General features: G+C 58.6%; 48 protein-coding genes and 2 pseudogenes (1 of these 50 only partly in view). 14 read left to right on the top strand and 36 right to left on the bottom strand.

The features are described from left to right. The 3 genes from ACFPPD_RS16015 to ACFPPD_RS16005 all read right to left on the bottom strand — a co-directional run. A protein-coding gene (locus tag ACFPPD_RS16015; RefSeq protein WP_378082625.1) for an ABC transporter ATP-binding protein crosses the window boundary here: on the bottom strand, nucleotides 1-663 show its 5' portion. The gene continues 297 nt to the left of window position 1, outside the view; only the first 663 of its 960 coding nucleotides appear in the window; the start codon lies at nucleotides 661-663; its stop codon lies off the left edge, out of view. Further along, nucleotides 660-1,064 carry a GntR family transcriptional regulator gene (locus ACFPPD_RS16010; RefSeq protein ID WP_209748376.1) on the bottom strand — a complete coding sequence of 135 codons (405 nt, stop codon included), beginning with the start codon at nucleotides 1,062-1,064 and terminating at the stop codon, nucleotides 660-662. Before ACFPPD_RS16010 ends, ACFPPD_RS16015 begins: the two co-directional genes overlap by 4 nt. Nucleotides 1,065-1,288: 224 nt before the next feature. After that, entirely contained in the window at nucleotides 1,289-2,017 is a 729-nt protein-coding gene (locus tag ACFPPD_RS16005; protein WP_209748374.1) for an ABC-2 transporter permease, read from the bottom strand. A 182-nt stretch (nucleotides 2,018-2,199) separates the two neighbouring features. On the opposite strand from ACFPPD_RS16005, the gene ACFPPD_RS16000 reads away from it, so the two are divergent. Continuing rightward, complete coding sequence (locus tag ACFPPD_RS16000; protein ID WP_209748372.1) at nucleotides 2,200-3,147, top strand: RluA family pseudouridine synthase; 948 nt, start codon at nucleotides 2,200-2,202, stop codon at nucleotides 3,145-3,147. An 82-nt stretch (nucleotides 3,148-3,229) separates the two neighbouring features. Here ACFPPD_RS16000 and ACFPPD_RS15995 read toward each other — a convergent pair whose 3' ends face one another. The 17 genes and pseudogenes from ACFPPD_RS15995 to coxB all read right to left on the bottom strand — a co-directional run bounded on the left by ACFPPD_RS15995 (nucleotide 3,230) and on the right by coxB (nucleotide 22,063). Next, a complete protein-coding gene (locus ACFPPD_RS15995; protein WP_209748370.1) occupies nucleotides 3,230-3,796 on the bottom strand; it encodes a Uma2 family endonuclease in 567 nt (188 codons plus the stop codon). A gap of 153 nt (nucleotides 3,797-3,949) precedes the next feature. Next, nucleotides 3,950-4,378 carry a DMT family transporter gene (locus ACFPPD_RS15990; RefSeq protein WP_209748368.1) on the bottom strand — a complete coding sequence of 143 codons (429 nt, stop codon included), beginning with the start codon at nucleotides 4,376-4,378 and terminating at the stop codon, nucleotides 3,950-3,952. 21 nt (nucleotides 4,379-4,399) lie between these two features. After that, entirely contained in the window at nucleotides 4,400-5,098 is a 699-nt protein-coding gene (locus ACFPPD_RS15985; RefSeq protein WP_209748366.1) for a Crp/Fnr family transcriptional regulator, read from the bottom strand. A 140-nt stretch (nucleotides 5,099-5,238) separates the two neighbouring features. Continuing rightward, the gene (locus ACFPPD_RS15980; RefSeq protein ID WP_209748364.1) at nucleotides 5,239-6,429 is read right to left on the bottom strand and encodes a PQQ-dependent sugar dehydrogenase; all 1,191 of its coding nucleotides are present in this window, start codon (nucleotides 6,427-6,429) and stop codon (nucleotides 5,239-5,241) included. A gap of 501 nt (nucleotides 6,430-6,930) precedes the next feature. Continuing rightward, complete coding sequence (locus ACFPPD_RS15975; RefSeq protein ID WP_209748362.1) at nucleotides 6,931-7,083, bottom strand: hypothetical protein; 153 nt, start codon at nucleotides 7,081-7,083, stop codon at nucleotides 6,931-6,933. Between the two features lie 17 nt (nucleotides 7,084-7,100). After that, on the bottom strand, nucleotides 7,101-7,418 hold the full coding sequence (locus tag ACFPPD_RS15970; RefSeq protein ID WP_209748359.1) for a ferredoxin family protein: 318 nt from the start codon (nucleotides 7,416-7,418) through the stop codon (nucleotides 7,101-7,103). Beyond that, nucleotides 7,418-8,713 carry an FAD-dependent oxidoreductase gene (locus ACFPPD_RS15965; RefSeq protein WP_209748357.1) on the bottom strand — a complete coding sequence of 432 codons (1,296 nt, stop codon included), beginning with the start codon at nucleotides 8,711-8,713 and terminating at the stop codon, nucleotides 7,418-7,420. The genes ACFPPD_RS15970 and ACFPPD_RS15965 overlap by 1 nt, the downstream gene beginning before the upstream one ends. Next, entirely contained in the window at nucleotides 8,697-9,731 is a 1,035-nt protein-coding gene (locus ACFPPD_RS15960) for an electron transfer flavoprotein subunit alpha/FixB family protein (protein WP_209748355.1), read from the bottom strand. The genes ACFPPD_RS15965 and ACFPPD_RS15960 overlap by 17 nt, the downstream gene beginning before the upstream one ends. Then, a complete protein-coding gene (locus tag ACFPPD_RS15955; protein ID WP_209748353.1) occupies nucleotides 9,728-10,585 on the bottom strand; it encodes an electron transfer flavoprotein subunit beta/FixA family protein in 858 nt (285 codons plus the stop codon). The genes ACFPPD_RS15960 and ACFPPD_RS15955 overlap by 4 nt, the downstream gene beginning before the upstream one ends. Before the next feature lie 195 nt (nucleotides 10,586-10,780). Beyond that, nucleotides 10,781-12,004: pseudogene (locus tag ACFPPD_RS15950) on the bottom strand (LamG-like jellyroll fold domain-containing protein); the annotation flags it as partial. Nucleotides 12,005-12,184: 180 nt separating this feature from the next. Continuing rightward, a pseudogene (locus tag ACFPPD_RS15945) lies at nucleotides 12,185-16,015 on the bottom strand (DUF5695 domain-containing protein); the annotation flags it as partial. A gap of 643 nt (nucleotides 16,016-16,658) precedes the next feature. Then, nucleotides 16,659-17,120, bottom strand: a complete 462-nt coding sequence (locus ACFPPD_RS15940; protein WP_209748351.1) for a DUF420 domain-containing protein — start codon at nucleotides 17,118-17,120, stop codon at nucleotides 16,659-16,661. A gap of 93 nt (nucleotides 17,121-17,213) precedes the next feature. Then, nucleotides 17,214-18,131, bottom strand: a complete 918-nt coding sequence (ctaG, locus tag ACFPPD_RS15935; protein WP_209748349.1) for a cytochrome c oxidase assembly factor CtaG — start codon at nucleotides 18,129-18,131, stop codon at nucleotides 17,214-17,216. 88 nt (nucleotides 18,132-18,219) lie between these two features. Beyond that, nucleotides 18,220-18,543 carry a cytochrome C oxidase subunit IV family protein gene (locus tag ACFPPD_RS15930; RefSeq protein WP_209748347.1) on the bottom strand — a complete coding sequence of 108 codons (324 nt, stop codon included), beginning with the start codon at nucleotides 18,541-18,543 and terminating at the stop codon, nucleotides 18,220-18,222. A 1-nt stretch (nucleotide 18,544) separates the two neighbouring features. Next, a complete protein-coding gene (locus ACFPPD_RS15925; protein ID WP_209748345.1) occupies nucleotides 18,545-19,165 on the bottom strand; it encodes a cytochrome (ubi)quinol oxidase subunit III in 621 nt (206 codons plus the stop codon). Next, a complete protein-coding gene (ctaD, locus tag ACFPPD_RS15920; RefSeq protein WP_209748509.1) occupies nucleotides 19,162-20,967 on the bottom strand; it encodes a cytochrome c oxidase subunit I in 1,806 nt (601 codons plus the stop codon). Before ctaD ends, ACFPPD_RS15925 begins: the two co-directional genes overlap by 4 nt. Nucleotides 20,968-21,028: 61 nt before the next feature. Further along, nucleotides 21,029-22,063: a cytochrome c oxidase subunit II gene (gene coxB / locus ACFPPD_RS15915; protein ID WP_209748343.1), complete on the bottom strand. Its 1,035-nt coding sequence runs from the start codon at nucleotides 22,061-22,063 to the stop codon at nucleotides 21,029-21,031. 408 nt (nucleotides 22,064-22,471) lie between these two features. Between coxB and ACFPPD_RS15910 the strand changes: the two genes are divergently transcribed. Beyond that, nucleotides 22,472-23,218 carry a hypothetical protein gene (locus ACFPPD_RS15910; RefSeq protein ID WP_209748341.1) on the top strand — a complete coding sequence of 249 codons (747 nt, stop codon included), beginning with the start codon at nucleotides 22,472-22,474 and terminating at the stop codon, nucleotides 23,216-23,218. Between the two features lie 578 nt (nucleotides 23,219-23,796). Here ACFPPD_RS15910 and map read toward each other — a convergent pair. From map to ACFPPD_RS15870, 8 genes are all read right to left on the bottom strand, one after another. Next, nucleotides 23,797-24,582 carry a type I methionyl aminopeptidase gene (gene map, locus ACFPPD_RS15905; protein ID WP_209748338.1) on the bottom strand — a complete coding sequence of 262 codons (786 nt, stop codon included), beginning with the start codon at nucleotides 24,580-24,582 and terminating at the stop codon, nucleotides 23,797-23,799. A gap of 225 nt (nucleotides 24,583-24,807) precedes the next feature. Further along, entirely contained in the window at nucleotides 24,808-24,996 is a 189-nt protein-coding gene (locus ACFPPD_RS15900; RefSeq protein WP_209748337.1) for a hypothetical protein, read from the bottom strand. 184 nt (nucleotides 24,997-25,180) lie between these two features. After that, on the bottom strand, nucleotides 25,181-25,960 hold the full coding sequence (locus ACFPPD_RS15895; protein ID WP_209748335.1) for an FHA domain-containing protein: 780 nt from the start codon (nucleotides 25,958-25,960) through the stop codon (nucleotides 25,181-25,183). 149 nt (nucleotides 25,961-26,109) lie between these two features. Beyond that, nucleotides 26,110-27,849 (bottom strand): long-chain-fatty-acid--CoA ligase, encoded by a 1,740-nt coding sequence (locus ACFPPD_RS15890; protein WP_209748333.1) that lies wholly within the window; start codon nucleotides 27,847-27,849, stop codon nucleotides 26,110-26,112. A gap of 12 nt (nucleotides 27,850-27,861) precedes the next feature. Beyond that, nucleotides 27,862-29,661, bottom strand: a complete 1,800-nt coding sequence (locus tag ACFPPD_RS15885; RefSeq protein WP_209748331.1) for an acyl-CoA dehydrogenase family protein — start codon at nucleotides 29,659-29,661, stop codon at nucleotides 27,862-27,864. A 367-nt stretch (nucleotides 29,662-30,028) separates the two neighbouring features. Next, nucleotides 30,029-31,216 carry a thiolase family protein gene (locus tag ACFPPD_RS15880; RefSeq protein ID WP_378082620.1) on the bottom strand — a complete coding sequence of 396 codons (1,188 nt, stop codon included), beginning with the start codon at nucleotides 31,214-31,216 and terminating at the stop codon, nucleotides 30,029-30,031. 372 nt (nucleotides 31,217-31,588) lie between these two features. Further along, nucleotides 31,589-33,934, bottom strand: coding sequence for a 3-hydroxyacyl-CoA dehydrogenase/enoyl-CoA hydratase family protein (locus ACFPPD_RS15875; RefSeq protein ID WP_378082619.1), 2,346 nt, complete (start codon nucleotides 33,932-33,934; stop codon nucleotides 31,589-31,591). A gap of 24 nt (nucleotides 33,935-33,958) precedes the next feature. Further along, nucleotides 33,959-36,025: a (Fe-S)-binding protein gene (locus ACFPPD_RS15870; protein WP_209748326.1), complete on the bottom strand. Its 2,067-nt coding sequence runs from the start codon at nucleotides 36,023-36,025 to the stop codon at nucleotides 33,959-33,961. 435 nt (nucleotides 36,026-36,460) lie between these two features. On the opposite strand from ACFPPD_RS15870, the gene ACFPPD_RS15865 reads away from it, so the two are divergent. Beyond that, the gene (locus ACFPPD_RS15865) at nucleotides 36,461-37,273 is read left to right on the top strand and encodes an electron transfer flavoprotein subunit beta/FixA family protein (protein WP_378082617.1); all 813 of its coding nucleotides are present in this window, start codon (nucleotides 36,461-36,463) and stop codon (nucleotides 37,271-37,273) included. A gap of 201 nt (nucleotides 37,274-37,474) precedes the next feature. Then, a complete protein-coding gene (locus tag ACFPPD_RS15860; protein WP_209748505.1) occupies nucleotides 37,475-38,476 on the top strand; it encodes an electron transfer flavoprotein subunit alpha/FixB family protein in 1,002 nt (333 codons plus the stop codon). Nucleotides 38,477-38,565: 89 nt separating this feature from the next. On the opposite strand, the gene ACFPPD_RS15855 is transcribed toward ACFPPD_RS15860, so the two are convergent. Continuing rightward, on the bottom strand, nucleotides 38,566-39,756 hold the full coding sequence (locus ACFPPD_RS15855; RefSeq protein WP_209748322.1) for a copper amine oxidase N-terminal domain-containing protein: 1,191 nt from the start codon (nucleotides 39,754-39,756) through the stop codon (nucleotides 38,566-38,568). 161 nt (nucleotides 39,757-39,917) lie between these two features. Next, nucleotides 39,918-41,147: a stalk domain-containing protein gene (locus ACFPPD_RS15850; protein WP_209748320.1), complete on the bottom strand. Its 1,230-nt coding sequence runs from the start codon at nucleotides 41,145-41,147 to the stop codon at nucleotides 39,918-39,920. A 222-nt stretch (nucleotides 41,148-41,369) separates the two neighbouring features. Here ACFPPD_RS15850 and ACFPPD_RS15845 point away from each other — a divergent pair, with 222 nt between their 5' ends. Beyond that, nucleotides 41,370-42,038, top strand: coding sequence for a DUF2306 domain-containing protein (locus tag ACFPPD_RS15845; protein ID WP_209748318.1), 669 nt, complete (start codon nucleotides 41,370-41,372; stop codon nucleotides 42,036-42,038). Here ACFPPD_RS15845 and ACFPPD_RS15840 read toward each other — a convergent pair. Then, nucleotides 41,992-42,558, bottom strand: a complete 567-nt coding sequence (locus ACFPPD_RS15840) for a hypothetical protein (RefSeq protein ID WP_209748316.1) — start codon at nucleotides 42,556-42,558, stop codon at nucleotides 41,992-41,994. The two genes, ACFPPD_RS15845 and ACFPPD_RS15840, sit on opposite strands and share 47 nt — an antisense overlap. A 460-nt stretch (nucleotides 42,559-43,018) precedes the next feature. Between ACFPPD_RS15840 and ilvA the strand changes: the two genes are divergently transcribed. The 6 genes from ilvA (at nucleotide 43,019) to ACFPPD_RS15810 (ending at nucleotide 48,066) form a co-directional block, all read left to right on the top strand. After that, complete coding sequence (gene ilvA / locus ACFPPD_RS15835) at nucleotides 43,019-44,287, top strand: threonine ammonia-lyase IlvA (RefSeq protein WP_209748314.1); 1,269 nt, start codon at nucleotides 43,019-43,021, stop codon at nucleotides 44,285-44,287. 101 nt (nucleotides 44,288-44,388) lie between these two features. After that, the gene (locus ACFPPD_RS15830; protein WP_209748312.1) at nucleotides 44,389-45,567 is read left to right on the top strand and encodes an MGDG synthase family glycosyltransferase; all 1,179 of its coding nucleotides are present in this window, start codon (nucleotides 44,389-44,391) and stop codon (nucleotides 45,565-45,567) included. Nucleotides 45,568-45,666: 99 nt separating this feature from the next. After that, nucleotides 45,667-46,827, top strand: a complete 1,161-nt coding sequence (locus tag ACFPPD_RS15825; protein WP_209748503.1) for an MFS transporter — start codon at nucleotides 45,667-45,669, stop codon at nucleotides 46,825-46,827. 81 nt (nucleotides 46,828-46,908) lie between these two features. Beyond that, nucleotides 46,909-47,529: a TVP38/TMEM64 family protein gene (locus ACFPPD_RS15820; RefSeq protein WP_209748501.1), complete on the top strand. Its 621-nt coding sequence runs from the start codon at nucleotides 46,909-46,911 to the stop codon at nucleotides 47,527-47,529. A 95-nt stretch (nucleotides 47,530-47,624) separates the two neighbouring features. After that, nucleotides 47,625-47,771, top strand: coding sequence for a hypothetical protein (locus ACFPPD_RS15815; RefSeq protein ID WP_209748310.1), 147 nt, complete (start codon nucleotides 47,625-47,627; stop codon nucleotides 47,769-47,771). 13 nt (nucleotides 47,772-47,784) lie between these two features. Beyond that, the gene (locus tag ACFPPD_RS15810; protein ID WP_209748308.1) at nucleotides 47,785-48,066 is read left to right on the top strand and encodes a transposase; all 282 of its coding nucleotides are present in this window, start codon (nucleotides 47,785-47,787) and stop codon (nucleotides 48,064-48,066) included. A 743-nt stretch (nucleotides 48,067-48,809) separates the two neighbouring features. Here ACFPPD_RS15810 and ACFPPD_RS15805 read toward each other — a convergent pair. Together ACFPPD_RS15805 and ACFPPD_RS15800 are read right to left on the bottom strand one after the other, a co-directional pair. Then, nucleotides 48,810-49,856 carry an FUSC family protein gene (locus tag ACFPPD_RS15805; protein WP_209748306.1) on the bottom strand — a complete coding sequence of 349 codons (1,047 nt, stop codon included), beginning with the start codon at nucleotides 49,854-49,856 and terminating at the stop codon, nucleotides 48,810-48,812. Continuing rightward, on the bottom strand, nucleotides 49,853-50,959 hold the full coding sequence (locus ACFPPD_RS15800) for a DNA alkylation repair protein (protein ID WP_209748304.1): 1,107 nt from the start codon (nucleotides 50,957-50,959) through the stop codon (nucleotides 49,853-49,855). Before ACFPPD_RS15800 ends, ACFPPD_RS15805 begins: the two co-directional genes overlap by 4 nt. 157 nt (nucleotides 50,960-51,116) lie before the next feature. Between ACFPPD_RS15800 and ACFPPD_RS15795 the strand changes: the two genes are divergently transcribed. Beyond that, nucleotides 51,117-52,046 carry a diacylglycerol/lipid kinase family protein gene (locus ACFPPD_RS15795; protein ID WP_209748302.1) on the top strand — a complete coding sequence of 310 codons (930 nt, stop codon included), beginning with the start codon at nucleotides 51,117-51,119 and terminating at the stop codon, nucleotides 52,044-52,046. Here ACFPPD_RS15795 and ACFPPD_RS15790 read toward each other — a convergent pair. Beyond that, on the bottom strand, nucleotides 52,013-53,698 hold the full coding sequence (locus tag ACFPPD_RS15790; protein ID WP_209748300.1) for an ATP-binding protein: 1,686 nt from the start codon (nucleotides 53,696-53,698) through the stop codon (nucleotides 52,013-52,015). The genes ACFPPD_RS15795 and ACFPPD_RS15790 overlap by 34 nt on opposite strands. Before the next feature lie 192 nt (nucleotides 53,699-53,890). Here ACFPPD_RS15790 and mscL point away from each other — a divergent pair, with 192 nt between their 5' ends. Together mscL and ACFPPD_RS15780 are read left to right on the top strand one after the other, a co-directional pair. Beyond that, nucleotides 53,891-54,394 (top strand): large conductance mechanosensitive channel protein MscL, encoded by a 504-nt coding sequence (gene mscL / locus ACFPPD_RS15785; RefSeq protein WP_209748500.1) that lies wholly within the window; start codon nucleotides 53,891-53,893, stop codon nucleotides 54,392-54,394. 6 nt (nucleotides 54,395-54,400) lie between these two features. After that, nucleotides 54,401-55,039 (top strand): NUDIX hydrolase, encoded by a 639-nt coding sequence (locus tag ACFPPD_RS15780; protein ID WP_209748298.1) that lies wholly within the window; start codon nucleotides 54,401-54,403, stop codon nucleotides 55,037-55,039. A 602-nt stretch (nucleotides 55,040-55,641) separates the two neighbouring features. Here the strand turns inward: ACFPPD_RS15780 and ACFPPD_RS15775 are convergent. After that, nucleotides 55,642-56,418, bottom strand: a complete 777-nt coding sequence (locus ACFPPD_RS15775) for a hypothetical protein (protein ID WP_209748296.1) — start codon at nucleotides 56,416-56,418, stop codon at nucleotides 55,642-55,644. A gap of 289 nt (nucleotides 56,419-56,707) precedes the next feature. Beyond that, entirely contained in the window at nucleotides 56,708-57,451 is a 744-nt protein-coding gene (locus tag ACFPPD_RS15770; protein ID WP_209748294.1) for a DUF1906 domain-containing protein, read from the bottom strand. Between the last annotated feature and the right edge of the window lie 220 nt (nucleotides 57,452-57,671).

Below are 57,671 nucleotides of genomic sequence, written 5' to 3'. Positions count from 1 at the left end.
CAAAATATAGTCGGCGAGACGTTGAACTTCGGCGATGATGTGGGTCGCGATCAAGATCGTCCGGTCGCCCGGTTCCATATAACGCCGAAGCTGCTCCAGCATCGTTCGCCACGCGAAAGGATCCAAGCCCGATGAAGGCTCGTCGAGCAACAGCAGCTCGGGGTCGTGCGCCATCGCGACGGCCAGCTCGGCCTTGCGCCGCATCCCCTTGGACAGATTAGACAATTTTACGCCGCCGTCCACGTCGAAATGCCTCATGAGCTTGCGATATCTCTCCCAATCCCAGCTCGGGTATACCATGGACGCGAATTCCGCTTTCTCGTCGGCCGTCATGCCGTTCTCGTAAAAATGGGAGTTTTCCGCGAGGAAGCCGATCTTCCTTTTGTATTCATCGTCCCGGCCTCCGTTTAACCTCGTGCCGAACGCTTGAGCTTCTCCTTCGCGAATCGGCTCCAATCCCAGAATCGAGCGGAACAACGTGCTCTTGCCGGATCCGTTCGGACCGACGACCGCCGTGACCATGCCCTTCGGGATATCGCAGTCGATCGGCCCGAACGCGAACCGTTCGTGCCGGAGCGTCATGCCGCGCCAGGAAATCGCGGCGTCTTCCGCCGAATCCGTCCATGCCGCCGATACTTTCCCCGTAGCCGTCGTTCTCGTCATTGCTCCCCGCCCCTTTCGCTCCGTTTCTTCTCTATCGTCTGCCGGAATAACTCCTCCAGCTCTTCGATCGTGCATTGCAATTGAAGGCCGGCGTCCACCGCCTTGTCCAGTTGTTCCGCCGCGCGCTCCAACCGGTGTTCGTCGCGGACGGCCGTCGTTACGCCCGCCACGAACGTTCCCGTCCCTTGACGCGTGCGGATCATGCCTTCGTTCTCCAGATCCTGATACACCCTGCGCACCGTGATGGCGCTGCATTTCAAGCCGACCGCCAGCTCTCGGATCGAAGGCAGCAGCGTGCCTTCCTTGAGCTGCCCTCCCAGGATGAGCCCGCGAAGCTGCACCTCGATCTGGTGGTAAAGCGGTTCCGGCCGTTGTTCGTCAATGCGTATCGGCAGCCACACAAGCTCATCCTCCTTTCCTATGATTCTTATATTTCCGAATTAGAAATGAGTGATCAAAAAATTCGATTATCAGCACCGAGAAGGTTGAAAGAAGCTGGGGAATGAGGATCGGAGCGTAGGCGAACCTACGTGAGAACCGGAAGTCCCGTGCAGCATTCAAGATTCGATGTCGAATCAGCTTCCTGGCTTACTACGTGATCATAATCGGACTTTTTGAACAACCTCTAGAAGGTCAGCGAACGCTTTCGTATTTTCCTCACCGTAACCCTGTACCCCAGCCAAGTCCCGACGATCGCCAGCCCGGCGGAGCCGAGCATGTAGGCCCATCCGTAGCCGTCCCCGATTTCGTTCAGCAATCCGATGAAAATAAACCCGCCTTGCCAAGCGATAACGGCGCACGCGACCGCCGACGCCGCCATGCACAAGAAATAATAGATCGTATAACGCTTGCCGCTATAGCAGAGCTCCCATAGGATCAACAACGCGTTCGCCGCGACCGAGTAGCCGAGCCAAACGACCCAGAATTCAGCCAACTGCAACGGCGATAAGGCTTCCCTTAGCTTCTCCGACACCCCGTACTGCAAGAGAAGGAATGCCGCTCCGACCGAAGGCAAGACGTACAACGTCTGCAGGAACCTCGCCTTCACGATCGCCTCTATCGGAATCGGCATCGTGCGCCAATGGGCCAATCGCTTCGAGTAGTGATCGTCCCGCCACATGCCGAACGCGGATTTGCTCATGATTGTACCGAAGATCGGGAACATCGTGACGTAGATCCAATCGATCAACCCGCTTCCGGCGGCGGCATCCTCTTCCCCCCCGATCGTCGCGTTAAGGCTGAGACTGATGACCCCCCCGATATAAAGAGCGAAGATCAACGTGAACATCATGCCGATCCGTTCCCTGCGCCAAAGATTAAGGCTGACGATTCTAATGCCTTGTTTCTCGCTCAAAGCGATTCCCCCTTCCGAAACAGTGTTCATGTGTGTATATCCGTATATACACTATACACGGTGTTTCCAATCCTTGTCAATGGGTTGCCAATGAAAAATACGAATGGATTCTGCTATTCCGCGGAAATAAGGTATAATGAACCCATGTTGACGCGTTACGCGAAAGGAACGATCGATTTCCGATGAGAAAAGGCCCATCTTCGCCCCGCCCTCGCGGCGGGGCTTTTAGCCGGGGGAGCGCCGGAGCGCCTCCCAAAACGTTCAAAGTGACGGAACCCGGAGAACTGCTATCCTTCCTCTTGGACAAGCTTGCTCCCCAAGGACGCAATTCCGTCAAATCGTTGCTCGCTCACGGTCAAGTGTCCGTAGCCGGCAAAGTCGAGAAGCTGTACAACTACGCCTTGAAGCCCGGACAAGAGGTCGAAGTGCGCAAAGACCGGGCAACGGTCGCTCCTCCGCTCGTCGGACTGCGAATCGTCTACGAGGACGACGCGATCGTCGTCGCGAATAAGGACGCGGGCCTGTTATCGATCGCCACCGATCGCGAAACGGAGCTGACCGCTTACCGCCAGCTGACCGCCCACGTCCGGATCGCGAATCCGAGCGCCCGCATCTTCATCCTGCACCGGCTCGACCGGGAAACGTCCGGCCTCATGATGTTCGCGAAGAGCGAGAGCATCCAGCAGAAGATGCAGGATAATTGGAAGGACGTCGTCAAGGAGCGCACGTACGTCGCCCTCGTCGAAGGTCTCGTCAAGAAAACGAACGGCACGATCGAATCGTGGCTCAAGGAAACGTCGACGCTGAAAATGTATTCCAGCTTCGCGAAGAACGACGGACAGCACGCGATCACGCATTACAAGGTGCTGCGTGCGTCCCGCAACTACTCGTTGCTCGAGGTCGACCTGGAAACCGGACGCAAGAACCAGATCCGGGTCCACATGCAGGATATCGGCCATCCGATCGCGAGCGACAAGAAGTACGGCGCGAAGACGAAACCGTTCTCCCGCCTCGGCCTCCACGCCCGCGTGCTCGCGTTCGAGCATCCCGTCACGGGTAAGCCGATGCGCTTCGAGACGGACATCCCGAAGCCTTTCCTCAGCCAGTTCGGCGAGAAGCCTCAGGGTTAAAATGAAAAAGCACCTTCAAGCTCCGGTACGTTTTCCGGAGCTTGAAGATGCTTTTTTTTCGAACGCAACATCATCTTCGCGCCTACAGATCCTCCGCGAAAATAGCCGAGAGCTCGATCGCCAAGCAAGGCACAGTCGAGGAAACAAGATACTCCTCTTCCGTCCACGTCTTGAGAAACCGATATTCGCCGTCTAGGAGCGCGAATTGATCGACGAGCTTGTAAACGGGCTCGACCAGCCAATATTCCGGTACGCCGAACCGCTCGTACGTCGCTTTCTTGATCGTCTTGTCGTTGCGCGCCGTGATGTCCGAGAGAATCTCCACGACCAAGTCCGGAACTCCGTACACGTATCCGTCCCGGATGATCTCTTTGTTTTCCTTGCGGATGAACAGAATGTCGGGCTGCAAAATATTGTCCTTGTCGAAATGAACGTCCATCGGAGCGAGCAAAATCTTCCCGTCCTGCGCGCAGGACGAATGAAACGCCACGTAAAGGCCTCCCAATACGTCCTGATGAATGAATTTCGGAGAGGTCAGAAAATCGTATCGGATGCCTCCGATGATTTCGTATCTTTCTTCAATGAATGTTGTGCCATGCGTTCGCTTAACACCCGTCGCTTTCCCGTCCTTCTTGTCGCTGTCGTCCACGCCCATTTGCCTCCGTTTAAGGAAAACAAACACCCCGCAAAGCAACACGAATCGTGTCCCGCTCAGCGGGGTGCTCCCCCATCTCATTTCCCTTATTATGGTCGATTAATTACGCAACTGTCAACCTGTCCGACGCTGCCTCTCTCCCCGCGTCTACTTAATCTTAAACACGACGACGCCCGCGATCATGACGCCGATGCCGATGAGCCGATTGGCCGACAGCGCGATCTTCTCGACGCCGAACAGGCCGACGCTCTCGATGATCAACGCGACCAAGAGCTGCGCGATCAGCAAAATCGCGACCGCGTACGCCGGGTTCAGCGCGACGACCGACTTCATGGCGGTGAAGACGATCATGACGCCCAAGCAGCCTCCGAGCAAGTACAGTTTGTTTACCGATGCGATTTTGCCCAAGCTACCGTCCTTGATCAACATGAACAACGCGACCGATACGAGAAAACCCGTGCCGTGTACCCAAGCGTTCGTTAACCAGAACCCCGCTTTTTCGCTAAGCCGCACGTTAAATATGCTTTGGACGCTCACGATCGCCCCCGCGATGAACGCGTACAATACCCCAACCATTCTTACCCCTCCATGACGCTGCTAACTGTATAAATTTCCGTTCGCCAGCTTCTTTAGCCGCCCGAAATCTTTTACGTACAACGCTCCCCGCGTCCGCTCCACCAAGCCGTCAGAAGCGAATTGCGTGACGACGCGGTTCAGATGGCGGTAACTCGTTCCGAGCAATTCCGCGATCTCGGTCAGCTTGGCCGTCTTGATTTCTTCGATCGTCTCCCGGTCGTTCTCGTCGACCGCGATCGACACGAGGTAGCTGGCGAATCTCGTCTCGACCGGGTACAGCAGATTCAGCCCGGATGCGTTCGAGAACGTGTGAAGCTTGTGCGCGAGATGCTTGATGACGAACCGGAGAAACGCCGGATCTTTGTAGGCGGTCTCGACATAAGCTTGCCTCGGAATGGCGACGAACAGCGTGTCGTTCACCGATTCCACCGTGCTTCTGGCCGTCATGCCGTTCAGCATCTCCAAATCCCCGATCGTGCTGAGCGGCCCGTAGAAACGGATCAGCATCGACTTGCCGTTCGGAAGCACGCGGAAGATTTTCACTTTCCCCTTCACGAGCAAATAAAAGTAATCGATCGGCGCGTCCGCCGCGTATACGGTTTCGCCCTTATCGAACGCGTGCAGCTCCATCGCCGCTTCCGTTCTCGCATCGAAAGCCCCGTTAAGCCGGTAGACCTCGAGCTGTTCCCGAACGGCAGCCGTTTCTTTGATTTTCCGCATGCGCGCAGTCCCCCGATCGCCATCTTTTCGTTCCGACTGCTCTCATTGTATAGGCATTATGCCCCCGGAAAAAGGACATATGTCCCATTGCGTGAAAAAAAAGCCTCCCGACGCCGACGCCGGGAGGCTCTCTCGATCCGTTATGAGGCGAGCTTCAATATTCTGCCGTCCTGCGTGCACACGTACAGTTCCCCGTCCGCGTCTTGGCCGAAGGAGGTGACATTCTCGCCCGTTTCCATCAGCGTGCGGTTCGACACCCGGCCGTCTTCGCCGATCGACAGCGCCCACATCGTTCCCGTGCCGTAATCCGCGTAAAAGTAAGATCCGACGAGCTCGCTCGGCAGCTCGTCCCCTCGGTACGCATAGCCGCCCGTGACGGAAATGCCCATTTCGTGGTCGTAGTCGTAGACCGGATCGATCAGCCCTTCCCTTGCGCATCCGGAAGCCGGTTTATAGCACTCGTACCCTTCCCGGACTCGCCAGCCGTAATTGCCGCCCTTCTCGATGACGTTGATCTCTTCGAACCGCTCTTGCCCGACGTCCGCCGCCCACAGCCTGCCGGTCTCCCCGTCGAAGCTGAATCGCCACGGATTGCGCAGCCCGTAAGCGTAGATTTCCGGCGCTCCATTCCCAACGAACGGGTTGTCCGGCGGTATGGCGTACGGGAGGCCTCCGGTCGCGGCGTCCACGTCGATTCGGAGTATTTTGCCGAGCAAGCTGTCAAGATTCTGCCCGTTGTTCCGCGGATCCCCGGCGCTCCCTCCGTCCCCGGTCGCGATATACAAGTAACCGTCGGGACCGAAGGCGAGTTGTCCGCCGTTATGGTTCTCGTAAGGCTGCTCGAACGTCAGGATCACGCGCTCGCCCGCGGGCTCGAGACGCTCCGGATTCGCGGGATCGGCAACGTACCGGGCAATGACCGTATGCGTCTTCGTCGTGTAGTTCGCGTAAGCTTCGTTCGGACGGTCCGGATGGAACGCGAGCCCGAGCAGGCCCTGCTCGTTGCCCTCGTCGTTGACGCGGTCGCGGATGTCGAGCGCCACCGTCGCGGGCTCCGTCGGTCGCTTCAAGTTCTTGGCCAGCACTCGCCCGGGCTGCTCGACGACGTAGACGACGTCTTCGTAGCCTTTTCTCGTCTCCAAGCCCACCGGCCTCTCGAAGCTCTCGCCTTCGAAGACGTTGGCCAGCGTCACGGTCGCGGTTTTCTCCGCTCGGGCGGGCGATTGTTCCGGTGCCGGCGTCTCGTTCTCCCCCCGGCAGGAGATCAAACTTAAACCTATCGCCGCCATGCTCAATACAAGCCCCGCTCTTCTCCGTCCGTTGGCGCCCATCCGGCTCATCCCCCTTTTACCAGAATTCTCCCACAGAGGCCGGACCCGCGCAAGTCGAAAGCGAAGAGCCGGGCGACAGCAGGAGTGAATTGCGAGTAGACATGCGGGGCGACATGCGAGGCGACATGCGGGGCGACATGCGGGGCGACATGCGGGGTGACATGCGAGGCGACATGATAGGCAACAAGCTTGACAAGGTCCTGCGTACCAACGACACTTCGCCCAAGCCCCTCCGCGCCGGAACTAACTGGAAAAGTACAGTAATTTCGCCGCTTCCAGCGCCTAGGCCTCTCCCTTAATGGAATAATCCATTAATTTCAGGCCGTTTCTTCTGATTCCAGACAAAATGGCCAAAATTGATGGAGAAATCCATTATCTTAAGGCCGAAAGGCTGAAAAGGGCATATTTAATGGACTTTTCCATTTAGACAAACCTCGACCCGCCGATCGCTTCGTCGCCGAACCATTCCGCCAACGCAATAAAAAAGCCTACCCGCAACTTTCACGGGTAAGCTTCTTGGACAATAAGCCTCTCTTCGTGCTCCCAGCTGCTGAAATGATCCTCCCAGATGACGTGGCACAGGTTGCCCTCGACTTCCACGATCGTCCCTTTCGTGCCGTCGTGCGCGTAGACGACATGATCGCCGACCTTCATTCGCGCTCTCTCCCTCGTTAGCCGAGTCGAAATACGATGCCGTGCCCGCCCTTCGGGTATACCCATTCGATATTCTGGTGAGGGCAACCGATCCGGCAGCTTCCGCATTCATGGCAGCCTTCGTAGCCGACGTGCATGCGGATGTTTTCCCATTTGTACACTTCGGCCGGGCAGAAAATAGTGCAGATTTTGTCCGGGCAGCTCGTCAGGCACACCTCGGCGTCCATGACGCGAAGATGGGATTGCGTGTCGGCGTTGAAGCGGATCAAGTATTGCTTCTCCTCGATCGTCGTTCCTTTGGCGGCGTTCTGCGATTGCGGCTGCGGCTCGCCCATCACTTGATCACCTTCCAGGCCCGGATCAGATCCCGGGCGATTTTGAACTTCGCCTTGACCGGACCGATGTCCCGCCAAATCTTCTTCTGCTTCTCGCGCTTGGAAGCCCCGTCGACGGTCAGCATCTGGCTTGCCGCCTTGTTCATCATCGGGATGTACTGGTCGAAGTACTGCGGGAACTTGTCGAAGTGGTGCGTCGCGTCCTTGTACTTCTTCAGATCCTGCCCGACGAAGCTGCCCATCAGCTTCTGCCTGTAGCCGTTCAGCCCCGCCTCGGAGAAATCGCCCCGCTCCTTCGCGGCGACGATCGTCTCCGCCGCCAGCCGGCCGGACGTCATCGCCATGTTGGACCCTTCCCGGTGAATCGCGTTCACGAGCTGCGCCGCGTCCCCGACGACGAGCACGCCGGCCCCGACGACTTTCGGCATAGAGCGGTAGCCGCCTTCGGGAATGAGATGCGCGAGATACTCTTGCGCCTCCGCGCCTTGGATGTACGGCCGGATCATTGGGTGCGTTTTCACGTATTCCATTAATTCATATGGCTTTATCTTATGCTTAATGAGTCCGGATAGTAACGTGCCGACGCCTATGCTTAGCGTATCCTTGTTCGTATACAGGAACCCGGTGCCGAGAATGCCCTTCGTCGCGTCGCCGAACAGCTCGATCGTGCAGCCTTGGCCTTCCTCCAGGTTGAAGCGGTCCTCGATGATCTTCTTGTCGAGCTTCAGGATTTCCATCGTCGCTAGCGCCACCTCGTCCGGTCGGAACTCCTTGTGGAAGCCGAGAGACTTGGCGAGCAGCGAATTGACCCCGTCCGCCAGCACGACGACGTCTGCTCTGAGCTCCCCGTCCGGCCGGTCCGTCCGCACGCCGACGACGCGGCCGTTCTCGACGATGCAGGATAGCACGACGGTCTCGTTCACGAGGAGCGCGCCTTGCTCGACCGCTTTGGCCGCGAACCATTGGTCGAACTTCGCGCGAAGCACCGTGAAGTTGTTGAAGGGCTCCTGCGCCCACTCCATTCCCTTGTAGGAGAACGTGACCGCGGAGCCTTTATCCATCATCATGAACCGTTGCTCCACGATCGGACGCTCGATCGGCGCCTCCTTGTGGAAATCCGGCACGATTTCCTCCATCATCTTGCGATACAGAACGCCTCCCATGACGTTCTTCGAGCCGGGATATTCTCCCCTCTCGATGAGCAGCACGTTCGCTCCCGCTTTCCCGAGCTCGTAGGCGCAGGCGATTCCCGCCGGCCCCGCGCCGACGACGATCGCGTCAAACTTTTCCGGCATTGGCCTCTTCCTTTCTCCCCAGCGCGATTTGGAATGCTTCGGTCAGCATCGGGACGATCGTCAGCGCGTCCCCGACGATGCCGTAATGCGAGGACTGGAAGATCGGCGCGGCCGGATCCTTGTTGATCGCGATAATGAGCCCGGAATTCTGCATGCCGACGATGTGCTGAATGGCGCCCGAGATGCCGATGGCAAAATAGATCTTCGGCGTCACCGTCGCGCCCGTCTGCCCGACCTGATGATGGTGCCCGATCCAGCCCGCCTCGACGACGTCCCGGCTCGCCCCTACCGCGGCGCCGAGCGTCTCCGCCAACCGCTGCACGAGCTGGAAACCCGCCGGGCCGCCCAGTCCCTTGCCTCCGGCCACGATGACGTCCGCCTCGTCGATCCGCATCCGGTGCGTCGTGGAGCGGACGATCTCCAGCACCTTCGTGCGGATATCCGCTTCCGCGATCGGGATGCTTTCGTCGATCAGCTCGCCTTGGCGGCCCGTCTCCCGCGGGAGCGCCTTCATGACTTTCGGCCGGACGGTCGCCATCTGCGGACGATACTTCTTGCACAGAATCGTCGCCATGATGTTGCCTCCGAACGCCGGACGGCTCGCGAGCAGCAGCCCCGTGTCTTCCTCGACGTCGAGCTGAGTCGTATCCGCCGTCAAGCCCGTCGGCAAGTCCGTCGCCACCGCGCTCGCCAAGTCTTTGCCCGTCGACGTCGCGCCGTAGAGCAGAATTTCCGGCTTGTGCTTCTCGACGCAGGCCAGCATCGCCCGCATATAAGTCTCGGTCCGATAGTAACGGTAGATCGGGTCGTCGTACGCATATACCTTGTCCGCCCCGTATTCGAAAGCCGTCCGGGCGAGCAGCTTCACGTTCTCTCCGATGAGGATGCCCGCGAGCTCCGTCTTGCGTTTGTCGGCGAGCTGGCGGCCCGCTCCGAGAAGCTCGAGCGAGACGGGCGCGACCGCCCCGTCCTTCTCCTCGATGAACACCCATACGCCGCGATAATCGTCGAAGTTCATTGTTCCCCACCTCCGGCTCCCGCGCCCGATGCCGACGCGCCGACCGCGAACAATTCTTTGCGCGTCAGCACGACGTCGAGCAGCTGGCGAATTTGGTCTTCCGGCTCTCCCTCGAACAACTGGCCTCCTTGCGGCTTCTGCGGCGCCCATACCGAGCTGACGATCGTCGGAGACCCTTTTAGCCCGAGCTGCGTCTTATCGATCTCTCCCAAGTCCGCTACCGACCAGATATGGGGCTCGTATCTCGCCGCTCTCAGCATGTTGGGCATCGAGGAATACGGCACTTCGTTGATTTCCTTCTCCACCGAGAACAAGCAAGGAAGCTGGGATCGGATGACTTCGTAGCCGTCCTCCAGCTTACGGTGCACGATCGCATACCCTTGTTCGCGGTTGATCTCGACGACTTTGTTCACGGACGTCAGCGGGGGCATGTCTAATCTTCTCGCGATTCCGGGACCAACTTGGCCGGTATCGCCGTCGATCGTCATTTTGCCGCACACGATCAAGTCGATCGGCCGGATGTCGGCGATCTTGCGCAGCGCCATCGTCAGCGCGTAGCTCGTCGCGAGCGTGTCCGCGCCCGCGAACGCCCTGTCCGTGATCATGTAGCCTTCGTCTGCCCCGATCTCGATGCATTTGCGAATCGCTTTGACCGCGGGCGGCGGCCCCATCGTCAGCACGGATACGACGCCGCCGTACCGCGCGCGCAAACGGACCGCTTCCTCGACCGCGTGAGAATCGTACGGATTCAAGATCGCGGGTGCGCTGGAGCGGTCCATCGTGTTCGTCTTCGGGTTCATCTTGATGATCTTCGTGTCGGGCACCTGCTTGATGCAGGCGACGATATGCAGCATGCGCTTCACCCTTTCCGAATTTTCCGGATATTTGGCTCTACATTTCCACTTATCTATATTAGGCGCGTTCCGAGAAGATGACAGAGTTTGTCCCGAGGATCGATCCGGAAGGCGGAAAATAGTAGGAACGAACAGAAACCCCCGGCCCGTCTGATCAGGACGGACCGGGAGTCATGCGCGGTTAATGTTTCGGGCTCACATCTGCGGTATCGCAGCCGCCAACAACTTCGCCCACCGATCCAGTATGGACGCTTGCGCTTCCGACAACGCTTTGCCTTTTTGCGCGGACACCTGATTCAAGTAAGCCGTAAGTTGGTCGTTCGCTTCCTTGGCCGTTCCTTTCTCCCATGCGGCTTTGGCATTCGCCAGCTTCTGCTTCAACGCATTGGCGATGCCGCCGGAGCCAGGCGCTCCCTTCTCCGCAATGAATGCGTCGGTAAGCGCGGCCAAGCTATCGAACGTTACTTGAACCGTGAACGTAAATTGCGCCGAGCCGTGATTGCCCGCATGGTCTACAGCTTCCGCGCTTACGACATGATTGCCCGGTTCCAGCTCGTATGCGTGCGCTGCCGTCAGCGGCCCATCGCACGACGACGAAGCGACGCCCGACTGATCGTCCGTTGCGGTGCAGGTAATAAGAATTTCCTGGTCGATCGTATACACGCTTTGGCCGGCAAATACGATGCTCGGAGGCGTCGTATCGTTCACCGTCACGGTGACGATAGCCGTTGCCCGAAGTTTCGTGCCGTCCACCGATCCGCCAGCCTCGAACGCAACTCCCGGATTCGCATACTGCGCCGGGTCAATCGCGTCCCATTTTACGGCCGCCGTGCCTTGCGAGCCATCCTCATAAACAACCGTTACGATCTGCGGAAGCGCCGGGGCGACGCCCGCTTTCGTCGTTGCCGCAACAGCCTGAACGGACTTCACGTCCTTGCCGCTATAGATCGCGAGCACTTGCTTCGCCGTCATCGTCCCGTCGTAGATCCGGAAGTCGTCCAGCTGCGCATTGAGCTGCGCGCCGTCCGAGTAGCCCGATACCCCGATTCTCTTGACGCTGTCCGTCGCGGTAATAGAATCAACCGTTCCGTCCGTGCCGATTTCCTGAGCGACGCCGTTCTTGTAAATCGCGGCTTCGTTCGTGTCCGAATTGAATGTTACGACGACGTTCGTCCATTCGTTCAAAGGAAGGAAATCGTTCGGGGACTGTTCCACGAAAAATGATCCGGTTCCGTCCACCAGCACGATGCTTGAAATTCCGTTGTACGTGATGAACAGTCCATTGCCTGCCCAGTCTCTTTCCGGCTTGAACCACAGCAGCATGTTTTCGCTTGCGTTCATGTCGCCCGTACGCTTGATCCAATACGAAACCGTGATGTTCTTAGGCTGCAGCGCGCCGTCGGTGCCCGCGTTCACGTAATTGCCTCCTGAACCGGCGAAGCCAAGAGCCCCTGCCTGATGCCCGCCGGCCGCATTCCATGCCAGCGTTCCGGTTAACGTACCGTCCCGGCCGTTGCCCGACGAATCCGCCGCAACGCTGCCGCTCGACTCGTCGAAGTTGTACCGGACAACCAGCGACGGGAACGGGTCGATTTGGATTTCCGTCACCGTCACATGGGCTTTCGTCGTCAAGCTCGTACCGACGACGATCCCGTTCGCGACGAACGCGTTCCCCGGCGTCGAATACAAGGCCGGATCTACGGCATCCCACGCCACCGCTACTTCGATCGTCGTCCCGTCTTTCAATTCAGCTCGGACCGTTGCCGGCAGCTTCGGAGCCTTCCCGGCCGGAGTCGTCACCTGCGGTTCTTCGACGGATTGAATGTCATCCGCCGGCGGCGCGACGAGCGCGCCGATTTCCGCCGCGGATAAAGCTCTGCTATAGATCCGGAAATCGTCGACTAGCCCATTTAAATAAGGATCGGTGAACTGGGATTTTCCGATGTAGTTGTTCATCGTCTTGCCCAAGCTCGACGGTTTTAAGGTCATTTCGTCATTCCTGCCGACTTCAATTCCGTCTACGTATAGAATGCCGGTAGATCCGGAAATCGTGACGGCGACATGCTTCCACACCCCGACCGGAAGCGCTGGCCCGTTGATCATTTGCTCTGCTCCCGGCGCGTTGCCGTTCGTGGAAATGGCGAACCGCATCGAGTTTCCGGCTTTCGGCGTCAGGAACATATACGTGCTCGTGCCGCTGCCGAAATCGAAAATCCGCACGTAATCGTTCAGGCTGTTCGCCTTGACCCACGCGGCGATCGTCACTTCATCCGCGCGGTTGGCGATTCCGGAAGGAAGCTTGATATAGGCGTTGTTGCCGTTCAGGCTAACGGCATTACCCTTCTTGCCCGCCGTCCAGGCTGCCGTTCCGTATACCGTCCCGTCGTTGCCGCTTCCGGAAGAATCCGCCGCGGTCGCGCCAGCATCTTCATCGAATGCATATCGGACAAGCAGTTCCGGCAAAGGCGGCGCAGGAGCGACCGTCACCGTTACCGTATCTTCTGCCGTCAATTCGGAATCGTTCGCCGTCAGCTTAAAGACGTACGTTCCCGGCGCCGATAGGCTGACCGTCGTGCTCAGCGAATCGGGAGAATCGATTGCCGCAGTCGCTCCTTCCGGCTTGCTTACCACGCTCCAGACCGTCGACAGCGTCCCGGCCGGCAGATCGTCGTCGCTAGCCGAACCGTACAAGACGAAGCCGTCCGGCAGCGTAACGTTCGTATCTGCTCCCGCATCGACGACCGGAGCTTGGTTCGGATCCGGAGTGCCTTCCGTAAGCTCGACGGTGTAGGCTTCCGCCGTGCCGGCATCTACCGTCAATTCCGCCGTCGGGCGATAGGCATTAAACTTTCCTTTGCTCACTCCGTTAACGGTTACGTTATACGTCGCTTTCTTAAGACCGGTGAACTTGATTTTCATCTGATGAGCTTTACCCGGCGTCAAGCTCTTCATTTCAAGATGCACGTAGTTTTTATTTTTCGAGATGACGGCAGACATATATTGATCTCTTGAAAGCTCCAAACCCAGTTTCTCCGTAATGAGATTGAGTCGCTTGAATACGCCGTCGAGCGGCGTGATCTCGTAATTGGAACCGTTCAAGGTTACTTCTGCGCCATATCCGACCAACCCGAAGAGAGGGTCTACGGCGATATCGGCGCTAAGAATTTTGATCGCGCCGAACAACCCTAGATCGGCTTCCCCCGTCATCCCCCTCCAGCCGTTGAAGAGCGGTCCTCCGTCCAGTCCAAGCGCGCCGAAGTTCCCTTTCTCCGCCTGATACGTCCACGATGCGGCTCCGATATTATTCGGGTCCGAGCTGATCTGCCCGGAGTTGATCGAGCCGATATTGGCGATCTTGGCCGCGTAGGACAGACGTTGTTCCACCTCCGCGTTGGCCGAGCGGTTGCGGATCCAATCGTCCATCGCATAACCCGCCAGCGAGGTCGTGTACTGGAAGTTCCACCAGTTCTCCCCGGTAATCGTCACGGGATCCGCGTAATAATACCATACGGGCATGTGGCCGCGCGACGCTCTCGTTTTGGCGTTGATTTTGCCCATCATCGTCGCGTTACCATTCATTTTCGCGAGCGTGTAGACGGCCTCTTCACCCGTATTATCGTAGCTGTATTCGGAGCCGTACGGATACTTCGTGTTTTTGAAGTTATCGTATTTCTTCGACATCTTCGCGATGACGTCGTTCGCCTCCGTGATATATCCTTCGTCTTTTAATGCCTGGATGATATCGGGAGTCGTCAGCTCGCCCATCAATCCGGTATTCCAGTTGTATGAGACCGGTCCGTCATATAGCGCTTTTAAGATGTTATAGGCTCGTAGCAAATAGATATTCGGTTCGTGAATGTAGTCGACCAATTCCGGATACAGCTTGGCAATCTTATACATGCTGAAATAAGTATTGTAAATGTGCGGGTACGCATACCCGCGGTAAAGCGGAGTCGTATTCGGCTGCGGCATCAAGAAATCGGGAACCAGGTAATCCTCGTGATGCCCGATCATTAGCTGATTCCAGATGGCCGTCTCCAAGTATCGGTCAACGGCTGTCACTTCGCTGCCGACGGGCGACAACGCGTTTTTCTCTGCCAAAAATTGACCGTGCGTCAGCCCCCAATCGTCTCCCCAACCCCAATAGCCGGCGAAGCTGTTCCGCTTGCGATCGGTTCCGGACTTTTGCATCATCCAGTCGTCGAACACTTGATCCCGGATGTCTCCGGGAAGCTGATATTGCGTCTTCTCCACCATAAAAGTCGCATGTCTCTGCAGAGCTTGATCGATCGGTTCGATCGCGTAAAATTGCAGAACGGCCTTCTCCCCGTTGCCGTATTCGACGGTTATATCGTTTTGTCCGAGCCGGCTAATCGTAAGCTCGTACAAATGATGATCGCCCGGTTTGCTGCCTAAGCTGACGATCGTCGTTTCGCCTGGGTATTGCGCAGTGACGGATTGAATAGCTTTCGTCGTATGCAGATCAAATTTCGCCTTCTGGTTAGTCGGGACAATCATCCCCGGCACGACCGTCACGTCGAGAAGGCCTTCTTCGTACAGCTTCTCCTTCATTGCGTTCTCGTCCGCAACCTTAAAGAACTTGAAGGCGTACGTTTTGCTTGCGCCCGGCGCCAAATTCAGGCTCGTATTGGGAAGATAGCCTTTATTCGTGCTCTTGATCGCGTTGGAATGGATATAGAAGACATTAAGCCCTTCCGGCCACCCGCCGTTAATGGCTTCATTGTCGGACCAGACGCTGCCGGGATGCTCCTCCTTTTTCCACCGGTCCTGATATTCGAATCCTGCCCCCGTCGATGCATCCGGAGCGAGCAGAAGGTAGGGGCCAACGCCGCTTGGCCTTTGCGCGGTTATATACGAACTGTTATTTCCGACATAGGAGTGAGTTACGACTCTCGTTTCGTAGATGGCGTCCCCGCCGTTCCAGAATTCGTTGAAGGGCAGAGGAAGTCCGAAATCCCCGATTTCAAGCGGCTGACTGCTCGTATTCGTAACTCCGATCTCCCATTTCACCGCATCGTCTAATAAGGAATAGGTTTCAACAACCTTGAAGTTTCGGATGCCTTCCGGATTTGAAGCGTTTTCATAAGTGACCGTAACCGAATTCTCGTTCTTGTCAATCGATCTCGCGTCCGCGGATTTGTTGGTCCATGCCTTCGTCCATCCGCCATCGCCGAGCTTGTACGTAAACATAAGCTCTCCCAGCCACTGGTGATCAACCGAATTCTGCGTCGGCATGTTGGCCTGATTCATCACGTATTCGGTCGGGACTGTATCGCCTTTGAGTTTAATAGAGCTGATTTCTCCGTGTAAGCCCGTTTGGATCTCGAACTCCGAATTCGATAAGGTTTCCGCGGACGCAGGCGTTGGGCGAACGATGAGGAATAGGGCTGCCGCGATCGGCAGCGCCATAGCTAATCCCCACCGGCTAAGCGTAGAAGATCGATTCCTTGAATACTCCGTTAGTGCCATCTTCTTATCCTCCTTGTCCATCATTTCACTGCCCGATACATCGTTCAACCTCTGTTGCAATGCCTTGCCTTCTTCCTTATCAAATGCCCAGCCATTCATCTAAACGTTTAGATTTTGGGGCAAAGGTTCAATCTAAACGCGAATGACAAGCTGCCCACTTGATAAGTATTTATCGTTATTGCGTTTTGCTGATTCGGTTATATCATAGCTATTCCGCTTCCTGCAATCGCTTTAATTGTATAATAATGTTAAATTAGGACTATTCTTGTCGACATGCGACCAAATAGAACTTTGCAACCGAAGGCCGCCGAGTTCATGCCGTTAAGATCAGACGAGATGCCGGCATGTTCCGTCATTATCGACAGCAACGGAAGCGGCTAGTTTCATAGTAACGGCCACTTCGCTGAAATTAGTTGCTCTTTCTGCACGGAGATAAAATCGTGAAACCAAATCGTGAAAAATAAAAACCCGGGAACGTAAAGTCCCCGGATTCCTCTTGCCGCCGTTCTTATGCTGAGCCTAATAACGCGTCACTAGCCGCCGCTCTTAACGTCGAACCGAATATCGCGCCGTCAGCCGATCTTTAGCCGAAAATCGCGTCGATAACCGGTTTAGTATGCCCGCCCGGATAACACAGGTAGAGCAGCACGTACACCGTTACGCCGGTAATGACGGTCGCGAACCAGATGAGCGCCGTCGTCTTGCCCCACTTGCGGTGCTTGGCGAACTTCTTGCGGTAAGCGAGCGTCAGCGTCGTAATGCCGAACACCGCGGCGACCGTCGCCAGAACGATGTGGAAGAGCAGGAAGACGAGATAGACGTCCTTGAGGCTTTCGGGACCGTTGAACGTCGTGTTGCCGATGAAGATCGTCCGCGACACGTAGATAATGAAGAACAGCGTTGCCGCGATCGCCGCCGCGACCATCACTTTCTCGTGCGCTTCGCGTTTCTTCTTGATAATCAGCGACCAACCGATCGCGACCAGGATTCCGCTAATTAAGATAAAGCTCGTGCTGATTAACGGAAAAATATCATACCACGACATGTCTCTTCACCCGTTCCATCGACATAACTGCTCGAATGCTTTTCCCCTATTGTACCCGTCCCGCCGCCATTGTTCAAACGTTCCGGCAAGCCGTCACAGATTGTTCAATCTGGCAGCCGCGACCGGATCGGTGACGTTATCGTCTTCTTTGGCCCGTTCCCTGCGATACCACTGCATGAACACCGTGTACAAAGCCGCCGCGTTCACGAATTCTTGAACGAGCTTCATGACGATTCCGCCGAGCTGTTGGTCGTCCTTGCCGCTCATCAGGTTAAAGAACGCCGGACCTTGGTACTTGCTGAGCAGCACGGACGGGTCCCCCGCCATGCAATAGCCCATCGCTTTCGCCCATACTTGCGGATCGTTGTATACGCCGAACAAAGGCTCTCCCGCGAAAATAATCATGGCGCACGCGGGCGTCAGCAGCAATCCGCTCATGAACACGTAACCAAGCGTCAGCAGATGCGACATTCTTCTCCACTCCGGAATCGGGCAATACACGTGCCACCACATCATGACCGCCGAAGCGAACAACAGAACGTAGTACAACCGGTGAATCGTAAAATGGGTCATGATCCAGTCGTGGTTGTTCGGCATGTGATAGAACGAGAACAAGAGCGTGAACAACGCCAAGCTGATGATCGGATTCATGAACAGTCTGAACGCTCGGTGCCGCCAGAACGGCGCCTTGAACATCGCGCGCCATAACCAGTCCGGGATGCCGTAAATCAGAATCGGCGGCACGAGAATGTACGCGATCGCCATGTTCGTCATGTGGAACGTGAACATCAGATGACCCAGCAGGCTAAGAGGCCCGCCTTCGGCCAAATAAATCAGCACGATCGACAAGTAAAAAGCAGCCTGACGGGAAACCGACACGGGCTTGCTCCCGGCGAACCGATGTCTCCAAGGACCGACCACGAACGAATACAGCACGATAATGGCCATCATGAAGATCATGAACGCCGGACTCCATATGTCACGGAAGGAGAAATACTCCAAACCCCACATTCCCGTCAGCTCCCTTCGATCAGTCGTTTACATTTAAAAAAGAGAGGACGGATTGTGGCCCGCCTCTCTTGAATTGAACGTTATTCGTTTACCACCAAACCCAGTAAAGCGCCATGATCACCATCGTGAAGACGACGAACGCGCCCGCCAAGATCCCGATAATCGGGAACAAGTGCCCGCGATCTTTCATGTGCATCCAGAAAGCCATCTGAATGAACACTTGAAGGACCGCCATGCCGACCAGAATGATGTACGTGAACGTTTGGTTGATCTCGCCCGCGGAAACGGCCGCGAAAGCGATGATCGTAAGGGCCAGCGACAGGACGAAACCGACGATATGCTTCTGCGGTCCCTCGATCCGGTGGCGCTTCGGGGCTTCTTCGGACGCGGAATGGTTATGGTTGCTCGACATGTTACCCAGCCACCTTTCCCATCAAGTAAACAACGGTGAAGATGAATACCCAGACGACGTCGATAAAGTGCCAGTAAATGGCCGAAATATAGACTTTCGGCGCGGTGACGACGGTCAAGCCTTTTTTGAAAATTTGACCGATGACGAGAGCGATCCAGATAACACCGAACGCGACGTGGGCTCCGTGGAAACCGACGAGCGTGTAGAACGAGGAGCTGAACGCGCTTGTCGTGAATCCGTGGCCTTCGTGAACGTATTCCTTGAACTCGTAAATTTCGAGACCCAGGAAGCATAAGCCTAGGACGATCGTGACGATGAGCCAGCCGATCATCGATTTCTTCTGATGACGGTGCAACGATTGAACCGCGAATACGCTCGTCAAGCTCGAAGTAAGCAAGATCATCGTAGCCGCGAATACGGTCGGCAATTGGAACAATTCGTTAGCCGTCGGCCCGTCGCCGATATTGTGGCGAAGCGCCAGGAACGCGGAGAACAGCGTTCCGAACAATACGGTTTCGGCGCCGAGGAAAATCCAGAACCCGAGAATTTTGTTGCGCGCCTCGAGCGTCGCTTTCTCCGGTTCGTGCGGCAGCTCGCCGCTTACGTGATCGTGTGCGCTCATGCGTGCACCCCCTTCTCTTGCTCTTCCGGTTCGATATGGAAGCCATGATCGTCAAAGAGGGAGCGGATCACCATGCAGCCGAGCGTAATCGCCAAACCGACTCCGCCGACGATCAGCTTGTCGTACATAAATCCGTAACCCGCGATGAACAATCCGATGCTCATAATGAGCGGCAGAATCGACGGAGACGGCATGTGGATCGATCCGATCGGTTCCGCAGGCGTCATCTTCGTATTTCCTTCCATCTTTTCCTTCCACCAGGCATCGTAACCGCGTACGAGAGGCGTTTGTTGGAAGTTGTACTCCGGCGGAGGCGATGGAATCGTCCATTCGAGCGAGCGTCCGTCTTCCCATGCGTCGGCCGCCGCGTTGCGCGGTTTCGACCACGTGATGAAGATGTTAAGCAGGAACGCGATCGTACCGATGCCCATCAAGAAAGCGCCGATCGTGCTGATGAAGTTCATGTTATTGAAGCCTTGGCCGTCCAGGTACGTGTATACCCGACGCGGCATCCCCAGCAAGCCGAGGAAATGTTGCACGAAGAACGTCATATGGAAACCGATGAAGAACGTCCAGAACGTAATTTTCCCGATTGTTTCGTTCAGCATCCGTCCGAACATTTTCGGCCACCAGTAGTGCAAGCCTGCGAAAATACCGAAGATCAAGCCGCCTACGATAACGTAGTGGAAGTGGGCAACGACGAAGTAGCTATCGTGATACTGGAAGTCCGCCGGCGCGGATGCCAGCATAACGCCGGTAACGCCGCCCATAACGAACGTCGGGATAAAGCCGATCGCGAACAAGCTGGATGTCGTGAAACGGATCGAACCGCCCCACAGCGTGAACAGCCAGTTAAAGATTTTCACCCCGGTCGGAACCGCGATGAGCATCGTTGCGATGGAGAACAAACCGTTCGCTACCGGACCGAGGCCCGTCGTGAACATGTGGTGAGCCCATACCATGAACCCGAGGAAAGCGATCAGTACGGTCGCGAATACCATTGAGCTGTAACCGAACAAGCGCTTGCGGGAGAACGTGCTGACGACTTCGGAGATAACGCCGAACGCCGGTACGATCAGGATATAAACTTCGGGGTGACCGAACACCCAGAAAATGTGTTCCCAGAGCACGCCGCTGCCGCCGTTGCCGACTTCGAAGAAATTCGCGTCGAACAGGCGGTCGAACATCAGGGCGACGAGGCCTACCGTAAGTACGGGGAATGCGAATACGATCAGAGCGGACGTAATGAAGATCGACCACGTGAACATCGGCAGTCTCATGAAGCTGAGACCCGGCGCGCGCATGTTGATGATCGTCGCCATAAAATTGATGCCCCCGAGCAACGTGCCGATACCGGCGATCTGCAAGCCGATGACGTAATAATCGACGCCGTGGCCGGAGTTAAAGGTCGGTCCCGCCAGCGGAACGTATGACGTCCAGCCCGCGTCCGGCACCTCGCCCGCGAACCAGCTCAGGTTCAGCAGAACGCCGCCGAAGAAGAAAGTCCAGAATCCCAAAGCGTTAAGGAACGGGAACGCGACGTCGCGCGCGCCGATCTGAAGCGGTATGACCGCGTTCATCAGGGCGAACAAGAGCGGCATCGCCGCGAGGAAGATCATCGTCGTCCCGTGCATCGTAAGCAATTCGTTGAACGTATTGCCGGAAACGACGTCATTCATCGGCTTCATAAGCTGAATCCGAATCAGGATCGCTTCCAGGCCGCCGATCAGGAAGAAGAACAAGCCCGCAATCATATACAGAATGCCGATCTTCTTATGGTCGACGGTCGTTAGCCAATCCATCAAGCCGCGATACCGCTTGACTGTGTGTGCATGTGCTGCCAAGGCCACGTACCTCCCTTAATCAATAATCGAGCTTATATTCTGCCAAGTATTTGGCGATGGCGCTAACTTGCTCCGGCGTCAGATCGTTGTCCTGCGCCGAAGGCATCATCGCTCCGGATTTGTATTTCTGCGGATCGGTTACCCAATCGTGAAGGTTCTTCTCCACGCTTGCGCCCGGATCGTCGTTGTACAGCACGCCGCCCACCGTCAAGCGGCTTCCGATGCCGGTCAAGTTAGGCGCGCTGTTGCCGCCGTTCTCGCCGACCGCGTGGCAGCTCAAGCATTGGGCTGTGAATTTGTCAGCCAGGTCTTTGTCCGCCGGCATAACGGCAGGAGCCTTCATCGCCGCTACCCAACGGTCGAAGGAAGCTTGGCTAACCGCTTTGGCTTTAAAATCCATCAAAGCATGGGAAGGTCCGCACAGTTCCGCGCACTTCCCGCGGAACACGCCTTCCTTAGGGAACTCTAAATACATTTTGTTCGTTACGCCCGGGTTCGTGTCGATCTTTCCGCCGATCGAAGGGATCCAGAAGCTGTGCTTCACGTCCGCCGCGACGAGCTCGAAGGCGATCTTCTTGCCCGTAGGCACGATCAGTTCCTGAGCGGTCTTGATTCCGTAAGTCGGATATTCGAACTCCCACCAGTATTGGTGAGCCGTTACTTTGACTTGTACGGCGTTGGTGTCCTTGCTGTAATCTTTGGCGAAGCTGAAGACGTCCTGAATCGTCGGAACGCCCAGGATCAGGAGCAGGACAAGCGGAATGACTGTCCAAATAATTTCGAGCGTGTGATTGCCTTCGACTTGCTTCGGAATCGTTTTGTCGCCCTTGCGGCGACGGAAGCGAATCAGCACGTAGATACAGATGGCGAACACGATGACGACCACGAGCGCCATAATGCCAATGGACAGCTTCATTAGATCGAATTGTTTCTCAGCTACCGGTCCTTGCGGATTCAGAGTTGAGAGGTCTTCCCTTCCGCATCCCGACAGCAGCAGCACGAGACCTGCCATCAGCGGTAGCAGCCGTTTCATTACAGACCACCGATTCATCATATCAACCCCAATTTGACGTTTTCATAGACGCCTTTCCGCCCATCGGCCGGAGGCGCCTATATGTACACGGATGTTGGACCAAGCAACAAACGCTCTTCAAGCACTCTAATAAATATAAAGATTCGATCGCCCAATTGTCAATGTTCACGAAACAGTTCACAAATTGTTCTCAAAACTGTCAAATACGTTGTCGCTCTAGGGTTTTCGAACATTTCGCCCTCTCTTCCGACGCCTTGCCCCGGGCAATCGCAACCGAACGCTCCGCGCCTTCGTTCGACAACCTTCGCCTAAATTGTCCTCCCCCCTTCTTTTTGCCAAGATGACCGAGTTTTATGTGCGGAGCGGCGCGCATACTTTTTCAACGGCTGTCCAAGCTAACCTTATCGTCAAATTCAAGGAGGTCGTACGATGTCCGCCCGACGCATTCTCGCACTTATCGGAACCGCCGCGCTCTTCCTCGGCCTGTTCGCGGGCTGCAACTACAAGTCCTTTTACCAAAAAAGCAATTACGACTACGCCAGCCGCGGCGGCAACGATCCGAAAATGATGGGTGTTCGCTCCTATGGCGCGACGACCGGCGATTCGAAGCAGCACGAGAATAAGTACTTCGAATACAGCAGCTCGCTGTCCAATAAAGTCGCCGATCTGCCGGGCGTCAACACCGCGATCGTCTTCTTGACCGACAAGAACGCGTATGTCGGCATCCTGACGGATTGGACGGCGACCGGTACGGAAGCGAGAGGCGGCCATCGTTCCCACGAGCAGGACAACACGGGAACGACCGAAGGCGTATACAATGTGAGCAACGGCAGCTCCAAGTGGAGCAACCGACAAGTCGCGACGCCTTACAACTCGTACTTCAGCCACAAGGATTACATGGACTTGTCCACCGAATTGCGGCAAGTCATCGGCAACGCGGTGAGAAGCGCTTTTCCGCGTGCCCAAGAAGTACACATCTCCGCGAACCGGGAATATGTCAACCAGTCGCTCGAATTCGCCAAGGCGGCATGGCTGAAGAAGCCGCTCGCCCCGCTGACCGCGGACTTCAATACGCTCGTCCAATTTACTTTCGGAGGTAGCGACAATCCTCCGATTCCGCTTTACATGAAGAAGAATCCGCAAGCAAAAACGCCTCCGGCGTCCCTTGGACGCTGAAGAAGCTTTGCGGAGGTTATTCAGAAATGGATATGCGTGAAACTTATACCTTCTGAATAAGGAAAACCGTCAGGGAAGTTCGCCCTGACGGTCCTTTTGGGTTTGGAGGATACTTATATCCACGCTATCGCTCCCGAACTTTCCTCCAGCGCCCTTCCTTACTCCCTCCCCGTCGCGCCAACCTGCATGGACTACAGTTTGTTTTTACCGTTTTCTCTTTTTCGCCCAACAACCTGCACCTACTACAGTTTAAATATCGAAATTTGCTCGTTTTCGCGATTTTCTTGGAATCAAACTGCACCCCATGCAGTTTGATCCGCTCGATGCAGCCCATTATCGGAAACAAACTGTACTTTTGCAGGTCGATGGAAGTACGTTAGGACCTGCGCGCACAACGCTTCCCCTCTACTCGCACAACCATATCGTAACCCCGACTCGCTCACCGCACCGATCCCAACAAGCAAACACGCCTTCGGCATCCTTGGACAGTGAAGTAGTTTAGCGGAGGTTATTCAGAAATAGATATTCGAAGGGCTATCTTCCATTACGGGAGATAGCCCTATCGGCGTTTGCCGGTCTCATAACGTCAATATGCGAGGACCTTCCGCCGTAACGGCGACCGTGTGCTCGAACTGGGCGGCAAGCCCGCCTTCCAGCGTCATGACCGACCATCCGTCCTCCGCGATAAAGACGTCCGGGTCGCCGATCGTCAACATCGGTTCGATCGTCAGCACCATGCCTTCCTTGAGCGTCAATCCGGTACCCGCCAGCCCGACGTGCGACACTTCGGGAGGCTCGTGCATCGCTCTTCCGATGCCGTGTCCTCCGAACTGGCTTACGATGCCGTACGCTCCCTCGTCCGCCGCGGCGCCGATCGCCGCCGCGATATCGCCGATCCGCTTGCCGGGCATCGCTTCGACGATACCTCGGCTCATCGCCTTGAATGCGGCCGCGCGGAGCTTCTTCGCTTCCTCCGACGCTTCGCCTACCGCGTACGTCCACGCCGTATCCGCCATCCAGCCGTTCCATTCCACGACGAAGTCGAGCGTGACCAGATCGCCCTCCTTCAGCGCGCGTCCGTCGGGCATGCCGTGGCACACGCAATCGTTCACGGCGGCGCAGATCGCGTAAGGGTAACCGTGGTAACCCTTCTGCGCGGGCTTCGCCCCCTTGAGCTTCATGAACTGTTCCGCATATCGGTTCAATTCGAGCGGCGTGACGCCCGGCCTAACCCTTCTGCCCAACTCCCGTCGAAGCTGTCCGGCCAGCTTGCCCGTCCGTTCCATCGCCGCGATGTCCTCGCCGCTGCGAATCGGGACGCCGGCGGCCGGTTTCCTGCCGTTATCTCCGCTCTTGCCCGTCATGGCTGCACCTCCGTCTCGTTCCTTCATTATTATTCGGGAACGAGCAAAAACGCCTCCGGCTTTCTTAAAGCCGGGAAGCTTTGCGTAGGGATCAGATGAGTATAAGAGTTCTTAAATTTATACTTTCTGATCCTTCGGTGCGAGACGCGCATTCGGCGCAAACAAAAAAGCCGACGGACAAGCGGGGAACGCCCGCTGTCCGGATCGGCTCGATTCCCGCTTCGTTCATGAAGCGGGAGTATTTAATTTATTCATTTCGCGTTCGACGAGCATCGTGAGCTCGTCTTCGTAACCACCGGTAATTCTGTATTTGCGGATGTAATCTCTTACGAACTTGCGGGGATCCTTCGGGCGGAAAATTCTAGTCAGTTCTCGCAAACTTTCCTGAACTTCATTGTGGCTGCGTTTGGCCATGCAATTCCCTCCCAGTGGATCCTTCGACTTCGGGTTCTGCATTTAGCTTCGATGTTCCACCGCGACTTACCGTTAAGGAAAACGATCCTGCATTTTCTGATTATACCATTTTTCGACTGGAGGATAAAGTAAAAAACATTAGGCATTCGTTCCCTAGCGCCAACGTCCGCGCCTAGGACTACCGTCAGTCCTTCACCTCGAAAGTCTGCGATTGGTCCGATAGCGCGAAGCGTTCCCCGGAGCGAAGCTCGACCTTCGCGCCGGGCTTCAGCCGTTCCCCGTTGTCGAGGAACGTCCCGTTGGAAGAACCGTTGTCCTCCAACAGGAAAATCCCCCTCGCATCGTCATACCGGACGGTACAATGCACGCGGCTGATGTCCGCGAATTCGTAAGGATACAACACGGCGCAGCGCGCCGGGTCCCGCCCGATCGTCAGCCTTCTTCCCGTCAGCCGGTAGCGGCTTCCGGCGTGCTCGCCGGCGACGCCGCAAAGCCTGGGCTCGTCGACCTCGGCCGCTTCCGCCGGCCCGGTCTGCTCCAACAAGCGGGTAACCGGAATCGTATAATCGGTTATCGGTTCTTCGTACTCCGGGTTCGGGGCCGTCTCTTCGTCCGTCCACTCCTCGAAGTCGATCCCGTCGTCTTCGTCCGGGTCCGAATCCGGATCGCGCTCCGCCCGGGATTGGGAAGAGAAGGCTTGCATCCCCTTGTCCCTCGCCGTCATCTGAAGGAAAGCGATTACCGCTCCAACGGCGATGGCGATGCCTACGGCGAGCGCCGCCAAGAGCGGCAACGTGCCGACTTTGACCGTCGCCGGCGAATCCATGCGCCCCGCCGCGAACGCTTCTTCGGGAACGGCCGCCCATACGGCCAGCCCGATCGTCGCGATTGCGGTGCCTGCGGCGACCTTGCTTCCCTTGACTCGATCCCCCCTGTCGCGATATTGTCCTAACCGCTTATTCACCTTTCTCGCCTCCCCCCGCCATGAAAGCATTACCTATCTATCGGCATGTAAACGCTTACGTTATTATCTAGAAAAGAAACCCAATTTTCGAGAACATGGGTTTATTATAGCGAATATGCCGAGTCCTATCAATTCGGAGATCCCATTTTTTAGTTAATCTTAATGTTCCCTTCCTCCCGTTCCGCCAGTTCTTCCTTCAGCTTCCTTCGCATCACTTTGCCGATCAGCGACATCGGCAGGCTCGTTCTGAATTCGTAAGCCTTCGGCACTTTGTAGGGCGCGAGCCTTTCCCGGCACCACTTGTCGAGCTGCATCTCCGACACCTGCCAGCCGACCTTCAGCACGATGTAGGCTTTCACCGTCTCTCCCCGGTATTCGTCGGGCACCCCCAGCACGGATGCTTCCTGGATTGCCGGATGCTCGAATAGGATTTCCTCGACCTCTCTCGGATAGACGTTATAGCCTCCGGCGAGAATCAGATCTTTTTTTCGGTCCATGATCGTAAAAAAACCGTCCTCGTCCATCGTGCCGATATCTCCCGTTCGAAGCCATCCGTCCTTCAGCGCGTCCGCGGTTTCCTCCGGCCGGTTCCAATACCCCGCCATCACCTGGGGACCTTTCACGACGACCTCCCCGAGTTCTCCGAACGGCAAAGGATCGAGCCCGCTTTCCCCCACGATTCTGGCTTCCGTTCCCGGCAAAGGCACGCCTATCGTTCCGAACTTGCGATACCCCCACACCGGGTTGCAATGCGTGACCGGAGACGCCTCCGTCAAGCCGTAGCCTTCGATCAACCGTCCTCCCGACTGTTGCTCGAACTTCTCTTGCAAGTCCCGCGGCAACGGCGCCGCTCCGCTGACGCATACGCGCACCGACGCGAAATCGTCGGGCTTCGCGAGCGGGCTGTTGAGCAAGGCGATATACATCGTCGGAGCCCCCGGAAAGACGGTAGGCCTTCTTCTGCGCAGCGATTCGAGCACCGCGCGGGGCTCGAATCGCGGAACGAGAATCAACGAGCCCGCTTTCTTGACCGCCAGATTCATGAGAACCGTCAATCCGAACACGTGAAATAAAGGCAGAGCTGCCAGATACCTTTCTTTGCCGTCCTCCAACCTGTAACACCAAGCCGCCAATTGAGCCGTATTCGCGAGTAGGTTCGCGTGGGTCAACATGACGCCTTTGGGATTGCCCGTCGTCCCTCCCGTATATTGCAGCATCGCGACATCCTTCTCGGCGTCCGCCTCCTCGCAGATCGGGGCGCTCTTTCCCTTCCGGAGCAGACGGGACCAGCGCACGACGCCGGCCGCGCGGTAATCGACCTTCAGGTCCGGATAATCTTTGCGTCTCTTGATCGGGTAAAGCGCGTTCTTCGGAAAAGGAAGCCCGTCGGACAGCGACGTGACGACGATACGCCCGAGTGCCGTCCCTTCCTTCGCCTTCAGCGCCCGGGACTGAAGCAGATCGAGCGTGACGAGCGTCGTCGCCCCGCAATCGGCCAATTGGGCATGCAGCTCCCGCTCGGTATAGATCGGGTTCGTCTGAACGATGATCGCTCCCGCCATCAGCCCGCCGAAGTAGGCGATGACCGCTTGGGGGCAATTCGGCAGCATGATCGCGAGACGATCCCCCTTGGCGAAGCCGGGGCCGGACCGGAGGGCGTTCGCGAACTTGCGGCATTCCCGAAGAAGCGCTTTGTACGTATACCTTTTCCCGAGGAAATCGATCGCCTCGTTATCGGGATAATCGCGCGCCGCGTCGAACAGAAGCCCGGCGACGTTCGTCTTCGGATATTCGCAAGAATGAGGAATCTGCAACGGATAGCGATCAAGCCAAGGCCTGGCTTCGGATCGTCCGAACGCCTCGCCCTTTCCGCCGGAATCTTCGTTCATGCCTCTCCCTCCCTAGATGCCGACGTAGCTCTCCGCGGCGATCACCTTCGCGGCTACCCGCTTGCGCGGGGCCGAGCCGTCCGCCGGTTCGAATCTGAGCAGCCGCTTCAGCACCGACAGCTGAAGCCGCAAGCTTTCTCCTTTTTCGAGCGAGGCGAGCACCGCGCGGGAGCGCGTTCCCGCCCTCTCCGCCGCTTGCTCGGCGAACAGCGCGGTCATGTCCGCGGCGTGCTGAAGATTCGGCGACGACGGCGTTTGGATCGCCAGCTTGCGCGTCCGGAGCAACGCGCTCTCCAGCGCGTACAAGTCGATCATCGCGTCCGCGAGGGAGGCGACGATCTCTTGCTCCCGTTCCAAGCGCAGCCCGTGCTTATTCACCGCGAGTCCGCCGACCATCAGGAACGTTTTCTTGAGCGCCGACAAGATCGCGGAAGACGGGGCGGTCGGACTCGGATCTTGGGATTCCCGAGACGATAGCGGCGCGGGATTCAGCAGCTCTTCCTGCAGCCGCCGGGCTTTATCGATGAGCGGAAGCTCGCCTTTCAGCGCGCGCTTGAGCAGCGTCGCGGGAATGAGCAGCCGATTGATCTCGTTCGTTCCTTCGAAAATGCGATTGATGCGGGAATCCCGGTACAATCTTTCGATTTTGTATTCTTGGATGAAGCCGCAGCCTCCGTGAATTTGCACCCCTTCGTCGACGACGTCGTCCATCGCCTCCGAAGCGAACACTTTGTTGATCGAGCATTCCAGCGCGTATTCCGCGATCGCCTTGGCCGCGTTCAGTCCGCCGGCCTCTAGGTCCGAATCGACCCCCGACAGCGATTCGTCGATGAGTCCCGCCGTCCGGTACACCATGCTCTCCGTCACGTACGTCCTTGTATTCATGTCCGCAAGCTTCGCGGCGATCAGAGGGAACGACGAGATCGGCTTGCCGAATTGCTTCCTTCCGTTCGCGTAGGAAGCGGACAGCCCGATCGCTTCCTTCATGCCTCCCAAGCAACCCGCGGCCAACTTGAACCGGCCGATGTTCAGTATGTTGAACGCGATCAGGTGGCCTTTGCCTACTTCTCCCAGCAGATGATCCGCGGGAATGCGCGCGTCTTCGAAGAACAGAGGGCGGGTAGACGAGCCCTTGATGCCCATCTTATGTTCCTCCGGTCCGATCGAGAAGCCCGGCGTATCGCGTTCGACGACGAACGCGCTGAAGTGCTCGCCGTTCACCTTCGCGTACACGATAAATACGTCGGCGAAGCCGGCGTTCGTGATGTACAGCTTCGAACCGTTCAGCATGTAGTGCCCGCCGTCGTCGGTCAAGACGGCCGTCGTTCGCGCGCCGAGCGCGTCGGAGCCGGAACCCGGTTCCGTCAAGCAATACGCGGCGATCAGCTCGCCCGTCGCGAGCTTCGGCAACCATCGGCTCTTCTGCTCCGGCGTGCCGAAGAACACGATCGGCAGCGTGCCGATGCCCGTGTGCGCGCCGACGGACAGCGCGAACGACGACGCCGGGGCGAGCGTCTCGGCGAGCAGCGTCGTGCTCGTCTTGTCGAGCCCGAGGCCGCCGTAAGCTTCCGGCACGTCGGCGCCCAGCAGGCCGATCTCGCCGGCCTTCCTCATGAACTGCACAGTCAAGCCGTAATCGAGCTTCTCGATGTCGGCGTCCCGCGGCTTCAGGTCGCGCTCCACGAACGCGCGCACCGTATCCGCCAACATCCGCTGCTCCTCCGTGAAATCTTCCGGCGTCACGACATGCTCCGGCTCCGCGTCGTCGACGACGAATCTGCCGCCTCCCCGCGCGGGATTGTTTTGCGCCATCGTGCGCCACCTCCTTTCTTCGAATAACTTCCTGCTCGGAGCCTTGCTAGAGCGCCCGTTAGTCGATTTTTTCGAGTAGCTGCCTGCTCGGAGACCTAATAGAGCGCCCGTTAGTCGATTTTTTCGAGTAACTTCCTGCTCGGAGCCTTGCTAGAGCGTCCGTTAGTCGATTTTTCGAGTAACTACCTGCTCTGAGACCTGCTGGAGCGCCCATTAGTCGATTTTTTCGAGTAACTTCCTGCTCGGAACACCGCTAGAGCGCCCGTTAGTCGATTTTTTCGAGTAACTTCCTGCTCGGAGCCTTACTTAAGTCCCCGTTAGTCGATTTATTCGAGTAACTCCCTGCTTGGAGCCCTGCTAGAGGCGACTACAGCACCTCGAAAACACCTGCCGCGCCCATGCCGCCGCCGACGCACATCGTGACGACGCCGTATCCGCCGCCGAGCCTTCTCAGCTCGTGCAGCAACGTGACGGCAAGCTTCGCGCCGGTACAGCCGAGAGGATGACCGAGGGCGATCGCCCCTCCGTTGACGTTAACGAGCTCGGGATCGAGCTCAAACCGGTCGATGACCGGAATGACCTGCGCCGCGAAAGCTTCGTTCACTTCCCAGAGCGACACTTGCTCGGTCGTCAGCTTCGCTTGCCGCAAGGCTAGAGGGACCGCCTCGACCGGCCCGAGCCCCATGATCTCCGGCTGAAGCCCCGCGGCCGCGAACGAACGGAAAGCCGCGAGCGGCGCGATACCCAAGCTGTCCGCCTTCTCCCGGCTCATGAGGACGAGCGCGGCGGCCCCGTCGCTGAACGGGGACGAATTTCCGGCGGTCACGGTACCCTTCGCCGCGAACGACGGCTTCAACGCCGATAACTTCTCGAACGAAGTGTCCGCGCGAACGCACTCGTCGGCGACAACCGTCATCGTCCGCGAACGTACGACTCCCGTCGCTTCGTCCGCGAACGAAGCCGTTACGGTCACAGGCGCGATCTCCTCTTCGAAACGGCCGGCGGCGACGGCTTGCGCCGCTTTGCGATGGCTGTCGGCCGCGTAGCGATCCTGCATCTCGCGGGTGACGCCGCATCGCTTGGCGACGAGCTCCGCCGTATGGCCCATGCCCATATAAGCGGCCGGCATCGTCTCCCATAACCCGGGATGCGGAGACGGCTTAAAGCCGGACATCGGAATCCGGCTCATGCTCTCCACGCCCCCGGCGACGACCGTGTCCGCGAACCCGCATTGGATCGCGGCCGCCGCCTGCGCGATCGCCTGCAAGCCCGACGCGCAAAACCGATTGACGGTAACGGCCGGCACTTGGACCGGAAAGCCCGCATGCAGCGTCAGCAAACGGGCAACGTTCAAGCCTTGTTCTCCTTCCGGCATGGCGCAACCGAAGACAACGTCGTCGACGCCGGCAGGATGTAATCCAGGCACGCGGCGCACGGCTTCCTTAAGCACGGCCGCGCCGAGATCTTCCGGCCTCGTCTGGGCGAAGCCGCCCTTCTTGCCCCGTCCGACCGCCGTACGCACCGCCGAGACGATGACGGCTTCTCTGCCCGACATGTTCATCCCCCCTTCGTGGTTCGCAACAACCGACACGGCATTTCGACACTCACATCACGCGTACTCCACATTGCTGTATTACCGCAGGATTCGTGCATCGTCCCTCAATCGTGCATCGTCCGCCTATCCCTTCCCCAAATTCCTGCAAATGTGCAGGAATCACGCTCCATTCAACTAACCTTTCCCTTTCGCAACGAAACCACCGCCCGGCGAGTGCTCCTCGACACATCGCATAACCGACAAGTTCGGGACACCGACCCGCATGCCGCCCCGCGAAAGCTCCTCAACTCGACTCAACGCTAGCTCCTCAACTCGGCTCAAAGCCGACAGGCCGGCAGCCCCACCACCCGCATCCGAACGCCACTTGCCGGGCTAATTCCGAAGAGGCTTCCCGGTCGCTAGCATGTGCCGCATGCGCGCTTGCGTGAGCGGCTCGCCGCATAAACTCAGGAACGCTTCCCGCTCGAGATCGAGAAGATGGCGATCGGTCACCGGCGTCCCCGCCGGCACGTCGCCCCCGGACAACGCGTCCGCCAGCTTGCCTGCGAACCGGACGTCGTGATCCGAAATATAGCCGCCCCGGCGCATCGCCGAGACGCCGAGCTTCATAACCGTCGCCGCCTCGCGGCCGCCGGCAATAATCCGTCGGTTCGCTTCCGGCACCGCGTACCCGCGGCGGTCCAGCTCCAGCACCGCTTGCTTCGCCTCCGCCAAACGGCTCTCTTCCCGTATCAATACCGCGTCGCCCGCGCGCCAGAACCCGAGCGCCTTCGCCTGGTAGCCGCTTTCCGACACTTTCGCCATCGCGATCGTCTCGAACAGCTTCGCGAGCGGAACCGCGACGTCGTCGAGTCCGGCCGCCTCCGCCCGCTCCTGCGCGAGCGCGGCCGAAGCCATGCAACCGCCGCCCGCCGGGATCAAGCCGACGCCCGTCTCGACGAGTCCGAAATACGTTTCGGCCGAGAACAAAATCCGATCGGCCGGCAAGCAAGCCTCCACGCCTCCCCCGAGCGTCATCCGGTGCGGCGCGGCGACGACCGGCCGCGGCATCAACCGAAGCGCCCGCATGCTGTCTTGAAAATCCCGGATGATCAGATCGATCTCTTCCCATTCTCCGTTCTCCGCTTCGAGCAACAGCAGCATCAAGTTCGCGCCGACGCAGAAATTGCGTCCCTCGTTCGCGAGCACGAGCCCCCGCCAATTCAAGCCCACCTCCCGGACGGCTTGGCGGATGGCGGCCAGCACGCCTGGCCCGATCGCGTTGTTCGGGGAGCGAAACTCCAAGCATGCCACGTCGTCGCCCAGATCGATCAGATTCGCCCCGTCGCCGGCGAACACCGTCCGGCCCTTCTCCTTCAAAGCGCGCAAAGAAATTTCGTCCGGCCTTTCCTCCACGAACTTGTAATGGCCTTGCGAATAATGGAACATGCTCCCGGCTTTGCGAATATAGAAAGTCTCCGAATTCTTCGCCAGCATCGCCGCGACGGGCCCGGGAACCGCGCGTCCCCGTTCCTCGAGCCGGGCCGCCGTAGCCGCGACGCCAAGGGAATCCCATGTCTCGAACGGCCCTTCCTCCCAATTGAAGCCCCATCTCATCGCTTCGTCGATCTCGATGACCGTGTCGGCGATCTCGCCTAATTTGTCCGCGGCATAACAGATCGCCGCTTCGACGACGTCTCGCGCGAACGCGGCCAAACGGTCGCTCTCCGAAGCTTCCAATAACGTCCTAAGCTTGCCCGCGGAGCCTTTCGCCATCTTTGCCGCCTCAATAGCGGGAGAAGCGACTTTCGCGCGCGGACCGTACGCCATCGTCGCCGGGTCAAGCGTCTCGATCGCGCTTTTCCCGCCGCCCGCCGAACCGCTCTTCCGGTAAAAGCCGCCTCCGCTCTTCTCTCCGAGCCACCCCTTCGCGACAAGCCTTTCGACGACCGGCGGGTCGGCGAACGCGGCCGCTTCCACCGGGTCGCTCACGTTCTCCCGGACGTTCCGGCACACGTGCAGGAACGTGTCGAGGCCGACCAGATCGAGCGTCCGGAACGTCGCGCTTTTCGGTCGCCCGAGCAGCGGCCCGGTCACCGCGTCGACTTCGTCGACCGTCAAGCCGTGCTTCTCCATCGCCCGGAGCGTCGCGAGCATCGCGAACGTCCCGATCCGGTTGGCTATGAAATTCGGGGTGTCCTTCGCGAGAACGACCCCTTTGCCGAGCCGCTCCTTGCAGAACCTCGACATCTGCGCGACCGCTTCCGGAGCCGTCTCCCGGGCCGGCACGATTTCCAGCAGCTTCATGTACCGCGGCGGATTGAAGAAGTGCGTTACCATCGCGCTCTTCCGGCAGTCCTCGCCGCAGACCGACACGATCTCGTTGATTGAGAGGCCCGACGTATTGCTGCTGACGATCATCCCCTCTCGCCAGACGGCATCGATGCGTTTCCATACGGCATGCTTGACTTCGAGACGCTCCGATACCGCCTCGACGATCCAGTCGCAATCCGACGCCTCGGCGAAGTCGCGCTCCAGATCGCCCGTCCGGATGCGCGTTATAAAAGCCGGATCGTACAAAGGCGACGGCTTCGTCATCTTCAGCCTTGACAACCCTTTGGCCGCGAGTCCTTCCAGATCGAGCAGCAAGCAAGGTATGCCGGCGTTCGCCAGATGCGCGGCAATCGCCGCTCCCATCACCCCCGCCCCGATCACCGCCGCTTTCCGAACGTTCCACACGCCGCCTCGCCCCTCTCGAAAGCTTTATTTTTGCGACAGCTTATCGCCCGACTCCCTCGGCTCTCCGAACACCGACAGCGCCAGCAGCTCCGCCACGTCCATCGCGCCCGCCCATTCGTCCGCCTCGTGCTTGCGCAATCCCTCCTCCATCATCGTCAAGCAATACGGGCAAGCGGAGCCGATCAACTGAGCCCCGGTCGCCAGCGCCTGCGCCGTACGGACTTCGTTCACCCTTTTGCCGGGCTCCTCCATCCACATTCTGCCGCCGCCCGCCCCGCAGCACATGCCTTGCTTGCCGGATCGCTCCATCTCCCGCGTCTCCAACGACGGAATCGCGGCCAGAATCGTCCGGGGAGCCTCGGTCACCCCGTTGTAGCGGGCCAAGTAACACGAGTCGTGGAACGTCAACGTCCGGTTGACCGGATGCCGGGACGCGAGCAGCCCTTTCTTCAGCAAGTCCGAGAGAAGCTCCGCATGATGGCGGACTTCCCCTTCGAAACCGAAATCCTTGTACTCGTTCTTGAACAGGTGAAACGTATGAGGGCAAGCGGTCACGATTCTCGTGATGCCGTGGCGCTTGAACGTCTCGATATTGGCCTTGCATAGCTCCTGAAAAAGAAACTCGTCTCCGAGCCGCCGCGGCGTATCTCCGGAATTGCGCTCCTCCGCGCCGAGCACGGCGAACGACACCCCGGCCTGCCGCAGCAGCTTCACCAACGCGAACGTCACTTTCCTCGCCCGGGCGTCGTAAGCGCCCATGCTGCCGACCCACAAGAGCCAATCCGGCCGCGGCTCGTCGCGAAGCGTCGGGATGCGCCACCCCATCTCGGCGGCGAAGGCCTCCATCCAAGCGGTACGGTCTTTGCGCGGGAACCCCCACGGATTGCCTTGGCGGTCGATATTTTGCAGCGTTCTCCGGGCTTCGGACGGCATCCTCCCTTCGGTGAGCACCAAATAGCGGCGCATCTCTAGCAAAGGCGATAATTGCGCGTTGCCTACCGGACACCGTTCTTCGCAAGCTCTGCATGTCGTGCACGACCAAAGCTCTTGTTCGGTGACCACCTCCCCGATCAGGCTTGGCTTCGTCTCGCCGGCCCGCCAGTTTTCCGTCTGCCACGTCATCGTCGAGCGGATGTCCGCGCCTCCGGACGTCGCGATAGGCCGGTCGATCGCGGGCCGGAACGATTTGTTATGGCCTTGCAGGGCGTCGCGAAGCTTCGTCATTAGATGCATCGGAGACAGCCCTTTATCCGTATTGGCGGCGGGGCAGACGTCGGTGCATCTGCCGCATTCGACGCAGGCGAACAAGTCCAGCCTTGTTTTGCGGGCGAGGTCGCCGAGCTCGCTTGCGCCGAACTTCTCCGCCGTGTCGTCTTCGAGGTTGAGGGGCTCCATCTTGGGAGCGTCCGCCGGACGAAGAAGCCAATTGATAGGCGCGGTGAAAATATGAAAATGTTTCGAAAGAGGCACGTAGACGAGAAAACCGAGCAACAGCAGCAGGTGTGCCCACCACGAGATTTCGTAGCCCGCGTCGGCGCCGCTAGCCGGAAGGACTGCGGCAAGCGCGGACGAGAGCGGCGCGAAGACGGAGGCTTCGGCGCGTTGTTGAAGCCTCTCGAAGGCTAACGTCGCGACGACCGAAACCATGAGCGCCGCGATCCAGAGGAGCACGAGCAACGGCTTCGGGCCGCGCGGCAACCGGGGGATTCGCTCGCCGTAACGGCGATATCCGGCGTACGCGACAGCGAGCAGCACGAGCGCGACCGTCGCTTCCTGCGTTAAAGAGAACGTTGCGTTGTCCGCCCAGGAGGGCGTCGTTCCGCTCATCCCTTTCCATAGAATTTGAAGCGCTCCCAGTTGGAGCATGAGAAAACCGTAAAACAAAACGAGATGCATCAACCCGCTTCGCCGGTCCAAGAGCAGCCGGCGATGCCCGAACGATTGCGCGACCGTTTGCCGAACCCGCTTCCATTCCAGCTTCATCCTTCCGTCCGACGGTCCCGCCAGGATCAGCTTCGCTTTGCCCAAGACGATCCAACCGAAGACGCCGAACCCGCACAGGATGACGAACGCGGCCAGCCACCCCCTCATCGGCCGTCACCCCTTTTCCCCGCGCCACCCCTCGGGACGAACCGCGATCTTCTGAACGCCATAGATGGCTCATACGATGAAAGTAAGACGATGAAATGGTTGGTCATCAGCTATCGCCGCTCGTTCGGCGATAGTCCGATGAGTCGTGATACACAAAATTTATTCGTCGGCCAACCTCTCATATGCCCACATCGGCAAAAAAGGACACGTTCGGTAGCGATCCGTATGGCGGAGACGGAGGCGCTTACAGGGCGGGCGAGTGGTTGGAGCGTGAACGGGGAGGGCGTAGCAGGGCGAGTGGTGGGGCTATTGGTGGGATTGGGAGAGAATGTGGACGGTCAGCAAGTTAAGCGGTTTGGAACATTAACTCGGTGTCGTCGGCCGCACTCGGGTGGGAGTTAGTTGGTTGAAGCCGATCTAGTCTCATGAGAGGAGATGATTTCCTTGCAAATCGCGGTGCTGATCAAGTCGGTCGTCGCTACGGACGAACCGGTATACGTGCGGGACGGCGTTATCGAGGACACCGGCGCGAAAAGAGTCATCAATCCTTACGACGAATACGGTTTGGAGGAAGCGTTGCGCTGGAAGGAAGCCGGAGGCGGCACGGTCGTCGCGATCGCTGCCGGGGGAGACCGGACCGTCGAGGCGCTGCGGACGGCGCTCGCGATGGGAGCCGACGAAGCGGTGTGGATTCGCGTCGACGACGAGGCGGCGGATGAGCACTCCTACGCGACGCTCCTCGTCGAGGCCATCCGCCGGGAAGCGTACGATATCGCGTTCGCCGGCCACTTGTCCGTCGACAACGGAGCCGGTCAAGTGGCGATCCGGGTGGCCGAGTTGCTCGGATGGCCACACGCGGGCGCCGTCGTCGCTTGCCAAGCGGTCGACGGGGGAAGACTCCTCGTCACCCGCGACGCGGAAGGCGACAGCGAAGATTGGGAGCTGCCGCTGCCCGCGGTCGTCACCGCGCAGCAGGGGCTTAACGAGCCGCGGTACCCGGCGCTGGCCGGCATCATGAAAGCAAAACGTAAACCTCTGACAGAGCTGTCGCCGGAAGACTTGGGCGTGTCGCTCGGAGGGGCATCCGCCCTCCCGGGCCAAGACGGCGCACCGCGAACCGAGAGACTCCGGGTAGACGCGCCGGCGGCTCGGCCGCCCGGCCGCAAGCTCGCGGGCTCGGCGGGAGAGCAAGCGGCGGAACTGCTGCGGTTGCTGCGGGATGAAGCGCAAGCGCTGAGTAGTGGTTAAGAGCGCAGGGGTGGAGCGATTCGAGTACTGGACTTGCGTCGATCTACGACTGAAACAGGAGCACATCCACCCAATTTCGAGCCACTAACGAGATAGATGCGGCGAGTAGGCTGAAGAGTCGAAAGATTGCAAGCCATCATCGAGATAGATGAGGAGAAACGCTTAAGAAATGATGAGATTGCGAGCGAGGAGGCGAACGATATGAGCGAAGCGTCGAACCAACACGTCGTCATCGCGGAATGCCGGGACGGTCAGCTGCGGCGAGTATCGCTGGAGGCGATTGCCGCGGCAAGGGGGTGCATGGCGGACGGCGACCGTCTCGCCGTCGTGCTGCTCGGCCCGGGCGGCGCGGAGTCGGACGCCGCCGCCGGGCTGCTGGCGCGAAGCGGCCCGGACGAGGTGATCGTCGTCGATCACCCCGTCTTGGGGCGCTATGCGCCGGATACGCACCTCGCCGCCGCTCTGGAGGCGGCGAGAGCGTTGACGCCCGAGGCGCGGCGGTGGTGGCTCGGCCACACCGCTATCGGGCGCGACCTTGCCCCGCGGCTCGCTGCGCGGCTCGGGGCGGGGCAGATCTCCGATGCGATCGGCGCCGCCCGCGGCGGCGACGGACGCATCGGGTTCGCGCGCGCGCTGCACGCGGGCAAAGCGCTCGAGCGGCGCGCTTTCCTGAACAACGGGCCGGCCGTCGTCACGGTCCGCCCGAACAATTTCGCCCCGGCGGCAGAAACCGCCGGCCCGCCCGCGCCTATCCGCCGCGTGCCGTTCGCCCCGCCTCCGTCGCGCATCTTCGTGCGCGACGTCGTCCGGCGGACTTCCGGCACGGTCGACTTGGCGGAGGCGCGGATCATCGTCGCCGGCGGACGCGGCGCGAAGAGCAGCGCCGGCTTCGCCCCGCTCGCGGAACTCGCGGCTCTGCTCGGCGGAGCGGTCGGCGCTTCGCGCGGCGCCTGCGATGCCGGGTATTGCGATTATGCCCTCCAGATCGGGCAAACCGGCAAAACCGTCACCCCCGACCTCTACATCGCCTGCGGCATCAGCGGCGCCGTCCAGCACCTCGCGGGCATGAGCCGCTCGCGCGTCATCGTCGCCATCAACAAAGACCCCGACGCGCCGATCTTCGGCGTGGCCGACTACGGCATCGTCGGCGACCTGTTCGAAGTCGTTCCGGCTCTGATCGCCGAGCTCTCGGCAACGCGCTAAAAAGGTTTGTTTACTGCAGCCGCGACAAATCCAACTAAAAATGAAAAACGCCGGGGCCTGAAGTGAAGGCCCGCGGCGCTTTTATTCATTTACAAGTCTTCCGACACATAATCGTATTCGCTTTCCGCATCCGCGAAAAGCCATTTGCCGTCCTGTTGAACGAGGCTCATCTCCGTAACGGAGCGGTACGGGGGAATCTGCGCGCCTGCCACGCTCTCCACCTTAATGGAGGCCAATATTTTCGCACGGCCATTACCGTATTCGACTATCGCCATCTTATCGATCGTTGCTTTCAAATCGGCATTTTGAAATACATTTTTCAAGTCCTCGATATCCTCCGCCAATCCAGGCGCGTTCGGCACATATACCGCGAGATAGTCGTCGACGTTTTCTTCGTTAACGGCCTTAATCTGCGAATTCAACGCGCCTTCGATCGCCGCCTTGTCCTCTTCGGGCGCTTCTACCGCTTGCTTCCACAAGCTCTCTTCGTCCAACACCCCATACCACAATAGCTCCGAATCATCGATTGCCCACTGTCCGGATGCGTTTTTGCGAAGCGTGTACCGAATATCGCTCTCGTAATCGGCGAAAAACCCATCTCCCTTGACTTTGCGAGTCTGCTCCGTCGTCACGACGACCGCTTCGGCGGAAGAGTAGCTTTCTAAATCCATAGCGGCATAGACGGTGTTCGTTTGAAACTTCGCGAATTGCTCGCGAATACTCGGTTCAATGATCTCGCGAACGGATGCATTGTACAATTCCAGAAAAGCATCAGCATCTTGAGCCGTTTCCGCGGCGGCCAGTTTCGTGAACAAGCCGAACACTTCCGCTTTCTGCTGCGCGGTCGGCCCTTTATCCGTAATTTCCACGGTTCTTTTCGCGCCGTTCCAGACGACGTTTTTATCCGACAGCGTGGCGATGAATCGAACGCCGACCATCGTACGCCCGTTAATGACTTTCATATCCCCGTTAACGGGAACTTTATTGCCGTCCACAAGGGCGGATACCGCACCCAATTTCATCTCGATATTCCGTTCGGCCGACTTCGCTTTCACCGTTTTCGTCGTCGCTACGTAATCGACCGTATAACCCAAAACAGTAAACAAAGTGCGGAATTCCACGAAAGTTTTGCCGTCGATCAAAATCGGAGGCGCTTGAAAGACTACCGCTTTTCCATTTAACAAGACACGAATCGGCTGCGGCTGAGTTGCGGCCGATACCGCGCTAACATTCACGCAAATCAATACGGCAGTTAATGCCATAATCACCCAACGTTTCAACTTTAGTTCCTCCATTTGTTTTATTTCTTATCCCATGTTCACTCTATATCACTCCTATTCAATCTCACAATACTCCAGATATTTCATTCGCGGCACAAGAATAGGGGCCTGAAACTTCCAGGCCCCCGCAGTAAAATGATAATCCGTAGTTAGGCGCGCATCTACAAGTTCTCGTCCGTCAATACGACGGCGTCGACGTCGAGCAGCCACTTTCCTTCGACTTTCACGACGCCGTTCAGAAGAATGCTGCGCGTCGAGGATTGTACGCCTCCGATGTCCGACTCGCTCAGAAGTGAGACGAGCAACTTCGCGTGCGAAGAGCCGTCGTATTCCACGACCGCCCATTGTTCGACGGTCGCTTTGATGCTTCCGTTTTGGAACAGCTCCGTCAAGCTCGCTTTCAGCGCATCCTTATCCGCAACTTCGGACAGCGTGGCGATATAGCCGTCGGCGTCTTTCGCGTTGAAGGCTTTGACTTGATTCTCGAACGCGGCTCCGATCGTCGCTTTCTCCGCTTCGGGAACGTCCGCCGTCTGCTTGAATAATCCCGGGAGGTTCGTGTACTGAACGTACGAGACCTCGACGTCGTAGATTTTCCAGCTGCCGTCCTTTGCCTTATGCAGCGTGTAGCGGGTTTCGGAACGGTTGTCCGGGAAAAATCCGCCGCTGATCTTCGTCGTATTCTCGATAAGAGCGACGATCGCAACCGTATCGGAATAAGACTCCAAATATTTCGCTTCGTAGGTCGTTTTCGTTTTCGCGGACGACCACGTCTTCTTCACCTGCTCGCGATCGATGCTCGCGTCTTCCGCGAACAACGCGACGAGACCGTTGCCGTCCGCGGCCGCTTCCAGCAGCTGAAGCCGGTTGAACACGTCGTATACCGCCGCTTTCTGCTCGGCCGTCGGACCTTGATAGACGAGCGAGATCGTCTTCGTCTTGCCGTCCCATTCGACGCCGAAGTTCGTCAGCTTCCCGGCGAATCGAACGCCGACCATCGCCCTGCCGTTCCGTTCGATCGACTCCCCCGCGCTAGCCAACAACCCGCCGTTCGCGAAGGCTTGTTCGCCGCCGACGGGCACGGCGACGACCGCGTCTTCCGTATTGGCGCGAATCGTCTTCGTCGTCGCGTCGTAACGAGTCTCGTAACCTAGCGCCTCGAAGAGAGCTTCGTAGTCGACGTAGGCTTTTCCGCGATCGACGAATAAACCGTCCCCGAATTCGACCGGCTTGCCGTTCACGGAGACTTTAATCGGGATCGGCGCCTTGACGGCCGTAGCGGGAGTTGCGGTTACGGTTGCCGTCGGGGTCGCGGCAGTCGCCGCGGACGCCGTTCCTCCTATCGCGCATGCGAGCAGGGTACCGCAAGCCAGGAAGGATATACGTTTCAATTCGCGCACCAGCTTTCCGACAAATGTAAGGTTCTACCTATTAATCTAGCTAATGATCGATCGCCCTTCAAGAACCGCAAGTCCTAATACTGGAAAAAAACCTTCTCCGACCCAGGTCTAGCGCGTCTGCCGATTTCCGGTCCGATCCCGGCGAGCCTTCGAGTTGGTAATATTAGGTTCAGAGGAGAGGCCGAAGGCAGCTCCATCGAAGGAGGAATCCCCTTGCGCATCGCCAAATCGTCTTACGTCGTCGCGTTCTTCGCCATATTGGTCAGCCTGTTCCTTGTCGCGCAATATTTCGCCGGAGAAGTCAAAGGCGTCGACTTCGTCAAACAAAAGCTGGATGAAATGAGCTTAAGCGACTTCTGGTACGTCGTGCTGTACGTCCACATCGTCGGCAGCATGGCCGCGATGGTTCTCGGATGGACCCAATTCGTTCGGAAATGGAGAACGAAGTCGCCGCGCGTCCATCGGACGATCGGTAAAATCTACGCGTCGGGCGTCCTTCTCGGCAGCTTGTCCGGCGCTTATCTCGCTTTCTACGCGACGGGCGGCCCGGTCTCCTCCGCCGGATTTCTGCTGCTCGCGATCGCTTGGCTGTATACGATGCTGCGAGGCGTCTCCGCGATCGCCGCGCATGGCGACCGTGCCGCCCATCGGAAATGGATGACGCGAAACTACGCGCTGACTTTCGCCGCCGTCATGCTCCGGCTCTACGTGCCGATCTCTCTCGTTATTTTCGGAGAAGACTCTTTCAACGACTATTACAGGGTCATCGCCTGGTTATGCTGGATACCGAACCTCTTGTTCGCGGAATGGCTCATTCGTCGCGGCGCCGCCAAGATCAACCGCCGATCAAACTCCGCAGGTCGTTCATCGACGGTTTCTTGAACAAGACGTCGACCTTCCCGTCGCCCCAATTCAAGGACTTGATATGCAGCAACTCGGGCAGCCTGTCCCCGATCGGAATGACGCGGTCGGCGAACATCGAGAGCGGGAGCTTGACGCCCTTCAACCGCGCCGATTCCGCCGTCGCGATGACGTTCGGATCGGCCCATCTCAGCCGGTAATCGACCTTGAGCCCCGCGCTGATCTTATCCTTCCAGATAACGTTCAAGTCCGCGTGCAGCAGATCGCCTTCCAATCGGAAGTCCGCTCCCGTCACGAGCACGTCCTTCTCGACTTGCGGCTGTTCCGCCAGCGACTTTTTCGCCAGATTCACGATGTCCTCGTCGGTCAACGACAACTCCGTCGACATGCGCTTGGCCATGCTCAGCGCCCGGTCCTTCAGCGGCACGTTCTCGTAAGCCAAATCCAGATTCCTGTCCGGCTTCGCGTAGTACAACGCACCGACGCCGGCCCCGACGACGATAATCGCGAATACGAAAAATCCGATCAGCCATTTTCTCATCCTACGTATGTCCCCTCCCCTGCCGCCGCGCGAACTCGTACGGCTCACCATTGACTTCCGCTTCGCGGAAGAGTATAACAATGAATAACATTCCACGACGGGAACGCGTTGCCCGGTTCCTTCGGTCCCCAGAGAGTCGGCGAATCGCTGCGAGCCGACGGCCGAAGTCCGGACGATATCCTCCCCGAGAAGCCTCGACGAATCGCCGGCTCAAGCCGGCCAAGTAGCCGCGGACGGACTCCCCCGTTACGGGAACGCCGTATCTTTTATACGGCATGCGAGCGCCTAACGTTGCGCCGGGAAGGATCCGGTCGCGCATTAGGAACGAGGGTGGTACCGCGGATCTCGATCCGTCCCTTACTTTTGGGGACGGTTTTTTTGCATTCATTTTTCGAAAATCGTCCAATCGCCTCTGAGCTGCAATCGCCATTTCATCCCCATCCGGAAAGGAAAATGCCGTATGACAGACCGCAACGCCGACCGTTCCGTTTCCCTCGCAGACATCCTGAACGCCCATCGCGTCCTGCAGGACGTCGTCCAACCGACGCCTCTTCAGTTCAACCGGGCGTTGTCCGACAAATTCGAATGCAACGTCTACCTGAAGCGCGAGGATCTGCAAGTCGTCCGGTCATTCAAAATCCGCGGCGCTTACACGCTGATCGCTTCGCTTCCCGAAGAGGAACGCGCCAGGGGCGTCGTCTGCGCGAGCGCGGGCAACCACGCCCAAGGCGTCGCCTATTCGTGCCGTAAACTCGGCATTCCGGGCATCATCTACATGCCGGCGACGACGCCGCGGCAGAAAATCAACCAAGTGCGCCTGTTCGGCGGCGAATTCGTGGACATCCGTCTGACCGGAGACACGTTCGACGATGCGTACGCCGAAGCGATCCGCGTCAGCGAGAGGGAGGAGCTTCCTTTCGTCCATCCGTTCGACGACCCCCGCATCGTCGCCGGCAACGCGACGGTCGGCAAGGAAATCATCGAAGGCGGCGCCCCCGACATCGACCTGTTGCTCGTAACGATCGGAGGGGGAGGCCTCGCCGCGGGAGTGTCGACCTACATCAAGGCGATCAGCCCTTCGACGCGAATCGTCGGCGTCGAGCCGGAAGGCGCGCCGTCAATGAAGCAAGCGTTCGAGCGCGGGCACGTGGTCACGCTCCCGGAGATCGACAAATTCGTCGACGGAGCCGCGGTTAAGCGCGTCGGCGAGCTGACTTACGACGTGTGCCGCGAGCTGCTGGACGATATCGTCGTCATTCCCGAAGGACGCGTATGCACGACGATTCTCGAGCTCTATAACGAGCACGCCATCGTCGCCGAGCCGGCCGGCGCGCTGACCGTCGCGGCGCTGTCCGCGATCCATCCGGAGCAGCTTCGGGGCAAGACGGTCGTCTGCGTCATCAGCGGCGGCAACAACGATATCGACCGCATGCAGGAGATCAAGGAGCGCTCGCTCATTTACGAAGGCTTGAAGCACTACTTCATGATCAACTTCCCGCAGCGCGCGGGTGCCCTTCGCGAATTCCTGGACGACGTGCTCGGCCCGAACGACGATATCGTTCAATTCGAATATACGAAGAAACATAACAAGGAGAACGGCCCCGCTCTCGTCGGCATCGAGCTGAAGATACCTGAAGATTACGGCGGCCTGATCGGACGGATGGAAAGCAAAGGCTTCCGCTTCACGGAGCTTAACAAAGATCCGGTCCTCTTTAACCTGCTGATCTGAGTCCGACCCGATTCGATCCGTTCGCGTGCCCGCTTTATCCGTAATTTACACTCCGGGGTTACAGTGGATGTAGAACGGACATCGGGAAAGCGGGTGCGCGAATGAACAAGCGGCGCAAAATATTCATCCTGTACGCACGCTTCGGCGAAGGCCATTGGCAAGCGGCTTCCGCGCTTCGCCATAGTTTCGAACGGGTAGGCGGCGCGGATACGGTGTTGATCGATTTGCTGGCGGAAGCGCATCCGTTCCTCAACGGGGTCAGCCGCTTCGTCTACGCCAAAAGCTACAACGTCATGCCCCACTTGTACGGCTGGGTATACGAGACGACGAAAGGCATGAACGCGGACTCCCCGTTCGCGAATTGGCTGCACTCGTTCGGCAGCGTCGCCCTGCGCAAGCTGATCGAACGGGAAAGCCCCGACGCGATCGTCCATACGTTCCCCATGCTCGTTCTCCCCTCCGTCTCCCGCAAAATCGGCCTCAGCATTCCCATGTTCAACGTTATTACCGACTTCGATCTGCATCGCCGCTGGGTCCATCCCGCGGTGGATAAATATTACGTCGCGACGGATGATATAAGCAGGCAGCTCCGCTCGCTGGGCGTTCGTCCCGAACGGATCGCGGCCACCGGCATTCCGATCCGGCCGACTTTCCGTCCGGACGGCGCGAGAACCGGCGTCGCCGCCAAGTACGGACTCGACGAGCGCCGTCCCATCGTCATGGTGATGGCTCCCCCGAACGTCCCATCCGCCGAGACGGCGAAGCTTTGCCTTCTGCTGCGCGATCGCTGCGGCGCCCAGGTGGCCGTCGTCTGCGGACGCGACAAGGCACTGCGCGACTCGCTCGCCGCCGGCTTGGCGCCCCGGACGGGAGTCGCCGTGCTCGGCTTCGTCGAGCGCATCGACGAGCTGATGGCCGTTTCCCGTTGCCTCGTCACGAAACCCGGCGGGCTCACCTTATCCGAAGCGATCGCCGCCCGGCTCCCTCTTCTTCTTTACCGTCCCGTACCGGGCCAGGAGCTCGGCAACGCCAAGTACTTGTCGGGCAAAGGCGCCGCCGTCATCTGCCGCGATCCGCACGACGTCATGCACGCCGCGCGCCGCCTTCTCGAGGACGCATCCGAACCGCTCGCGATGCGTGGCGCCCTCGAAGCGCTTCGCAAACCCGACTCGTCGGACCGTATAGCCTTGGATATTGCAAGGCAATTGCATATAATGGAAGAGGCTTCCTCGAAGGCGGCCTCTTTCCCTCGCACGACTTTGTTGCCGACGTCCCGCTGAGCCAGTCACCGCATGGCGCGATTCCGACGCGAATTCGCTTAAAGGGGTTGTTCAAAAAGGGGAGTGCCGCAATTGAACTCATCTTCTACGCAAGCATTCATGAAGAGGGACATGCTGCTGAACTTGATCATTCTTTATTTGGTCGAGTTCGTCCGGGGGGCCGCTCTGATCAGCTTCTTGCCGATCTACGGAGATAAGGCGCTCGGTCTCGACCTGGACGTCATCGGCGCCGCGATCACCGCTCATTACGTGACGGATACGGCGCTGAAGCTCGCGATCGGATATTTGCTCGACCGCTTGTCGGTTCGGACGGTCGTCGGCATCGGCTTGTTCTGTTCGTTCCTCGGCGTCTTCGTCCTGCAATTCGCCGACGTTCCGTGGATCTTCATCGCCGCGGCCGCCATCTACGGCATCGGGATCTCTCCGATCTGGATCGTCTGCCTGACGAAGGTCAAAGAGGACAAGCGCGCGACGCAGATGGGCTTCCTGTATACGATCTGGCTCGTGGGTCTCGGCAGCGGCCCCGTCGTCACGAACCTATTGCTTGACGTCGATCTGGAATTGACCTACTGCGTCATGGCCGGCACGGCGCTCGCTTCTTGGCTTCTGTCGCTGTTCATTCCCGGCAGTCGAAGCATGCACATCGGCGTCGTGCCATTCCGTAAACAACTTTCCGTTCTCGGCAGCCGTTTAAAGGATATGCGGCTCTTGCTGCCGGGCATGGTGCTCCAGACGCTCGGCGCGGGCATGCTGCTGCCGATCTTGCCGAGCTTCGCGGTGAACGGCCTCGGCATGAGCGCGACGCATTACTCCGTCCTGCTGCTGATCGGCGGCGGTTGCACGGTCGTCGGACTCATCCCGATGGGCAAGCTGTCCGACTCGCTTGGCAAAAAATGGTTTCTAATCGCCGGATTTCTGGCGTTCGGAACGGTGCTGTTCGCGCTGACCCAGAAACCGCCGCTCGGCTTGGCGCTATTCTGGGCGTTCTTGCTCGGCATCTCTTACGCAGCGGTGCTGCCGGCATGGAACGCGCTTCTCGCCGCTTTCGTGCCGCCCGGACAGCAAGGACTCGGTTGGGGCGTATTTTCCACGGTCGAAGGCATCGGAGGCATCGTCGGCCCCATCGTCGGCGGCTTGCTTGCCACGTCTTACGGGGAATCGTCCGTCGTCGGGCTCGCCGGCATTTTGTTCGTCTTTATCAGTTCCTTTTATTTGTTCTTCCCGTTCCGACTGTTCAAAGGCGACGAGCCCGTCAAGTAATACGAGGGCTTCCGCGTCGCCGCGGACTGGGACGCAGTTATTTATCGCCGTCAGGGCCGATTGGAGTCGCGTCTATTGGTAATGCATGATTTCGGTTATTACGCTTGGCAATTGCACGAATGGATCGCTTACGTCAAGACGTTGGACCTCGAACAAATCGAACGATGGCTCAAAAAGTACTCCGAGCTCGGGCCGCTCCCCGGCATTCTGTTGCCTTTCTCGGAAGCATTTCTTCCGTTTTTACCGCTCGTCGTCTTCGTCGTCGCCAACACGCTCGCCTACGGCATGTGGCTCGGCTTTCTGTATTCGTGGGTCGGCGCCAGCGCCGGATCGTTGGCGGTATTCCTGATCGTGCGAAGACTCGGGACCCGCAGAGGGGACATGCTCCGCAAGCGATTCCCGAAGACGGAAAAGATGTTCGGCTACGTGGAGCGCAAAGGCTTCACGCCGATCTTTCTTCTGTCTTGCTTCCCGTTCACGCCGTCCTTTCTCGTCAACGTGGCTTCCGGCTTGTCGCGGCTTCCGATGCATACGTTCCTCATCGCTTCGATGCTCGGCAAAGCGGTCATGATCTTCTGCCTCGCCTATCTTGGTAATGATTTGCGCGAGATGATCGACAACCCTTGGAAGATCGTCGTCGCTCTCGTCGTCCTGATCTTACTCTGGCTCGGCGGACGCAGGCTCGAAACCCGGTATAACTGAATAGGCGAAGCCCCTCTACCGTCCTCCTTGGAGCATAACGCCGCGAATCCCGTGGCACCCTAATCGGGCAATCCGATCGAAAAGGAGGAATCGCCATGTCAACGGGCACTCGTCCTTCCGACAAGCAATTGCAAGCCCGCAAGGCGCAATCGGAGGCGGATCGCAAAGGCGAAGGCAAAGCCCGAGCGAAGAAGCTTCAGTCGGAAGCCGATAGCGCGGCCGTCACGAAACACGGAGATTAGGGGGCAGCGACCAATGAGCGATTTCAATGACCGGCTGGATCCGATCTCGGGCGAGCAAGTCGTCGTGGACGGCGTTTACCGGAACGAATGGGGACGCGAGCAGAAATTAAGCCGAGGAGAAACGTTCCCCGCCGACCCGATGCTCGGCGATACGTTATGGACGTTGACGGAGCTGAGCTTCGACAACCATCACCAAGGCCGTACCGACCCGCGCCTTGTGCCGAAGGAAGACGATATCGACAAGCAAGGCAAGATCGACCATCCCCGCCGCCAGATGGACCGCGGGAAGAAGTAAGGGACAACGAAAAAGCGGCAAGCCGTCGTATTGGCTTCCCGCTTTTTTGTTTACGGAAATGATCATGAATATCAGGTACGAAAGGATCGCGGCGGGTAAATTTGCGATTTCGGCCGTGGTGTGCGGAATTGCGGTACGTGGTTGAAGGTGACGTAAATAGTAACAACGTGGTTCCGCTATCTTGGCGAATTCGGTCTATAGGCAAGCCAAACGAAACGAAGGTTCTCACCGCAAATAACCTCGAACACCCGCTTACCGCCGAATAAACGGTGCCTCGCACCGCTAATGTCCTCGAATCCCGCTTCCCGTCGAATTAACGGTGCCTCGCACCGCTAATGTCCTCGAACACCCGCTTTCCGCCGAATTAACGGTGCCTCGCACCGCTAATGTCCTCGAACACCCGCTTTCCGCCGAATTAACGGTGCCTCGCACCGTTAATGTCCTCGAACACCCGCTTTCCGCCGAATTAACGGTGCCTCGCACCGCTAATGTCCTCGAACACCCGCTTTCCGCCGAATTAACGGTGCCTCGCACCGTTAATGTCCTCGAACCCCGCTTCCCGCCGAATTAACGGTGCCTCGCACCGTTAATGTCCTCGAACCCCGCTTCCCGCCGAATTAACGGTGCCTCGCACCGCTAATGTCCTCGAATCCCGCTTCCCGCCGAATTAACGGTGCCTCGCACCGCTAATCTTTCCGGCGGTCACGCGAGATTCCCGTTGCACGCGACAGTTCCGATCCGCCTTAATCCTCGTCGTCTTCCCCTTCGCCCTGCTCGCGATGGAGCCACCGTTCCATCAGCTTGTCCAACCGGCGAAGCTGATCTTCGTACGTATAGACGGCGGAAGTAATGACGAGTATGCGCGCCCGGGAAGTGGCGTCCTCTCCCTGTCGTTCCCCGATGAGCTCCGTCAGCTGGACGGAAGCATCCGGAGGCGGAGCCGCCGCCGTCGCTCCCGGCTTCATCTTGCCTTCCCACTTCCAGAGCAACTGCTCGTGGTAGCCGCACAACACTTCGATCTGACGATCGACGAGATGATTCCAGGCTTTAGGCGTGCTGACTTGCCAATAATGCGACTCCACCGCCTCGATGAGCGTGTACCCTCTCTCGAGCGCGGACAACATGCCCTTGTAGACGACGAGCAGGCGTGCCCGCTTCAGCCGGGCGCCCTTGCGCCATACCCGCTCCTCCGCGAACAAATCGTAGAATTCGTCCAGCTTGCGAAGCTTGTTCCGGAGCAGGCTCTGCTCCTCGCGGTAAACATTCTCCTTTAACTCGTTGGAGACGACCGTCCTCAGCAAGCGGGAAAGAAGCGCCTGCGTCTCCTCCACTTGCTTCACGAACCGGTTGCGATGTCTTGGCGGGGCGACAATGACGTTCACCGCGAACGCGGACGCCATCCCCATGAGAATCGCCTGCAGCCTGTCCCATGCGACCGTCCAACCTTGCCCTTGCGCCTCCATGATGACGACGACGGTCACGAGCGTGAGCGCGATCGTGTCTTCGGTCTTGAGCCGAATGCATAACAGAATGACTCCGACGCAGACGAGACCGACGACGATAGGCGCGTTGCCGAGCAGGCTGACGGCCCCGATCGCGATCGCCGCGCCGAGCACGTTGCTCTGCACCTGCTCCAGCACCTGCATCCACGACCGGTAAATCGAAGGCTGAATCGTGAAGATCGAAGCGATCGCCGCGATGAGCGGCGAGTCCAAGCCGACGAGCGCGCCGACCCAGAGGGCGACCGCCACGGCCAGCCCGGTCTTCAGCACCCTTGCGCCGATCGTCATTCTTGGTCCTCCCCGTTAGCCCCGTCCGTCAACAGCACTTCCGTCTGCGCGACTTGACGCCCGTTCACGACGAGCGCCATCCCGTGAACGCCCGGATAATGGCGGCGGGTGGACAGGTCGGCGAACGAGAAGCTTCTGCCCCCTCTAAGCCTCGAGCCGCCCTCGCATTCCTTCTCGCTTAACTTGAACAGCTTCCGGTACGTCTTTCCCGTCGACCGGGGAAACGAGACCGCGAGCTCGACCCGCAGCTTCGCCGACTCCCCTTCCGGAACGCGGAGCGCGTAACGGAAGTCGACCGATTCGCCGATTCGGAGCGCCTTCGGCTCGATCTCCCATTCCAGCACGTCCACCTGCCTCGGCACGATGCCGAACAGCGCCATCGCCTCCGGATTCGCCGCGCGAATCAAGCCCCGGCAGCCGTGGCGGACGATCCAATCGGTCTCCGGCCTTCGCCTGAACCATCGGGTCGCGACCTCGAGCGCGAGCTCCGGATGGTCCTTGGAGATGTCGTTCAGATTGTTCGCGACGCTTTTCCTCACGTATTCCGATGAATCCGCCTTCAGCGCCTCCAGAATCGGCCAGATCGGTCCGGAATCCCGCTTCAACGTCGGCAAAGCGTCCGCCCAGGGCAGCCTCGGCCTGCAGCCTTCGCTCGCCAACCGGCGCACGTGTTCGTCCGGATGTTGCGACCAACGTTCCATCTGCGCCATCATTCGCGCCTGATCCCGCCTGATGAACGGCCGCACCGCGAACTCCGCGCTCGACAGCTTCGTGAACCGTTCGAGCGCGGCGATCGAACGATCCCAATGATCGAGACCGAACGCTTCCACGAAATCGGGGAAAAACAAATAAGGGAATCCTCGGCATTCGTCCGAGATCGATTCGAGCACGTCCAATGCCTTTCCGTACTCGGACGGCAACGTCGCCCCCAGCGACTCCGTAATTCTTCTCATCCTGCCTTTGAGCTCCAGCCCGTCCCAACCCGAACCGAGCGCCGTCCGCACGAACGCCTCCCCGTCGAACGGACGATGCGCTTCGGCGACCTTGCCGGCGAACGCCCTTAAGAAAGCTTCGTCGTACATCGCTTTGAGCGGTTCTGCCATGTCGATATCCCCCTTGTTGCAATTAACCCATTATACCATGAGGGAACGCCCGTTCCCAGACGGGATTCGCGCCCGCCTCGCGACTTGCCGATAGGGCTTCCGCTCGCCTGCCCGTCCTCTTATAATAGGTGACAGATAGACGCAATTACCGGGAGGCATGAACGGCTTGATCCTATTCGTCGTCAACGAGAAATCCGGCAATGGACGCGGCAATAAAATACGGACGAAAGTCGAAGAGAGGCTGCGGGCGAACGGAACGGCCTACGAGATGCTGGCCACTTCGTCGGAATCGGAGGCGGTCGTCCGCGTCGGGGAAATATTGAAGCGCGGAAGCGTGAAAGCGGTTGCCGTCATCGGCGGCGACGGCACGCTTCACGGCTTGCTTCCGGTCGTCGCGGGCTCGGGCATCCCGTACGGTCTTATTCCTTCCGGATCGGGCAACGATACGTCCCGTACGCTCGGCATTCCCGCCGACCCGATGAAGGCGCTCGATATTATATTAGCCGGCAGGACGAGAGCGGTCGACCTGCTCGAGACGTTCACGGAGGGCGGCGTCAAGCAACGCACGCTGACCGCCGTCGCCGTCGGTCTCGACGGGGAAGTCGCGGCCGACGTGAACGGCTCCCGCTACAAGAGCTGGTGCAACAAGCTTGGCGTCGGCTCACTCGCTTATATCATCGGCTTGTTCCGCGCATTGACCAAGTTCAAGCCGCGTTCGATCACGGTAACGGTCGACGGCGTCGCGCGAGAGTTCTCGCGAGGCTGGCTGTCCGTCATCGCGAGCGGACCTAGCTACGGCGGAGGCTTGCGCATCTGCCCGGACGCGAAACCCGACGACGGCAGGCTTCACGTGTGCGTCGTCCATAATTGCGGCGTCGGTCGCATCCTGCTCATCTTCCCGACGCTGCTGACCGGCGGACACGTCAAAAGGACGCGTTACGTCACGATCCTCTCGGGATCGAGCGCAACCGTCCGTTCGTCGTCCCCCATGCTCGCCTTCGGCGACGGCGAGCCTTCCGGCGTCACGCCGATTACCGCGGTCCTTCGCCCGAATCAGCTCGACTTCTTGATCGCCGTGTCCGGGTAACGGAACGGGAGCATGATCTCGAACAGCGTGCCGATGCCGAGCTGGCTCTTGACGTCGATTTTCCCTTGATGGTTGTCGACGATCTTGTAGCTGACCATCAGGCCAAGGCCGGTGCCTCTTTCCTTCGTCGTATAGAACGGCTGGCCCATCTTGGCCAGCTGATCATCGTCGATGCCCGGCCCTTCGTCGCGAATGCGAACGTAGACGCCGTCGCTCTCGCGGGACAGCTTGATCCGTATGGCGCCGCCGTCGATCATCGCTTCGATCGCGTTCTTGATGACGTTGATGAACACTTGCTTGACTTGATTTTCCACGCCGTATATCCACAGAGGATCCGTGCCGTACTCGGCCTCGATCGAGATGTTGTGCAGATTCGCCTGAGTCTCCAGCAACGTGACCGTATCCCTCATCATGACCCTCATATCCTGGTAGGCCAGATCGTACACTTGCGGCTTGGAGAGCATGAGCAGCTCGCTGACGATGTCCTCGATCCGGTCCAGTTCCGCGTTCATGATATCATAGTAGCTGCTGTTATTTTTCCGTCCGGACGCGATCAATTGCAAGAACCCCTTCAGCGAAGTCAGCGGATTGCGGATCTCGTGCGCGATGCCCGCCGCCAATTGCCCCGCCACGTACAGCTTCTCGGAGTTAATCATCAATTCCTCGTTCTTCTTCCGTTCCGAGATGTCCCGGATGATGACTTGAACCGCCGGCTCGTTATCCAGCGTCGTCATCGTCTCCACGATCTCCGTATGGAGCTGCTTCCCGTGAAGCGTATACCATTCCTGCTCGATTGCCTTCCCGCTACCCGCGAACACGAGATTATGCAGCCGCTCCTTCATCGCGTGATGGTCTTTGACCGGCAGAAACGCGTAGATCGACTTCCCTAGCAATTCCCCTTCCGACTTCGCTTCGAACATCCTCACGCCCGCGGCGTTGACGAAGACCCATCGGTCGCCTTTCAGAATGGCGATCGTATCGAGGGAATTCTCGACGAGAAGCCGGTAGCGCTCGTCCATCTGGCCGAGTCGCTTGTCGATGTACCACGTTACGATCGTAGACAATAGGATGAGCATTACGCCGATCGCGATAATGATCGCCAGCAGGTTGATGTCCTTGTACAGCTTGTCCGACGTGACGTAGATGCTATCCGCGTATTCGAGCTGCACCGCCGATTTGCCCAGCATCTGCATGCAGACGACCGATGTGCCGAGCAGCAGGCTCGCCATGAACTGCCTGTAGCGTAGCGTTCCTTCGGACAGCAAGAAAGACAAGTGCGTGCCGATGAAAATCAAGCCGACCGCCAAGCTCAGGTACAGCGGACTGACGGCGAAGCTCTCCATTTCCCGGCCGAACAAGCTCATGAAATTCATGATGGTAATGCCGAACGCCAGTATCGAGCTGCCGATGACCAGCCGGTTCCTTCCGATGCCTTGGAACGTAAACATGACGAACGCCATGAGCGAGAAGAAAATGATCAGCATGAGCGTGACGGGACCGATCCACGAAAAATGGATCTGGTCTTCGTAGTTGAGCCTCAATATGAAGTGCTTCGCCCACATCCCTATTCCGAACACGGAGGCGCCGCCCACGAGCCAGAATTGCCGGAAGTTGCCGTTCGTTCTTTTCAGATTGCCTAAAAAGTTGAACATGGTATATGATGCGAGTATGCTGATTAACAGTGCCAGAAGTAAGAAAAACGCGGGCCAGAAAGACACAGCGGTACCGTTCATAGGTTCATCCCTCGCAATAACAGACATGAAAGTCCCTTGTTTTATAGCATTCGACGAATGGCAGCAAATTCCTTTTCCGAATTTGTCTAAAATTGGAGGAACTCCTAGGTGATAAGATCCACATTACAAGAATTTAAGACTTTCGCCATGCGCGGGAACGTCGTCGACTTGGCGGTCGGCGTTATTATCGGCGCGGCGTTCGGCAAGATCGTCACGTCGCTCGTCAACGATATCGTCATGCCGCCGATCGGCAAAATGCTGGGCAACGTCGATTTTAAGGATTTGTATTGGAATTTGGATCCTGGGAAGTTGCTGGAGGGTAAAGAGCCGGAATCGTTGGATCAGGCACGGCAAGCCGGAGCCGCAGTTATCGCTTACGGACAGTTTCTAAGCATTCTGATAGACTTCTTGCTCGTCGCTTTCTGCGTATTCCTGCTCGTGAAAGTGCTGAACCGGCTGAGCCGAAAAAAAGCCGAAGAAGCTCCCGCCGCCGCGGAGCCGACGACGCGGGATTGCCCGTACTGCTTGTCCGCCATTCCGCTCGCCGCGTCCAAATGCTCGCACTGCACGTCCGACATCGATCCGGTCGGACAAGCTGCCGGCGCTAAAGGCTAACGCCGGATGGCTGAAATATTCGACGTCTATGACGAAGAGGGCAACTGGACCGGAACCGAGGAGCGCGCGAAAGTACACGTGCTCGGCTTATGGCACCACACGGTGCACTGCTGGCTCGTTCGCCGCGGAGACGGCGGCCAAGCTAGCATTCTGTTTCAGAAGCGCTCCTCCGGCAAGGACACGAACCCCGGATGCCTGGATATCACGGTGGCCGGCCATCTGGCCGCCGGAGAGACGCCTCACGACGTCGTTCGCGAGTTGGAAGAGGAACTGGGTATCGGTGCGGAATTCGAGGAATTGACTTCGTTCGGGATAGTGAGGGAACATGCAGAAGGCACGATCGGCGGCAAGCCTTACGTGGATGCGGAGATCAGCCACGTGTTCGGCTTAGTGACGGAGACGAATCTCGCGGATTTTCGCTTGCAGGTGGAGGAAGTCACCGGGCTGTACGAGGCCAACGCGGCCGAGCTCATCTCGCTGATGAACGGAACCCTCAGCCGGCTGATCGTCGAAGGCGTCGAGCTCCGCGACGGCAAGCTCGTCGAGTCGGTCATCAAAGTCGGCCGCGAGTTGTTCGTACCACGCGATTTTGGGTATTACGTAGAAGTGTTCGAATTCCTGCGCGGGTTAACCGCGGGACGGTAAGACGATGGAAAAGCTCCAGAAGACCGGGGAACCGGCGCTTCCGGAGCTTTTTTTGAAGTGTTCGCTCGACCCCAGGCACCCATTCGCGCGTCAGGACTCGCGTAATTCGGTTTCGCCTGACTACAGGCGCAGATCAGCTTGGAGCGGCTCGCGTAATTCGGTTTCGCCTGACTGAGGTGCAGATCAGCTTGGCGCGGCTCGCGCAATTCGGTTTCGCCTGACTAGAGGTGGAAATCCACGCGGCGCAGCTCGCGCAATTCGGTTTCGCCTGACTACAGGCGAAGATCCGCTTGGCGCGGCCCGTGCAATTCGGTTTCGCCTGACTACAGGCGCAGATCCACTTGGCGCGGCCCGTGCAATTCGGTTTCGCCTGACTACAGGCGCAGATCAGCTTGGCACGGCCCGCGCAATTCGGTTTTACCTGATTACAGGCGCAGATCAGCTTGGCACGGCCCGTGTAATTCGGTTTCGCCTGACTACAGGTGCAGATCAGCTTGGCGCGGCTCGCGTAATTGGGTTTCGCCTGGCTACAGGCGCAGTTCCGCTTGGCGCGGCTCGCGTAATTCGGTTTCGCCTGACTACAGGCGAGGAATTCGCTGCAATTATTGTGGTAGAAGGACGATCGGCTGCCATTGCAGTCGCCCGTCGATGATTTTGCCTTCGTTCCAGCGGCCGGTCGCGGGATGCCGGAACAGCACTTCGAGCCTGCCGTCCCCGTCGGCGTCCCATACGCGGAACTGCCTGCCATCGTCCATTCGTCCGAACGTCGAACTATCGCCAACCTCCATCCACGGCGCGGCGCTCGCCGGATGCGCCAGCCACCATTTTCCGTCGAAGACGGTGTGCATGAGCACTTCATCCCCATCGCCCGCGAACGCGCCTTGCCAGAAGGAAAGCCCCCTCGCGAAACGGCCCTGCCCCTCCCAGTTCCGGTACCAGCGGTCGACCATGTGATGGATGTTGTAAAATTCGGTGTGGCGCGGCGCCGTGTCGAAATCGTTGATCTCGGGATCGCCGAATACCTTTGCCGCCTCCTGATGGATGCAGGCGTGCAGACTCGACGATTCGATGAACCGGCCGAGTTCGTCGGCGGTGGCGAAAGACTCCGGCTGAAACAGAACCCGCGCCTCCGCATCCTGGTTGTAGCACCGCGATTGCCTGATCGGCTCGGGCACGGAAGCCCATGCCTCGACGAGCCGCGGATCGTTGCCGTTCTGGTTATACCAAGCCATCGCGCGGCCGATGAAGTCGCGGTGAAACCGCAAAAACTCCTGCCCGTAGCCGGGAGGAGGATTGCTCGTGTCCACGTTGTGCCGGGCGTGATGCCAGCTTTTATGTTCTTCCAGCAGCGCTGGCGGGAAATTCGGAATGGTCGGCATGCGGTAAGCCTCCTCGATCGCCGGAAGCGCGCCGTTGGCGCGGCAGGCGGATGCCTACAGCATATGCATGCGGCTGGCGGAAGGCGACGGATGCCGTCGATGAGGTCGTAGCCCTTGTCAGCAAATGATTGGGCGGCTTGGAGTCGCTTCGGGGGGCTGTAGTTGCTTGCATGCCAGGTCAATAATGGATGAATCTTTCCACATTCCCCCGAAATAACGTCCTGCCGCTGTCACTACTTACGCCCCTTGATTTAATGGAGACATGAGCAGGAACCCTTGATTTCCGTTATTACTCCGGCGGCAACCCCGCTGCTTTGCGAACTTCGTTGGCTAACCGGTTGAACTCGTCCTTGTCCGTTTTCGTTGTGGCGACGTACCAACCCGCGGATAGAAACCGGATGATTTTAGTCGCGTCTTCTTGGCTCATCTCGTCTCCCCCTCCTCCCGTTTGCGTACTCCACCAGCCCTCGTTGCCGTAGCCGTCGTTCAGATCGGCTTGAACGCCACCGACGGTTACACCATTCTTGTACTGGTATAGGTTGGCGTGCGCGCTTTTCTTACCCCCGCTCCAGGCGTACGTTTGCCAGAACCGTTTGCAGGCACTGCGCTTGTACATCTCTTCCACGACCGCATAAGAGCCGTACACCCCCGCGTCGTATCCGGGAATCTGGGCGGCGGCCGCTTTCAGATATTGTTCGATTTCGTCGTAGTCTTGCGGCTGCGCGTCGTAATCGACGGCAAAATAAATCGCGCTGCCGGTAGACTGCTTCAGCGTTTGCGCTTCTTTCCGCGCGGAAGCCCCGTCCTGCTGCCCCGCGGACGATCCGCCGGCCGGCCGGTTCGCGGAAGTCTCGTAGACGGAAACGATCTGCATCCCGGCATTCGTGATCGCCTGCGCCTCGCTCGGGGTCAGGCGCTTCCAGCTGTAGCTGTCCGGCACCAGATAACGGGCAGCGAACTTGTATCCTTCCTTGGCGATCGCCCCGGCCGTCGATGTGGTCAGCGGCGTGGCGCAATCGATACCTTTGGTCATTGTCGATTTCAACTCCTGGTCTGCTTGGCGCGCTATGCTAATTCATTTAATGAGTTCGGACGACCGGGGGTGTCGGCGCATCTCTTGCAGATAGGAAAATTTAACAAATGACTAGATGTCTTCCTGGACGGAATCAAAGAGCGGATTCGACCCGTGGCAACCAGTTGGTAGCGGATTTCAAACCGCCGACACCGGTACGGGAACCAAACGTGAAATGGAC

Source organism: Cohnella suwonensis (assembly GCF_042655365.1).
GTDB lineage: Bacteria > Bacillota > Bacilli > Paenibacillales > Paenibacillaceae > Cohnella > Cohnella suwonensis.
This window is presented reverse-complemented; position numbering and strand designations above follow the sequence as displayed.

What these genes read in the sequence shown, in the direction of transcription:
- ACFPPD_RS16000 (WP_209748372.1), top strand. Translation starts at nt 2,200, where the DNA reads ATGAGAAAAGGCCCATCTTCGCCCCGCCCTCGCGGCGGGGCTTTTAGC.
- ACFPPD_RS15990 (WP_209748368.1), bottom strand. Translation starts at nt 4,378, where the DNA reads ATGGTTGGGGTATTGTACGCGTTCATCGCGGGGGCGATCGTGAGCGTC.
- ACFPPD_RS15985 (WP_209748366.1), bottom strand. Translation starts at nt 5,098, where the DNA reads ATGCGGAAAATCAAAGAAACGGCTGCCGTTCGGGAACAGCTCGAGGTC.
- ACFPPD_RS15980 (WP_209748364.1), bottom strand. Translation starts at nt 6,429, where the DNA reads ATGGGCGCCAACGGACGGAGAAGAGCGGGGCTTGTATTGAGCATGGCG.
- ACFPPD_RS15975 (WP_209748362.1), bottom strand. Translation starts at nt 7,083, where the DNA reads ATGAAGGTCGGCGATCATGTCGTCTACGCGCACGACGGCACGAAAGGG.
- ACFPPD_RS15970 (WP_209748359.1), bottom strand. Translation starts at nt 7,418, where the DNA reads ATGGGCGAGCCGCAGCCGCAATCGCAGAACGCCGCCAAAGGAACGACG.
- ACFPPD_RS15965 (WP_209748357.1), bottom strand. Translation starts at nt 8,713, where the DNA reads ATGCCGGAAAAGTTTGACGCGATCGTCGTCGGCGCGGGGCCGGCGGGA.
- ACFPPD_RS15960 (WP_209748355.1), bottom strand. Translation starts at nt 9,731, where the DNA reads ATGAACTTCGACGATTATCGCGGCGTATGGGTGTTCATCGAGGAGAAG.
- ACFPPD_RS15955 (WP_209748353.1), bottom strand. Translation starts at nt 10,585, where the DNA reads ATGCTGCATATCGTCGCCTGCATCAAGCAGGTGCCCGACACGAAGATC.
- ACFPPD_RS15940 (WP_209748351.1), bottom strand. Translation starts at nt 17,120, where the DNA reads ATGTCGTGGTATGATATTTTTCCGTTAATCAGCACGAGCTTTATCTTA.
- ctaG (WP_209748349.1), bottom strand. Translation starts at nt 18,131, where the DNA reads ATGTGGGGTTTGGAGTATTTCTCCTTCCGTGACATATGGAGTCCGGCG.
- ACFPPD_RS15930 (WP_209748347.1), bottom strand. Translation starts at nt 18,543, where the DNA reads ATGTCGAGCAACCATAACCATTCCGCGTCCGAAGAAGCCCCGAAGCGC.
- ACFPPD_RS15925 (WP_209748345.1), bottom strand. Translation starts at nt 19,165, where the DNA reads ATGAGCGCACACGATCACGTAAGCGGCGAGCTGCCGCACGAACCGGAG.
- ctaD (WP_209748509.1), bottom strand. Translation starts at nt 20,967, where the DNA reads ATGGATTGGCTAACGACCGTCGACCATAAGAAGATCGGCATTCTGTAT.
- coxB (WP_209748343.1), bottom strand. Translation starts at nt 22,063, where the DNA reads ATGATGAATCGGTGGTCTGTAATGAAACGGCTGCTACCGCTGATGGCA.
- ACFPPD_RS15910 (WP_209748341.1), top strand. Translation starts at nt 22,472, where the DNA reads ATGTCCGCCCGACGCATTCTCGCACTTATCGGAACCGCCGCGCTCTTC.
- map (WP_209748338.1), bottom strand. Translation starts at nt 24,582, where the DNA reads ATGACGGGCAAGAGCGGAGATAACGGCAGGAAACCGGCCGCCGGCGTC.
- ACFPPD_RS15900 (WP_209748337.1), bottom strand. Translation starts at nt 24,996, where the DNA reads ATGGCCAAACGCAGCCACAATGAAGTTCAGGAAAGTTTGCGAGAACTG.
- ACFPPD_RS15890 (WP_209748333.1), bottom strand. Translation starts at nt 27,849, where the DNA reads ATGAACGAAGATTCCGGCGGAAAGGGCGAGGCGTTCGGACGATCCGAA.
- ACFPPD_RS15885 (WP_209748331.1), bottom strand. Translation starts at nt 29,661, where the DNA reads ATGGCGCAAAACAATCCCGCGCGGGGAGGCGGCAGATTCGTCGTCGAC.
- ACFPPD_RS15880 (WP_378082620.1), bottom strand. Translation starts at nt 31,216, where the DNA reads ATGTCGGGCAGAGAAGCCGTCATCGTCTCGGCGGTGCGTACGGCGGTC.
- ACFPPD_RS15870 (WP_209748326.1), bottom strand. Translation starts at nt 36,025, where the DNA reads ATGAGGGGGTGGCTGGCCGCGTTCGTCATCCTGTGCGGGTTCGGCGTC.
- ACFPPD_RS15865 (WP_378082617.1), top strand. Translation starts at nt 36,461, where the DNA reads ATGATTTCCTTGCAAATCGCGGTGCTGATCAAGTCGGTCGTCGCTACG.
- ACFPPD_RS15860 (WP_209748505.1), top strand. Translation starts at nt 37,475, where the DNA reads ATGAGCGAAGCGTCGAACCAACACGTCGTCATCGCGGAATGCCGGGAC.
- ACFPPD_RS15840 (WP_209748316.1), bottom strand. Translation starts at nt 42,558, where the DNA reads ATGAGAAAATGGCTGATCGGATTTTTCGTATTCGCGATTATCGTCGTC.
- ilvA (WP_209748314.1), top strand. Translation starts at nt 43,019, where the DNA reads ATGACAGACCGCAACGCCGACCGTTCCGTTTCCCTCGCAGACATCCTG.
- ACFPPD_RS15830 (WP_209748312.1), top strand. Translation starts at nt 44,389, where the DNA reads ATGAACAAGCGGCGCAAAATATTCATCCTGTACGCACGCTTCGGCGAA.
- ACFPPD_RS15825 (WP_209748503.1), top strand. Translation starts at nt 45,667, where the DNA reads ATGAAGAGGGACATGCTGCTGAACTTGATCATTCTTTATTTGGTCGAG.
- ACFPPD_RS15820 (WP_209748501.1), top strand. Translation starts at nt 46,909, where the DNA reads ATGCATGATTTCGGTTATTACGCTTGGCAATTGCACGAATGGATCGCT.
- ACFPPD_RS15815 (WP_209748310.1), top strand. Translation starts at nt 47,625, where the DNA reads ATGTCAACGGGCACTCGTCCTTCCGACAAGCAATTGCAAGCCCGCAAG.
- ACFPPD_RS15810 (WP_209748308.1), top strand. Translation starts at nt 47,785, where the DNA reads ATGAGCGATTTCAATGACCGGCTGGATCCGATCTCGGGCGAGCAAGTC.
- ACFPPD_RS15805 (WP_209748306.1), bottom strand. Translation starts at nt 49,856, where the DNA reads ATGACGATCGGCGCAAGGGTGCTGAAGACCGGGCTGGCCGTGGCGGTC.
- ACFPPD_RS15800 (WP_209748304.1), bottom strand. Translation starts at nt 50,959, where the DNA reads ATGGCAGAACCGCTCAAAGCGATGTACGACGAAGCTTTCTTAAGGGCG.
- ACFPPD_RS15795 (WP_209748302.1), top strand. Translation starts at nt 51,117, where the DNA reads ATGAACGGCTTGATCCTATTCGTCGTCAACGAGAAATCCGGCAATGGA.
- ACFPPD_RS15790 (WP_209748300.1), bottom strand. Translation starts at nt 53,698, where the DNA reads ATGTTCAACTTTTTAGGCAATCTGAAAAGAACGAACGGCAACTTCCGG.
- ACFPPD_RS15780 (WP_209748298.1), top strand. Translation starts at nt 54,401, where the DNA reads ATGGCTGAAATATTCGACGTCTATGACGAAGAGGGCAACTGGACCGGA.
- ACFPPD_RS15775 (WP_209748296.1), bottom strand. Translation starts at nt 56,418, where the DNA reads ATGCCGACCATTCCGAATTTCCCGCCAGCGCTGCTGGAAGAACATAAA.
- ACFPPD_RS15770 (WP_209748294.1), bottom strand. Translation starts at nt 57,451, where the DNA reads ATGACCAAAGGTATCGATTGCGCCACGCCGCTGACCACATCGACGGCC.